This is a genomic window from Streptomyces sp. NPDC007863 (assembly GCF_040633895.1).
Classification (GTDB): domain Bacteria; phylum Actinomycetota; class Actinomycetes; order Streptomycetales; family Streptomycetaceae; genus Streptomyces.
This window is the reverse complement of sequence record NZ_JBEYEI010000003.1, coordinates 1-55,410: the sequence shown is the minus strand read 5'-3', so window position 1 is coordinate 55,410 and position 55,410 is coordinate 1. Positions and strand designations below refer to the sequence as shown.

At 73.7% G+C, this 55,410-nt stretch carries 52 protein-coding genes (1 of these 52 only partly in view); 18 read left to right on the top strand and 34 right to left on the bottom strand.

Features of this window, described 5'->3' with window-relative positions; all coding sequences use genetic code 11:
* From ABZ621_RS05330 to ABZ621_RS05315, 4 genes are all read right to left on the bottom strand, one after another.
* On the bottom strand, positions 1-271 hold the 5' portion of the coding sequence (locus ABZ621_RS05330; protein WP_360600930.1) for an ATP-binding protein. The gene continues 173 nt to the left of window position 1, outside the view; 271 of the gene's 444 nt are visible here — the first part of the coding sequence; its start codon is at positions 269-271; its stop codon lies off the left edge, out of view.
* A gap of 326 nt (positions 272-597) precedes the next feature.
* On the bottom strand, positions 598-1,485 hold the full coding sequence (locus tag ABZ621_RS05325) for an acyl-CoA dehydrogenase family protein (RefSeq protein ID WP_360600928.1): 888 nt from the start codon (positions 1,483-1,485) through the stop codon (positions 598-600).
* A gap of 7 nt (positions 1,486-1,492) precedes the next feature.
* The gene (locus ABZ621_RS05320) at positions 1,493-2,626 is read right to left on the bottom strand and encodes an acyl-CoA dehydrogenase family protein (protein WP_360600926.1); all 1,134 of its coding nucleotides are present in this window, start codon (positions 2,624-2,626) and stop codon (positions 1,493-1,495) included.
* Positions 2,626-3,816, bottom strand: a complete 1,191-nt coding sequence (locus tag ABZ621_RS05315) for an amidohydrolase family protein (RefSeq protein WP_360600924.1) — start codon at positions 3,814-3,816, stop codon at positions 2,626-2,628. Before ABZ621_RS05315 ends, ABZ621_RS05320 begins: the two co-directional genes overlap by 1 nt.
* A gap of 262 nt (positions 3,817-4,078) precedes the next feature.
* Between ABZ621_RS05315 and ABZ621_RS05310 the strand changes: the two genes are divergently transcribed.
* Both ABZ621_RS05310 and ABZ621_RS05305 read left to right on the top strand, forming a co-directional pair.
* The gene (locus tag ABZ621_RS05310; protein WP_360600922.1) at positions 4,079-4,327 is read left to right on the top strand and encodes a hypothetical protein; all 249 of its coding nucleotides are present in this window, start codon (positions 4,079-4,081) and stop codon (positions 4,325-4,327) included.
* Positions 4,328-4,361: 34 nt separating this feature from the next.
* Positions 4,362-5,960, top strand: coding sequence for an AMP-binding protein (locus ABZ621_RS05305; protein WP_360600920.1), 1,599 nt, complete (start codon positions 4,362-4,364; stop codon positions 5,958-5,960).
* On the opposite strand, the gene ABZ621_RS05300 is transcribed toward ABZ621_RS05305, so the two are convergent.
* Complete coding sequence (locus ABZ621_RS05300; RefSeq protein WP_360600918.1) at positions 5,896-6,354, bottom strand: STAS domain-containing protein; 459 nt, start codon at positions 6,352-6,354, stop codon at positions 5,896-5,898. The genes ABZ621_RS05305 and ABZ621_RS05300 overlap by 65 nt on opposite strands.
* A 254-nt stretch (positions 6,355-6,608) precedes the next feature.
* Here ABZ621_RS05300 and ABZ621_RS05295 point away from each other — a divergent pair, with 254 nt between their 5' ends.
* Positions 6,609-7,187: a sigma-70 family RNA polymerase sigma factor gene (locus tag ABZ621_RS05295; RefSeq protein WP_360600916.1), complete on the top strand. Its 579-nt coding sequence runs from the start codon at positions 6,609-6,611 to the stop codon at positions 7,185-7,187.
* Positions 7,184-8,392 (top strand): maleylpyruvate isomerase N-terminal domain-containing protein, encoded by a 1,209-nt coding sequence (locus tag ABZ621_RS05290; RefSeq protein ID WP_360600914.1) that lies wholly within the window; start codon positions 7,184-7,186, stop codon positions 8,390-8,392. The genes ABZ621_RS05295 and ABZ621_RS05290 overlap by 4 nt, the downstream gene beginning before the upstream one ends.
* A 43-nt stretch (positions 8,393-8,435) precedes the next feature.
* Here ABZ621_RS05290 and purU read toward each other — a convergent pair whose 3' ends face one another.
* Positions 8,436-9,287 (bottom strand): formyltetrahydrofolate deformylase, encoded by an 852-nt coding sequence (gene purU, locus ABZ621_RS05285; RefSeq protein WP_360600912.1) that lies wholly within the window; start codon positions 9,285-9,287, stop codon positions 8,436-8,438.
* 73 nt (positions 9,288-9,360) lie between these two features.
* A complete protein-coding gene (locus ABZ621_RS05280; RefSeq protein WP_360600910.1) occupies positions 9,361-9,888 on the bottom strand; it encodes a hypothetical protein in 528 nt (175 codons plus the stop codon).
* A 143-nt stretch (positions 9,889-10,031) separates the two neighbouring features.
* On the opposite strand from ABZ621_RS05280, the gene ABZ621_RS05275 reads away from it, so the two are divergent.
* Entirely contained in the window at positions 10,032-11,354 is a 1,323-nt protein-coding gene (locus tag ABZ621_RS05275; RefSeq protein WP_360600908.1) for an ABC transporter substrate-binding protein, read from the top strand.
* Between the two features lie 39 nt (positions 11,355-11,393).
* Here the strand turns inward: ABZ621_RS05275 and ABZ621_RS05270 are convergent, their stop codons facing one another.
* Both ABZ621_RS05270 and ABZ621_RS05265 read right to left on the bottom strand, forming a co-directional pair.
* Positions 11,394-12,830 (bottom strand): hypothetical protein, encoded by a 1,437-nt coding sequence (locus ABZ621_RS05270; protein ID WP_360600906.1) that lies wholly within the window; start codon positions 12,828-12,830, stop codon positions 11,394-11,396.
* 132 nt (positions 12,831-12,962) lie between these two features.
* The gene (locus ABZ621_RS05265) at positions 12,963-14,345 is read right to left on the bottom strand and encodes a transcriptional regulator (RefSeq protein ID WP_360600904.1); all 1,383 of its coding nucleotides are present in this window, start codon (positions 14,343-14,345) and stop codon (positions 12,963-12,965) included.
* A 291-nt stretch (positions 14,346-14,636) separates the two neighbouring features.
* On the opposite strand from ABZ621_RS05265, the gene ABZ621_RS05260 reads away from it, so the two are divergent.
* The 3 genes from ABZ621_RS05260 (at position 14,637) to ABZ621_RS05250 (ending at position 17,901) form a co-directional block, all read left to right on the top strand.
* Positions 14,637-15,317: a bifunctional DNA primase/polymerase gene (locus ABZ621_RS05260; protein WP_360600902.1), complete on the top strand. Its 681-nt coding sequence runs from the start codon at positions 14,637-14,639 to the stop codon at positions 15,315-15,317.
* A gap of 86 nt (positions 15,318-15,403) precedes the next feature.
* Positions 15,404-16,258, top strand: a complete 855-nt coding sequence (locus tag ABZ621_RS05255) for an ABC transporter ATP-binding protein (RefSeq protein WP_360600900.1) — start codon at positions 15,404-15,406, stop codon at positions 16,256-16,258.
* Positions 16,255-17,901 (top strand): transporter, encoded by a 1,647-nt coding sequence (locus ABZ621_RS05250; protein WP_360600898.1) that lies wholly within the window; start codon positions 16,255-16,257, stop codon positions 17,899-17,901. The genes ABZ621_RS05255 and ABZ621_RS05250 overlap by 4 nt, the downstream gene beginning before the upstream one ends.
* Positions 17,902-18,000: 99 nt before the next feature.
* Here ABZ621_RS05250 and ABZ621_RS05245 read toward each other — a convergent pair whose 3' ends face one another.
* Both ABZ621_RS05245 and ABZ621_RS05240 read right to left on the bottom strand, forming a co-directional pair.
* On the bottom strand, positions 18,001-20,214 hold the full coding sequence (locus tag ABZ621_RS05245) for a VCBS repeat-containing protein (protein WP_360600896.1): 2,214 nt from the start codon (positions 20,212-20,214) through the stop codon (positions 18,001-18,003).
* Between the two features lie 136 nt (positions 20,215-20,350).
* Positions 20,351-20,725: a hypothetical protein gene (locus ABZ621_RS05240; protein ID WP_360600894.1), complete on the bottom strand. Its 375-nt coding sequence runs from the start codon at positions 20,723-20,725 to the stop codon at positions 20,351-20,353.
* 222 nt (positions 20,726-20,947) lie between these two features.
* Between ABZ621_RS05240 and ABZ621_RS05235 the strand changes: the two genes are divergently transcribed.
* Positions 20,948-22,234, top strand: coding sequence for a hypothetical protein (locus tag ABZ621_RS05235; protein WP_360600892.1), 1,287 nt, complete (start codon positions 20,948-20,950; stop codon positions 22,232-22,234).
* Positions 22,235-22,334: 100 nt separating this feature from the next.
* Positions 22,335-23,030 (top strand): hypothetical protein, encoded by a 696-nt coding sequence (locus ABZ621_RS05230; RefSeq protein WP_360600890.1) that lies wholly within the window; start codon positions 22,335-22,337, stop codon positions 23,028-23,030.
* 33 nt (positions 23,031-23,063) lie between these two features.
* Here the strand turns inward: ABZ621_RS05230 and ABZ621_RS05225 are convergent, their stop codons facing one another.
* From ABZ621_RS05225 to ABZ621_RS05215, 3 genes are all read right to left on the bottom strand, one after another.
* Positions 23,064-23,522 (bottom strand): flavodoxin family protein, encoded by a 459-nt coding sequence (locus ABZ621_RS05225; protein WP_360600888.1) that lies wholly within the window; start codon positions 23,520-23,522, stop codon positions 23,064-23,066.
* Between the two features lie 146 nt (positions 23,523-23,668).
* Entirely contained in the window at positions 23,669-24,907 is a 1,239-nt protein-coding gene (locus ABZ621_RS05220) for an FG-GAP-like repeat-containing protein (protein ID WP_360600886.1), read from the bottom strand.
* Positions 24,908-25,057: 150 nt separating this feature from the next.
* Complete coding sequence (locus ABZ621_RS05215; protein WP_360600884.1) at positions 25,058-26,035, bottom strand: alpha/beta hydrolase; 978 nt, start codon at positions 26,033-26,035, stop codon at positions 25,058-25,060.
* A gap of 553 nt (positions 26,036-26,588) precedes the next feature.
* On the opposite strand from ABZ621_RS05215, the gene ABZ621_RS05210 reads away from it, so the two are divergent.
* Positions 26,589-27,362 (top strand): hypothetical protein, encoded by a 774-nt coding sequence (locus tag ABZ621_RS05210; RefSeq protein WP_360600882.1) that lies wholly within the window; start codon positions 26,589-26,591, stop codon positions 27,360-27,362.
* 52 nt (positions 27,363-27,414) lie between these two features.
* On the opposite strand, the gene ABZ621_RS05205 is transcribed toward ABZ621_RS05210, so the two are convergent.
* Positions 27,415-28,104: a metal-dependent transcriptional regulator gene (locus ABZ621_RS05205; RefSeq protein ID WP_359528189.1), complete on the bottom strand. Its 690-nt coding sequence runs from the start codon at positions 28,102-28,104 to the stop codon at positions 27,415-27,417.
* A gap of 184 nt (positions 28,105-28,288) precedes the next feature.
* Between ABZ621_RS05205 and ABZ621_RS05200 the strand changes: the two genes are divergently transcribed.
* A complete protein-coding gene (locus ABZ621_RS05200; RefSeq protein WP_189948579.1) occupies positions 28,289-29,044 on the top strand; it encodes an SIS domain-containing protein in 756 nt (251 codons plus the stop codon).
* A gap of 104 nt (positions 29,045-29,148) precedes the next feature.
* On the opposite strand, the gene ABZ621_RS05195 is transcribed toward ABZ621_RS05200, so the two are convergent.
* From ABZ621_RS05195 to ABZ621_RS05185, 3 genes are all read right to left on the bottom strand, one after another.
* Complete coding sequence (locus ABZ621_RS05195) at positions 29,149-30,492, bottom strand: PAS domain-containing protein (protein ID WP_360600880.1); 1,344 nt, start codon at positions 30,490-30,492, stop codon at positions 29,149-29,151.
* Between the two features lie 140 nt (positions 30,493-30,632).
* On the bottom strand, positions 30,633-31,295 hold the full coding sequence (locus tag ABZ621_RS05190) for a response regulator transcription factor (RefSeq protein ID WP_360600878.1): 663 nt from the start codon (positions 31,293-31,295) through the stop codon (positions 30,633-30,635).
* A 31-nt stretch (positions 31,296-31,326) separates the two neighbouring features.
* Positions 31,327-32,544, bottom strand: a complete 1,218-nt coding sequence (locus ABZ621_RS05185) for a histidine kinase (RefSeq protein ID WP_360600876.1) — start codon at positions 32,542-32,544, stop codon at positions 31,327-31,329.
* 106 nt (positions 32,545-32,650) lie between these two features.
* Here ABZ621_RS05185 and ABZ621_RS05180 point away from each other — a divergent pair, with 106 nt between their 5' ends.
* Positions 32,651-33,589 carry an ATP-binding cassette domain-containing protein gene (locus tag ABZ621_RS05180; protein ID WP_360600874.1) on the top strand — a complete coding sequence of 313 codons (939 nt, stop codon included), beginning with the start codon at positions 32,651-32,653 and terminating at the stop codon, positions 33,587-33,589.
* Between the two features lies 1 nt (position 33,590).
* Positions 33,591-34,337: an ABC transporter permease gene (locus ABZ621_RS05175; RefSeq protein ID WP_360600872.1), complete on the top strand. Its 747-nt coding sequence runs from the start codon at positions 33,591-33,593 to the stop codon at positions 34,335-34,337.
* 282 nt (positions 34,338-34,619) lie between these two features.
* On the opposite strand, the gene pdxH is transcribed toward ABZ621_RS05175, so the two are convergent.
* Entirely contained in the window at positions 34,620-35,246 is a 627-nt protein-coding gene (gene pdxH / locus ABZ621_RS05170) for a pyridoxamine 5'-phosphate oxidase (RefSeq protein ID WP_360601585.1), read from the bottom strand.
* A gap of 224 nt (positions 35,247-35,470) precedes the next feature.
* Between pdxH and ABZ621_RS05165 the strand changes: the two genes are divergently transcribed.
* Positions 35,471-36,571 carry a citrate synthase 2 gene (locus ABZ621_RS05165; protein WP_360600870.1) on the top strand — a complete coding sequence of 367 codons (1,101 nt, stop codon included), beginning with the start codon at positions 35,471-35,473 and terminating at the stop codon, positions 36,569-36,571.
* Between the two features lie 6 nt (positions 36,572-36,577).
* Here the strand turns inward: ABZ621_RS05165 and ABZ621_RS05160 are convergent, their stop codons facing one another.
* Positions 36,578-37,645, bottom strand: coding sequence for a 2-oxoglutarate and iron-dependent oxygenase domain-containing protein (locus ABZ621_RS05160; protein WP_360600868.1), 1,068 nt, complete (start codon positions 37,643-37,645; stop codon positions 36,578-36,580).
* Positions 37,646-38,167: 522 nt separating this feature from the next.
* Here ABZ621_RS05160 and ABZ621_RS05155 point away from each other — a divergent pair.
* Positions 38,168-39,205: a M4 family metallopeptidase gene (locus tag ABZ621_RS05155; protein ID WP_360600866.1), complete on the top strand. Its 1,038-nt coding sequence runs from the start codon at positions 38,168-38,170 to the stop codon at positions 39,203-39,205.
* Between the two features lie 125 nt (positions 39,206-39,330).
* Here the strand turns inward: ABZ621_RS05155 and ABZ621_RS05150 are convergent, their stop codons facing one another.
* From ABZ621_RS05150 to ABZ621_RS05135, 4 genes are all read right to left on the bottom strand, one after another.
* Positions 39,331-39,918 carry a TetR/AcrR family transcriptional regulator gene (locus ABZ621_RS05150; protein ID WP_360600864.1) on the bottom strand — a complete coding sequence of 196 codons (588 nt, stop codon included), beginning with the start codon at positions 39,916-39,918 and terminating at the stop codon, positions 39,331-39,333.
* Positions 39,906-40,634, bottom strand: coding sequence for an enoyl-CoA hydratase family protein (locus tag ABZ621_RS05145; protein WP_360600862.1), 729 nt, complete (start codon positions 40,632-40,634; stop codon positions 39,906-39,908). The genes ABZ621_RS05150 and ABZ621_RS05145 overlap by 13 nt, the downstream gene beginning before the upstream one ends.
* A 132-nt stretch (positions 40,635-40,766) precedes the next feature.
* Complete coding sequence (locus ABZ621_RS05140) at positions 40,767-42,341, bottom strand: AMP-binding protein (RefSeq protein ID WP_360600860.1); 1,575 nt, start codon at positions 42,339-42,341, stop codon at positions 40,767-40,769.
* Positions 42,342-42,515: 174 nt separating this feature from the next.
* Positions 42,516-43,559 (bottom strand): AraC family transcriptional regulator, encoded by a 1,044-nt coding sequence (locus tag ABZ621_RS05135; RefSeq protein WP_360600858.1) that lies wholly within the window; start codon positions 43,557-43,559, stop codon positions 42,516-42,518.
* Between the two features lie 113 nt (positions 43,560-43,672).
* Between ABZ621_RS05135 and ABZ621_RS05130 the strand changes: the two genes are divergently transcribed.
* On the top strand, positions 43,673-44,524 hold the full coding sequence (locus ABZ621_RS05130) for an NmrA family NAD(P)-binding protein (protein WP_360600856.1): 852 nt from the start codon (positions 43,673-43,675) through the stop codon (positions 44,522-44,524).
* Positions 44,525-44,542: 18 nt separating this feature from the next.
* Here the strand turns inward: ABZ621_RS05130 and ABZ621_RS05125 are convergent, their stop codons facing one another.
* The 6 genes from ABZ621_RS05125 to ABZ621_RS05100 form a co-directional block, all read right to left on the bottom strand.
* Positions 44,543-45,181 carry an excalibur calcium-binding domain-containing protein gene (locus ABZ621_RS05125; protein ID WP_360600854.1) on the bottom strand — a complete coding sequence of 213 codons (639 nt, stop codon included), beginning with the start codon at positions 45,179-45,181 and terminating at the stop codon, positions 44,543-44,545.
* 166 nt (positions 45,182-45,347) lie between these two features.
* Complete coding sequence (locus tag ABZ621_RS05120) at positions 45,348-46,481, bottom strand: acyl-CoA dehydrogenase (protein WP_360600852.1); 1,134 nt, start codon at positions 46,479-46,481, stop codon at positions 45,348-45,350.
* Positions 46,478-48,454 (bottom strand): biotin carboxylase N-terminal domain-containing protein, encoded by a 1,977-nt coding sequence (locus tag ABZ621_RS05115; RefSeq protein ID WP_360600850.1) that lies wholly within the window; start codon positions 48,452-48,454, stop codon positions 46,478-46,480. The genes ABZ621_RS05120 and ABZ621_RS05115 overlap by 4 nt, the downstream gene beginning before the upstream one ends.
* A 23-nt stretch (positions 48,455-48,477) precedes the next feature.
* Complete coding sequence (locus tag ABZ621_RS05110; protein ID WP_360600848.1) at positions 48,478-50,076, bottom strand: carboxyl transferase domain-containing protein; 1,599 nt, start codon at positions 50,074-50,076, stop codon at positions 48,478-48,480.
* Positions 50,073-51,836: an acyclic terpene utilization AtuA family protein gene (locus ABZ621_RS05105; protein ID WP_360600846.1), complete on the bottom strand. Its 1,764-nt coding sequence runs from the start codon at positions 51,834-51,836 to the stop codon at positions 50,073-50,075. The genes ABZ621_RS05110 and ABZ621_RS05105 overlap by 4 nt, the downstream gene beginning before the upstream one ends.
* The gene (locus ABZ621_RS05100; protein ID WP_360600844.1) at positions 51,833-52,627 is read right to left on the bottom strand and encodes a TIGR03084 family metal-binding protein; all 795 of its coding nucleotides are present in this window, start codon (positions 52,625-52,627) and stop codon (positions 51,833-51,835) included. Before ABZ621_RS05100 ends, ABZ621_RS05105 begins: the two co-directional genes overlap by 4 nt.
* 187 nt (positions 52,628-52,814) lie before the next feature.
* Here ABZ621_RS05100 and ABZ621_RS05095 point away from each other — a divergent pair, with 187 nt between their 5' ends.
* Entirely contained in the window at positions 52,815-53,387 is a 573-nt protein-coding gene (locus ABZ621_RS05095) for a dihydrofolate reductase family protein (RefSeq protein ID WP_360600842.1), read from the top strand.
* Positions 53,388-53,424: 37 nt separating this feature from the next.
* Here ABZ621_RS05095 and ABZ621_RS05090 read toward each other — a convergent pair whose 3' ends face one another.
* From ABZ621_RS05090 to ABZ621_RS05075, 4 genes are all read right to left on the bottom strand, one after another.
* A complete protein-coding gene (locus tag ABZ621_RS05090) occupies positions 53,425-53,895 on the bottom strand; it encodes a hypothetical protein (RefSeq protein WP_360600840.1) in 471 nt (156 codons plus the stop codon).
* Between the two features lie 50 nt (positions 53,896-53,945).
* Positions 53,946-54,125: a DUF1272 domain-containing protein gene (locus ABZ621_RS05085; protein ID WP_360600838.1), complete on the bottom strand. Its 180-nt coding sequence runs from the start codon at positions 54,123-54,125 to the stop codon at positions 53,946-53,948.
* Between the two features lie 138 nt (positions 54,126-54,263).
* A complete protein-coding gene (locus ABZ621_RS05080; protein WP_360600836.1) occupies positions 54,264-55,049 on the bottom strand; it encodes an ABC transporter permease in 786 nt (261 codons plus the stop codon).
* The coding region (locus tag ABZ621_RS05075; protein WP_360600834.1) for a DUF4162 domain-containing protein at positions 55,046-55,410 on the bottom strand (365 nt) is incomplete at its 5' end. The genes ABZ621_RS05080 and ABZ621_RS05075, both read right to left, overlap by 4 nt.

Here is a 55,410-nt window from a genome sequence, read left to right as displayed (position 1 = left end):
CGTGCCGGGGCCGGGGCGGCCGGTCGCTGCTGTCGGCGACCTCGACCCGCACCCCGCCCTCGGCCGCGAAGAGCATCCGCAGTACGGCGGGGCAGCCCGTGTGCACCACCGCGTTGGTGACGAGCTCGGAGATGAGCAGCACCAGCGTCTCCGCCAGCGGCTCGTCGTCCCCTATCCCGGAGCCGGCCAGCCGTTTCCTGGCCCACCGGCGCGCACGCCCCACCTCGGCCGGGTCCGGCCCGACCTCCAACTGAACCTGAAGCACCTGCACCGTTCACACCATCCGAACCGGCGAACACACCTTTACGGAACGTGATTCCCTTGTGAGACAGCATGGTTGACGTACAGTCACCGCAACAAGCGCTTCGGGCATATTCCAGCGCGAAGGAGTACGCATGGTCCATACTGTGCGACGCACGCGGCGGGGAGTCGAACGCGGGGCGCGACCCGGGCTCACAAGCACTCGCATCCCACGGAGAGTACCGGAGCGGGACCCCGACTCCGGCCCGTGACGACCCTCCGAAGGACACAACCCGATATCGACATTCCGCCCACGGCGACCGGGATTCGAACACGCTCCGTCACCAGTTCGGGCCTTCAGAGCGCGGCGGCCACCTCCTCCGCGGCCCGGTCCCCCGGCAGCACCAGCGCGGCCCGCACCCACGCCCGTTTCAGGTGCAGATGGACGTCCGCCTCCCAGGTGAACCCCATCCCGCCGTGCACCTGGAGGCAGTCCCGCGCGTTGGCGACCGCCGCCTCGTCGGCGAGCAGCTTCGCCCCGGCGATCTCCACCGGGTCGGCGGTGACGGCGGCGCCGTGCACGGCCGCCCGCGCCAGCTCGGTCCGCACGAGCATCCCCGCGCAGAGGTGCTTCACCGCCTGGAACCCCCCGATGACCTGCCCGAACTGCTCCCGCCGCGTGGCGTACGCGACGGCGGCGTCGGTGCACCAGGCGGCGGTGCCGACCTGCTCGGCGGCGGTGAGGAGGACGGTCTCCGACGCCCACTCCCCGGTGCCGGGGACCCGGTGAAGCGGCGTCAGCGGATCCACCGACCGGACGGGTACGGCGCCCTCGGCGGCGCCGAGCACCACGTCGGCGGCCTCCAGCCAGGGAACCAGCCCTTCCGGCGAGACCTCCGTGACCACCACCGCCCCCTCGGCGGCGCCCGGCACCGACCCCGCCGCCACGTGCGTGGCGACCAGCGGTCCCGGCAGCAGCGCCCGCCCCGCCTCCTCGAAGACGAGCACCGCCTCCGGCAGTCCGAGCCCCACCCCGCCCCGCTCCTCCGGCAGCCGCAGCGCGAAGAGCCCGGCCTCGCCGAGCTCCTTCCACAGCCCCCGGTCGAGCCGCCCGTCCCCCTCCCCGTCTCCGCCCCCGCCCCCGTCCACGGCCGCCCGCAGCGCCTCGCGCCCGAAGCGGCCCGCGAGCAGTTCCCGTACCCCGCGTACGAGGTCCCGCTGGTCCTGGTCCAGACGGAAGTCCACGCCCGGCTCACCGTCCCTTCGGCAGGCCGAGGATCCGCTCGGCGACGATGTTGCGCTGGATCTGGCTGGTGCCGGCGGCGATCGTGTACGAGAGGGAGGAGAGCCGGTCGAGGTTCCACTCCCGGCCGAGGTCGAGCGCGTCCGGGCCCAGGACCTCGGCGGCGGTGTCGTACAGCTCCTGACGGGCGTGCGAGTAGTGCAGCTTGAAGACGGAGCCGCCGACGCCGGGGACGCCGCCGGTGGCCTGCGCCTCGCTGACGTTCCGCTGGGTGAGCCGCCACAGCGCCTGGAATCCGGCCGCGAGCCGCCCGAGCCGCCGCCGCAGGGCGGGGTCGTCCCAGCGGCCGTTCTCCCGCGCGGTGCGGGCGAGTTCGCCGAGGAGGCGGCGGCAGGCGACGACCTCGCCGACGAAGGCGGTGCCGCGCTCGAAGGAGAGGGTGACCATGGTGACCCGCCAGCCGTCGTTCTCCTCGCCGACGCGGTTCGCGACCGGCACCCGCACCTCGTCGAGGAAGAGCTCGGCGAACTCGGTGGACCCGGCGAGGGTCCGCAGCGGGCGGACCGTGACGCCCGGCGCGTCCATGGGCAGCGCGAGCCAGCTGATCCCCCGGTGCCGGGGGCCCTCCGGGTCCGTCCGCACGAGGAGTTCGCACCAGTCGGCGACCTCGGCGTGCGAGGTCCAGATCTTCTGCCCGGTGACGACGTACGCGTCCCCGTCGCGCACGGCCCTGGTCCGCAGGGACGCCAGGTCGGAGCCGGCGTCGGGCTCGCTGAAGCCCTGGCACCAGACCTCGTCGCCGCGCAGCACCGGCTCCAGCCACCGCTCGCGCTGTCCGGGCGTGCCCTCGGCGGCGATGGTGGGTCCGGCGTGGAGGAGGCCGACGAAGTTGGCGCCCACGTAGGGCGCGCCGGCCCGCTCGGTCTCCTCCAGGAAGATCAGCCGCTGGGTGGGCGAGGCGTCCCAGTGCACGTGCCCGTACCCGGCGTCGTACAGGCGCCGCTGCCAGCCGCAGTCGTACGCCCTCCGGCCCGGCCAGTCGAGCGGGTCGGGCCGGGGCGGGAGCAGGGGCAGCGCGGAGCGCAGCCACTCCCGCAGCCCGGCCCGGAACTCCTCCTCCGCCTCGCTGTACGCGAGGTCCATCACACGATTCCGAGGTCGAGCATGCGGATGGCGTTGCCCCGCATCAGCTTGTAGACGGTCTCGTCGTCGAGGCCCCGGACGTGGTCGAGGGCGACCTCCTTGGTGTGCGGGAAGGTCGAGTCGACGTGCGGGTAGTCGGTCTCGAAGGTGGCGTTGTCCCGCCCCACCACGTCGAGCGAGGCGATGCCGTGCTTGTCGCGGAAGAAGCAGCAGAAGATCTGCCGGTAGTAGTACGTGGACGGCGGCTCGGGGATCAGGTCGCGGACGCCGCCCCAGGCGCGGTGCTCCTCCCACACGTCGTCGGCGCGTTCGAGGGCGTACGGGATCCACCCCATCTGGCCCTCGCTGTAGGCGAGCTTGAGGCGCGGGTACTTGACGAGGACCCCGCTGAAGAGGAAGTCCATCATCGAGGCCATCGCGTTGTTGAAGCTGAGGCTGGCCTGGACGGCGGGCGGGGCGTCGGGGGACGCCGCCGGCATCTGGCTACTGGATCCAATATGCATGTTCACGACCGTCCCGGTCTCCTGGCAGACGGCGAAGAACGGATCCCAGTAGCCGGAGTGGATCGACGGCAGCCCCAGGTGGGTGGGGATCTCGGAGAAGGTCACGGCCTTCACCCCCCGGGCGGCGTTCCGCCGGATCTCGGCGACGGCGAGGTCGATGTCCCAGAGCGGGATGATGCAGAGCGGGATCAGCCGGCCGCCGCTGTCCCCGCACCACTCCTCGACCATCCAGTCGTTGTACGCGCGCACGCACGCCAGGGCGACCTCCTTGTCGTGCGCCTCGGCGAAGGTCTGCCCGCAGAAGCGCGGGAAGGTCGGGAAGCAGAGGGACGCCTCGACGTGGTTGAGGTCCATGTCCGCGAGCCGCGCCTTCGGGTCCCAGCAGCCGCGCCGCATCTCCTCCCGGGTGATCCCCTCCAGGGTCATGTCGTCCCGGTCGAAGCCGACGGCCGCGATGTTCCGCTTGTACGGGAACTTCAGGTCCTCGTAGATCCACCAGTCGGTGGGCGGCCCGGCCGGGTCCATCGTGATCTGGTACTTCCCCCCGACGTACGCGAGCTCGCCGATCCCGGCGGTGAGCGCCTTGGGCCCCCGGTCCCGGTACTTCGCGGGCAGCCAGGTGTCGAAGAGGTGGGCGGGCTCGATCACGTGGTCGTCGACGCTGATGATGCGGGGCAGTTCGGTCATGACCCCTCCTCAAATCTGATGGATCGTCAGATCCTGACCCCCTCAAGCTAACGCCTACGGGTGGGCATGGGTAGTACCCGCCCGGCGGGCACGGGGGGCGGCACGGGGGCGGACGCGCCGGATCGACCGCCGGGCCGGCCGCGGATCGGCCCCGGCGGACCGGCCGCCGGATTGTCTGCACCATCCGCCCCTGGAAAGCCCTGGGCGGGACGGGAAGACTCCTGGCCGCGCCCTCTCGCCCCCACCGGAACGGAACCACCCCATGAGGCACGTCCGCACCTCCAGGAAGCTCCCCGGCCCCAACCCCGCACAGCTCCGCTTCGGCACGCTGATCGCCTCCACCGCGCTGCTCACCGGGGCCCCGGGGGCCGCGGCCAGGGCCCGCGCCGCCGCCATCGCTCCGCGGCCCCCCGGCCGGACGCCCGGCCGGGCCGCCCCGGCCGGACCCGGGGCTCCTTCCGCGCCTCTGGACCGACGGGGGGCCACCCCCTACGCTCTCCCCATCACCTGACGGACAATCAGATAAGGTCGGCTAGGGGGTCGCCGTGACCGAGAGCGTGACCAGGACCGAGACCAATTCCGAGCCCGGTACCGGGACCGGGACCGCGCACGCCCTGGGCGCCTCCCGGACGCTCTGGGAGCTCGTCGAGCGCCGCGCCGCGCTCACTCCCGACCGGCCCGTCCTGCTCCAGGAGGACCGCGTCCTCACCTTCGGCGGGCTGCGCGAGCGCGCCGAGCGCTGCGCCGCCGGGCTGTACGCCCTGGGCGTCCGGCCCGGCACCGTCGTCGCCTGGCAGCTGCCGACCCGCATCGAGACGGCGGTCCTGTCGTTCGCGCTCGCCCGGCTCGGAGCCGTACAGACCCCCGTCATCCCCTTCTACCGGGACAAGGAGGTCGGCTTCGCGCTGCGCGAGTCCCGGGCCGAGTACTTCGCCGTGCCCGGCGTCTGGCGCGGCTTCGACCACGCGGAGATGGCCGGCCGGCTCGGCGCGCGCGGGGTCTTCCGGGCGTACGACCCCGAGGACCTGCCCGACGGCGACCCCGCCGTCCTCCCCCCGCCGCCCGCCTCCGGCACCGACGTCCGCTGGATCTACTGGACGTCCGGCACCACCTCGGACCCCAAGGGCGTGCTGCACACGGACCGTTCGCTCCTCGCGGGCGGCGCCTGCCTCGCCCACGCGCTGCGCCTGACCGCCGCCGACGTCGGCTCGATGGCCTTCCCGTACGCGCACATCGCCGGGCCCGACTACACGGTGATGCTGCTGCTGTACGGCTTCCCCGCCGTGATGCTCGAACAGTTCGCGCTGCCCGCGTCGCTGGCCGAGTACCGCAGGCACGGGGTCACCGTCGCCGGCGGCTCCACCGCCTTCTACTCGATGTTCCTCGCCGAGCAGCGCAAGAACCCCGGCGAGCCCGTCATCCCCACCCTCCGGCTGCTCGCGGGCGGCGGCGCGCCCAAGCCGCCGGAGGTGTACCACGCGGTGCGCAAGGAGCTGGGGTGCCGGCTCACCCACGGCTACGGCATGACCGAGGTCCCCATGATCACCATGGGCGACCCCGAGGACACCGACGAGAACCTCGCCACGACCGAGGGCCGGCCGCCCGCCGCCATGGAGATCCGCGTCACCGACGACGGCGGGATACGGCTCCGGGGCGAGGCCGTCTGCCGCGGCTATCTCGACCCGGCGCAGACCGCCGCCGCCTTCGACGAGGACGGCTTCCTCATCACCGGCGACGTCGGGCACCTGACGCCGAGCGGGCACCTCGTCCTCACCGGACGCGTGAAGGACATCATCATCCGCAAAGGCGAGAACATCTCGGCCAAGGAGATCGAGGACCTGCTCCACGAGCACCCGGCCGTCGGCGACGCCGCCGTCATCGGCCTCCCGGACCCCGAACGCGGCGAACGCGTCTGCGCCGTCGTCGAGCAGCCCGAGGGCGCCGCGCCGCTCACCCTGGAGGGGCTGACGGCCTTCCTGCGCACGGCCGGGCTCTCCGTCCACAAGCTGCCGGAACAGCTGGAGGTGGTGGACGCCCTGCCGCGCAACGAGACCCTGCGGAAGGTGCTGAAGTACCGGCTCAGGGAGCGGTTCGGGGCAGCGGGGTCACCGGCGGCGGAGGAAACGCCGAAGGCAGCGGAGTAGGCGCGGCGGCCGACGGGACGACGGGCGGCGGGGCGACGGGCTCGCCCGCGAGGGCCGCGGGCACGTCCCCGTACACCTCGAAGAGCCGGGTGACCCCGAGCGCGGCGAACACCCGGGTCACGTGCCCGTGCCCCTCCCCCGCCTCGGGGAGGACGATCCGCAGCCGCCCGCCGCAGGAGCGCAGCAGCCGGCGGGCGGCGACGAGCACGCCGATCCCGCTGGAGTCGCAGAACCTCACCCCGGAGAGGTCGACGACGAGATCGTGGCGGCCGGCGGCCACGGCGTCGTGGACCCGCCGCCGTACCCGTGGCGAGGTCAGCAGGTCCAGCTCACCGCGCAGGCGCAGCACCGTCCATCCGGCGCGCTCGTCCTCGTCGGCCTCGATCGTCGTCACGGACGGGCGCCTGCCCCGCGGGGCCCCGCCGAAACCCCCCGTGCCCGGTATGACGCTTTCCTTACCATCCGCTCCCTCGTGAAGGCCGCACTTGCGGCAAACGGGCGTGCGTCGTCGGCGCCTCGCACTAGTTTGGGGTGGAGGACCGGACAGGACGGGACAGGAACCGACAGCGGCACGACGGTACGACGCCACGACGGCACGCACGACGGCAAGGCGCCACGGCACAGGGAAGCGGAAGGCGGAGGGCTCGGATGGCGACGGACACACCACCGCGCTGGGACCGCAGGATGCAGCAGCGGCTCGCACGCGGCGAGGCCGCCGCGCTCGGCGAGCTGTACGACCGCTACGCCTCCCTCGTGCACAGCCTCGCCCACCGCGTCCTCGACGACGACCAGGCGGCCGACCAGGTCACCCGCGAGGTCTTCGGCTACATCTGGGAGAACCCGGAGGCGTACGACCCCCGGCAGGGCAATCTGCGCTCCTGGGTGGCCGGGGTGGCCCAGCGGACGGCCGTGCACCGGCTGCGGCAGACCGAGGCGACGGCGTACGCGGAGACCGGCATCGGCTCGGCGGAGGAGCTGGAGGCCAAGGTGCGCCGGGCCTCCGTCGCCGCCCGCGCCGACTACATCGTCACCTCCATGCCGGCCCCGCTCCGCAAGGCGCTCGAACTGGCGTACTTCCAGCGGCGGGACTACCGCCAGACCGCCGCCGACCTGTCGATCAGCCACGAGGAGGCCAGACGCCGGCTCCGGCTCGGCCTCCAGCTCCTCTCCTCGGCCAACACCCGCCCGCCGGACGGACCGCCGGGCGGCTACGGGCGTGCGCTGTGACGGCGGCGAACGGCGAGGGCGACGACCTCGCACGCGCCCCGTGGATACCGGCCCCGAGAGAGTCGGCCGACGACCACGCCGACCTCGCGGAGCCGCCCCCTGCCCTCTCCCACACCGTGCTCAAGTCCCTCCTCGGGGCGTGGGCGCTGTCGGCGTGCTCGGCGGCGGAGACCAGGGCGGTGGAGGACCACCTGACCGCCTGCGCCCCGTGCGCGGACGAGGCGCTGCGCCTGCGCGACGCGGTGACGCTGCTCCACGAGGACCGGGACCTCGACCTCGACCCGCTGCTGCGCTCCCGGGTCTTGGAGAACTGCCTCGGCCGCCGCCCGGCCCGCATCCCGGTGCCGGCGTGGGCGACGCCGTACGACGCGGAGACCGCCCGGCTCGACGCGCTGCTGCGGGACATCGGCGAGTCCGAGTGGCACGCGCCGGTCCGGCTCAAGTGGCACGAGGACGACCGCCCGGCCCGGCGGAAGTCGACGGTCGCGGGCGTGATCGGCCACCTCCTGGCGGTGGACGGCCTGGTGTCGGGCGCGCTGGGCCTCACGGACCCCCTGGGCCCCGACGTCTCCCCTGACCTCACGCCCACCGAGCGGACGGAGGCCTTCTGGGAGTCCCTCGACCGCCCGCCGAACCGCTCCCTCCGGGCCCCCTGGCGGGACCAGAGCCACACCCTGATCCGCACGGTCTCCTTCGCGGGCCGCGAGGTCGCGGACCTGACCGTCACCTACGGCGACTTCGCCCTCCCCCTGAAGGACGCCCTGCTGGAACGGGCCTTCGAGTGCTGGCTCCACGCGGACGACATCGCGAACGCGGTGGCCTACCCGTACGACCCGCCGAGCGGCCCGCACCTCCACGGCATGATCGACCTGGCGGCCCGCCTGCTGCCGGCCGCCGTCGCCCACCGCCGCCGATCGGGCCGGGCGGCACCGGCCCACGGCCTCGTCACGGCGGGCGCGCCGGGCCGCTCGCTCCATCTGGAGGTGGAGGGCGCGGGCGGTGGCCACTGGTACATCGCCCTGGACTCCCCGGCGGCGCTCGGCTCCCCGGACCACGCGGTCGCGCAGGTCGCCCTGGACGGGGTCGAGTTCTGCCGCCTGGTGGCCGGCCACATCACCCCCGAAGAAGCCGCCGCCGGCCAGACCGGCGACCGCGAGGCCATCCAGGACGTCCTGGCGGCCGCCGCCTCCTTGAGCCACTTGTAAGGCGGTACCCCCGCCGCACCGGCGGGGGTGTGTCCCGGTGGGGTCAGGTGAAGACGACGGTGCGGCGGCCGTTGGGGAGGATGCGGCGCTCGGCGTGCCACTTGACGGCCCGCGCCAGCGCCTGGCACTCCACGTCGCGCCCGATCGCGACGAGCTGGTCCGGCGTCACCTCGTGGCCGACCCGCTCGACCTCCTGCTCGATGATCGGCCCCTCGTCGAGGTCCGCCGTGACGTAGTGCGCCGTCGCCCCGATCAGCTTCACCCCGCGCGCATGCGCCTGGTGGTAGGGCTTCGCTCCCTTGAAGCTCGGCAGGAAGGAGTGGTGGATGTTGATGATCCGCCCGGACAGCCGCTTGCACAGCTCGTCCGACAGCACCTGCATGTACCGCGCGAGCACGACCAGCTCGACGCTCTCCGCCTCGACGAGCGCGAGCAGCTCCGCCTCCGCCTCCGCCTTCGTCTCCTTCGTCACGGGGATGTGCCGGAAGGGGATGTCGTACGAGGCGACGAGCTCCGCGAAGTCCGTGTGGTTGGAGACGACCGCGACGATCTCGACGGGCAGCGCGCCGATGGACGACCGGAAGAGGAGGTCGTTCAGGCAGTGGCCGAACTTCGACACCATCAGCACGACCCGCATGCGCTCGTCGGCGCGGTGGATCTGCCAGTCCATCTGGAAGGAGTCGCCCACCGCCGCGAAGCTCGCCCGCAGCTTCTCCACCGTCACCGGCGCCTCCGCCGAGAAGTGGACCCGCATGAAGAAGAGACCGGTGTCACGGTCTCCGAACTGCTGACTGTCCTCGATGTTGCATCCGGTGATGAAGAGGTAGCTCGACACGGCGTGCACGATGCCCTGCTTGTCCGGGCACGAGATGGTGAGGACGTACTGGTCGGTCATCCGGACAGCGTGCCACACCGCACGTCCCGGCCCGTACCCCGTCCGCCCTCCGGAACACCCCGCCCGGCGGGCCTCACGCGCGCGTGAGGATCCTCAGCACGTCGAGCGAGCGCGGCGGCACGTCCGGCTCGTCCCCGTCGGCCGTGGCGAGGCGCACGTGCGCCTCGCGCGCCGCGCGGACCGCCTCGGGCCAGCCCGGGTGCTCCAGGTACGCGGAGACGGGCGCGTCGGGGCCGACCTGGTGAAGGATCCGCAGCACCCGCAGGACGGCGACGTCCACGAGCTGCGCCTCCCCCGAGTCGCGGAAGATCGCGCCGACGTACTTCTCGGCGGACCAGCTGTCGAGCCAGGTGTCCTCGACGAGCCGGTAGACGGCGTCGGTCACGTCCCCGTACCCCTCCTGGCCGGCGAGCCAGACGGATCGGTGGAACACGGGATCGGAGAGCATGTGCAGCGCCGATCGCACATTCGTGCGCCAGCGCCACCACGGCATGTCGTTGAGCGGCATGCCGCCCATGGTGGAGGAGCGACGGCCGCGACGGGAAGAGTTCACCGAACCGGGGGCGGTACTGGGGGCGGCACTGGACGCGGTACTGGACATCGTCCGATCGTACGGTCGCCCACCGACAACCGGACTCACACCCTCCTCTTAGACCCTCCGACCCTCGTAATTCACCTCCAGGTCACCCTTCGTTGAACAGCGCACACTCCCGCGTTACCCATGAGGCGGAATTGTGCGTGCTCATGACCGGTAGGCGACTGTCCACTCTCCTCGCGTCCGTCACCGCCGCGGCGGCCGGCGCGTCGCTCCTCACCGGGTGTGGCGTGCTCCCTGGTGCCACGGGGGGCTCCAGGGAGCCCGTCACGGTGATGACCTGGGCCCCCGACCAGACCCGCGCGACCAACATGCCCGGAATGCCCGCCATGGCCCAGACGTTCGCCCGCTGGGTGAACTCCCAGGGCGGCATCGACGGCCACGAACTGCGCGTCCTCACCTGCAACGAACAGAACACCCCGACCGGCGCGGCCGCCTGCGCCCGCCGCGCCGTCCGCGAGAACGCCGTCGCCGTCGTGGGCTCGTACAGCCAGAACGGCCGCGCCTTCATGGCCCCCCTCGAAGCCGCCGGCATCCCCTACATCGGGGGCTACGGCATCACCGAGGACGAATTCACCAGCCCCCTCTCGTACCCCGTCAACGGCGGCCTCGCCGCCCTCCTCGCCGGCCACGGCATGCAGCTCGCCGCGGACTGCGGCACGGTCTCCCTGGTCCGCCCCGACACCCTCGCCGGCGACCGGCTGCCCAAGCTGCTCGACGCCGGCCTGAAGAAGGCCAGCAAACGCGGCGCCACCGACATCCCGGCCGTCGAGGACGCCACCGAGTACACCACCCAGGCCGCCCGCGCCCGGAACAAGGCCGGCACGGAGGACGGCTGCGTCGCCGCCGTCCTCGGCGAGCGGACCCAGACCTTCTTCGACTCCTTCCGGCGGCTCCCGGAGTCCGCCGGCGGCGCCGAGGCCGACGGCTCCGGCTCGGACTCCGGCTCCGGCTCGGACTCCGGCTCGGACGAGGGCCGGGACCCGATCCGGATCTCGTCCGTCCTCGGCAGCGTCGGCCAGCCCGTCATCGACCGCACCGGCGGCGCCCGCAGCCCCTTCGAGGGCGCCTACGTCACCGGCTGGTACCCGGAGGCGGACGACAAGAGCTGGGAGTCGATGCGCAAGGTCGTCAACGAGCACGCCTTCGCCGACAACCGGGTCGACCCGACCGACACCGGCGTGCAGACCACCTGGATCGCGTACACCGTCCTCAAGCAGGTCGTCGAGTCCCTCGACGCCGACACGATCACCAGCGCGCGGATCACGGAGGCCCTCGACCACGGCGCCCGCGTGGAGACCGGCGGCCTCACCCCGCCGCTGCGCTGGATGTACGAGGACCTGCTCGGCGCTCCCGACTTCCCCAGGATCGTCAACCACGCGGTGACGTTCCAGGTGGTCAGGAAGGGCCGGCTCGTCGCCCAGAAGCCCGGCTTCGTCGACGTCGGGCCCACCCTCACCAACCGGGGCTGACCGACCCGTCCGCCCCGGCCCGCCCCCGGTCCGCCGCCCCTACAGCTGGGTGGCGGACCGCTTCTCCAGTCCGTACTTCCCGGCGGTCGGGTTCCACAGCCCGGCCGCCTCCTTCTTCGCCTCGGTCGCCTCGCCGCTCTTCGCGTTGGCCGCCTTGTACCGGTTGGTCGACTTGGCCTGGCCGCCCTTGCAGGCGTTCTTGGCCTTCATCTGGTCCGCCCAGCCCGCGTAGTGGTCGTCGGCCGCGGCCGACGCCTGCCACGCGCGCGTGAGGGCCGCCTTCAGCGCCCCGTTGTCCGGAAGCTTGTCGACGCTCAGGGTCTGCAGCTTGGTCACCAGACCCCGCCGCTGCTCGGCCGCGCCCCTGAGGTCGGCGGCCGCCTTGTCGAGGTTCTTGCACTGCTTGATCGCCTCGACCGAGCTGATCACCGCGTCCCGGCTGTCGTTGCTGGTCGCGAGGAGCTTGTCCAGCTCCTTCGCCTGCGGCTCGGCCGGGTCATCCTTCTTCTCCGGCGCCGCGGAGGCGCCGTCGCCCGCCGCCGAGGGCGCCGAGCTCGGCGCGACGCTCGTCCCGGCCGTCGGCTCCTTCTCGTCGTCGCCGCCGCTCAGCAGGGCGCCCACGCCGAGACCGACGACCGCGCAGCCCACCACGACGGCCGCGATCAGCGCGACCGGCGACTTCCGGCGCGGCGCGGGCTCGTCGTCGTAGTAGTACTCGTCCTGCTGCCCGCCGGGCGCCTGGTAACCGCCGCCGCCCTGGTAGCCGTACTGCTGCTGCGGCGGCTGGTGGTGCTGGGGCTGCTGCTGGTACGGAGCCGGGGCGGGCTGCTGGTACGCCGGGGGCGCGGGCTGCGCCGGCGCCGAGTCCCGGAAGAGGGAGTCGAACTCGGCGGGCGGCTGCGACGGCCCGGGACCGCCCGGCACCGGACCACCGGGCACCGGACCGCCGCTCCCCGGCAGGGGGGCTATGTACTGCGTCGCGTCCGAGGCACCCGTCTGCGCCCCCGCGGGCGGCTGCGGCAGCGGCCCGGTCCCCAGGAACTGCGTCTGCGCGCCGCCCCCGGCACCGCCCACCGGAGCGATGTGCTGCGTCGCCTGCAGGTCCGCGACCGGAGCGGCGGCCGGCGGCGGATAGCCGTACCCGGCGGGCGGGCCCACCGGCGGCACGCCCCCGGGCACGGGCGCGATGTGCTGGGTCGCCTGCAGGTCGGCCGCGCCGTGCGCGGCGACCGGCGGCGGATAGCCGTACCCCGCCGGAGGACCCGCCGGAGGCATCGGCGCGCCCTGCGGCTGCGCCGGGATCGGCGCGATGTACTGCGTGGCCTGGAGATCACCGGCGGCCGGCGCCTCGGGCGGCAGCGGCTGCGCGGGGGGCAGCGGCTGCCCGCCGGGCTGGGGCGGACCGCCCGCGGGGCCCCAGGCACCACCCCACGCCTGCGCGCCCCCCTGCTCCGGACCCTGTCCGTTCTGCGTCACCGGGACTCCTACTGATGGACCGACCTACGGAATCGTCGGCTCACGCTACCGGGTGCGTCCCTCGCTCCGCACACACGTGTGAGCCCGGTAACACCCTCCCCGTGGAACGGAACCGACCCGCGATCCGTCCGCTCACACCGCGTGCACCTCCAGGCGCGCCTCGAACTCCCGGACCACCGCCTCGCCCGCGTACGGCTCCAGGCGCTCCCTCAGCTCCTCCACGTACTCCGCCCCGCGCGACGACCGCAGCGTGCCGAGGAGTTCGAGCGCGCGCGTGCCCGTGCGGCACGCCTCCTCGATCTCCCTCTGCTCCACGCGCGCGTGCGCGAGCAGCGCGAGCCCGATCGCCCGCCGCCGCGCCCGCGTCTCCGGATGCCCGGCCAGCGACTCCTGCGCCGCCCGCACCGCCGCGTCCGCGCGCCCCAGGTCCCGGTAGCAGTGCGCCAGTTCGTCCGCCAGATAGGCCTGGTCGAAGTGGGCGATCCAGGCCGGGTCGTCGCCCGACTCCGGATCGGCCGCCTCCAGCGCGCGTACGGCACGTCCCGCCGCCGACTCGAAGGCCCGGTCGTCGCCCATCAGCGCGTGCCCGCGCGCCTCCGCCGCCAGGAACATCGCCTGGGCCCTCGGCGGCACCCCGCCCCGGGTCCCCTCCTGCGCGGCGCGCGCCAACTGGGCGATCTCCCGCGGGTTCCCGAGCTCCGCCGCCAGGTGGCTCATCGACGCGGCCAGCACGTAGCCGCCGTACCCGCGGTCCCCGGCCGCCTGCGCGAGCCGCAGCGCCTGGATGTAGTACCGCTGCGCCAGGCCCGGCTCGCCCGTGTCCACCGCCATGTACCCGGCCAGCTCGGTCAGTCGGGCCACCGCGCCGAACAACTCCCGCCCCACCTCCTCCCGGTAGGAGCCGGACAGCATCCCGGAGACCACGCTGTCGAGGTAGTGGACCACCACCGGCCGGACGTGACCGCTGCCGAAGCGCCGGTCGAGGTCGACGAGCGCCGCCGTCATCTCCCGTACCGCCGCCACGTCCGCGCGCCCCACCCGGGCCCCGGCCGCCCGCGCCACCTGCGGGTCGACGCCGCTGATCAGCCAGTCGCGGCTGGGCTCCACGAGCGCGGAGGCGGCGACCGTGGACCCGGTCAGGAAGTCCCGGCGGCCCACGTCGCTGCGGTAGAGCTCGCAGACCTGCTCGATCGCGCCGAGCACGGTCGGCGCGAACTGGAGGCCGACGCCCGCCGCGAGGTTCCGGCCGTTGGCCATCCCCACCTCGTCGATCGTCACCGTCCGCCCGAGCTTGCGGCCGATGGCCTCCGCGATGATGCCGGGCGCCCGGCCGCGCGGCTGCTGCCCGCGCAGCCAGCGCGCCACCGAGGTCTTGTCGTACCGCAGGTCGAGACCGCGCTCCGCGCCGACCATGTTGACCCTGCGGGCGAGACCGGCGTTGGAGCACGCGGCCTCCTGGATGAGCGCCTGGAGCCGTTCGTTGGGCTGTCGCGGCACGAGTGGCCTGGCTGCCATGAGTGGAACCCCCAGACGGGACGGGTACGGACACGAAGGGATCACTGCCCGGCGGATATCCGGTCAATGCCGATGTGAACACGCGAAACCGGACACGCCGACGGGCGGTCCGCGGCACCCCGCCCCGCCCCGTGCCGTGTCCGCCCCGTCCTCTTCCGTACCCCTCCCCCGCTCCCCGGTCCCCCGCGCGCCCCCGCGCGTGCACCCATGCGCCCCGCATGCAGGATCGATGCCTCACTCCCGGCGCCGCCGCGCCCGTAACCCCAGGTGACGGGGGCAGTTGTCTTCGACGTGGATGAGACCATCGGAGTCACGACGGAAGCCGCACAGATCCCCAAGCAGCGAGGCGAGCAGCTGCTCGACAGCGCCGTGCGGTATGCGGAGGAGCGGCACTGGGACGTGTTCCCGGGGACCTGGCTGGAAGCCGTCGACGGCCGGGAGCGCTGCTCCTGCGGCACCGCCGACTGCCCCCTGCCCGGCGGACACGCCGTGAGGCCCGACTGGGCGACGCTGGCGACCGGGAGCGGGGTGGGCGCCCGGCGCATGTGGTCGAAGCAGCCGAAGTCGTCGATCCTCCTCCCCACCGGCCGCACCTTCGACGCGATCGAGGTCCCCGAGGCGGCCGGTTTCCTCGCGCTCGCCCGCATGGAGCGGATGGAGCTGACGCTGGGCCCCGTGACCTGCACGCCGGACCGCCGGATGTTCTTCTTCGTGCTGCCGGGCGCCGCCGCCAAGGTGCCCGACCTGATCCGCAAGCTCGGCTGGGCCCCGTCCGCGCTCGACCTCGCCACGCGCGGGGAGGGGCATTACGTCGCGGCGCCGCCCACCCGGATCGGCGGCCGGGGCGCGGTGCTGTGGGCGCGCCGCCCCACACCCGCCAACCGCTGGCTGCCGGACGCGGAGGAGCTGATCAGCGCGCTGGCGTACGCGTGCGGGCGCGAGGCGGCGGAGGCGCGGTCACGCCGTCAGTGACCTGGGGTTGCCCCCGGACGGCCCCTTAGGGTGGCCGGAACGACGCGAACAGGCGTCGCAGGGGACAACCGAAGGGTTGACGGACCATGCCCGACCAGGCATTTGACGGGACGTTCGAACCGACGGGCGCCGCACCGGAGAACTCCGGCGCGGCGCCCGCGGTGCAGGTGGAGGGGGTGTGGAAGCGGTTCGGGCAGCAGATCGCGGTGAACGGGATCGATCTGGTGCTGCCCGCGGGGAAGTTCATCGGTCTCGTCGGGCCCAACGGCGCCGGCAAGACCACCACCCTCTCCATGATCACCGGCCTGCTGCGGCCGGACGCCGGCCGCATCCGGGTGGCCGGCCACGACGTGTGGCGGGACGCCGAGTCGGTGGCGCAGGTGAAGGCCAGGATCGGGATCCTGCCGGAGGGGCTGCGGCTCTTCGAGCGGCTCTCGGGCCGTGAACTCCTCGCGTACAGCGGGCGGCTGCGGGGGCTGCCCGGTGCGGAGGTGGACAAGCGGGCCACCCAGCTCCTGGACGTCCTGGACCTGGCGGGTTCGCAGCACAAGCTGGTCGTCGACTACTCGACCGGCATGCGGAAGAAGATCGGGCTCGCGGCGGCCCTGCTGCACAACCCGGACGTGCTCTTCCTCGACGAGCCCTTCGAGGGCGTCGACCCGGTGTCGGCGCAGACCATCCGCGGCGTCCTGGAGCGGTACACCTCCTCCGGCGCGACCGTGGTCTTCTCCAGCCACGTCATGGAGCTGGTGGAGTCGCTGTGCGACTGGGTCGCGGTGATGGCCGGGGGCCGGATCCGGGCGCAGGGGCCGCTGGCGGAGGTGAAGGGCTCGGCCGCGACCCTCCAGGAGGCGTTCCTGGAGCTGGTGGGCGCCCACGACCGGGCGGCGGCGGGGGACTCGCTGGACTGGCTGGGCGGCGCCCGGGGAGACCGCTCGTGAGCGCCCCGGCCACCGCCGGCGCTTCCGCACCCGGGTCCGCCCCCGCTTCCGAGCCGTCGCTCACCCCCCTCTTCGTCCGGCTGAAGCTGTCGCTGCTGCGGAACGGGCTGCGGCAGTCCAGCGGGCGCACGGCCGCGTTCGTCGCCTCCCTGGTGGTGGTGCTGCTGATCGCCGCCTTCATGGTGCTGGGCTTCCTCCTGCTGCGGGGGCACGAGCCCGCCGGGGCGGTCGCGGTGCTGACGACCGGGGTCTTCGGGCTCGGCTGGGCGGTGATGCCGCTGTTCCTGCCGAGCGGGGACGAGACGCTCGACCCGTCGCGTCTGGTGATGCTGCCGCTGCGGCCGCAGCCCCTGGTGCGGGCGCTCCTCGCGGCCTCGCTGGTGGGCACCGGCCCGCTGTTCACGCTCTGCCTCGCGGTCGGGGCGGTGGCGGCCGTGGCGCACGGGACGGCGGCGACGGTGACCGCGGTGCTCGCCGTGCCGCTGGTGCTGCTCGTGTGCGTGGCGCTGTCGCGGGCGATCGCCACGGCGAACGTACGGCTGCTGACCTCCCGCAAGGGCCGGGACATGGCGCTGCTGAGCGGTCTGCTGATCGCGCTCGGCATCCAGGCGGTCAACTTCGGCGCCCAGGCGCTGGGCCGCGCGGAGGACCTGTCGGTGCTCGACACGGCGGCGTCGGTGGTGGGCTGGCTGCCGCCGGCGTCGGCGGTGGCGGCGGTCGGCGCCGCGGCCGACGGCGACCTCGCGCTCGCCGCGGCGCGGCTGCTGCTCGCCGCGGCGGCCCTGGCGGCGCTGCTGTGGTGGTGGCGGCGGAGCCTGGTGCGGCTGATGGTCGAGCCGGACGGTTCGACGATCGGCGCGGCCCCGGACTCGGTGAAGGACCCGGCGGCGGGGCGGGGGCTGCTGGCGCGGCTGCTGCCCGAAGGCCGTACGGGCGCGGTGATGGAACGTTGCTTCCGCTACATCTGGCGCGACCCGAAGACGAAGGCGGCCTGGGTGTCGGCGCTGGCGGTCGGCGCGCTCGTCCCGCTGTTCAACGCCTTCCAGGAGAACGGCTCGGTCTACTGGGCGTGCTTCGCGTCGGGGATGCTCGGCGTGCAGATGTTCAACCAGTTCGGGCAGGACTCGTCGGCGTTCTGGATGGTGGCGCAGACGATCTCGTCACGGGAGGACGCGTACGCGGAGCTGCGCGACCGGGCGTACGTGATGACCGCGATCACCGTCCCCTTCACGGTCGTCGTGGCCATGGCGACGGCCGCGGCCACCGACGGCTGGACCCAGCTCCCCGAGGTCTTCGGGATGTCGTTCGCCCTGCTCGGGGCGATGCTGGCGCTCGGCGTGGTCACCTCGGTGCGGTACCCGTACGGGATCCCCCAGGACTCGCGCCGCAATGTGGCGCCCGGCCAGGGCGGCATGGCGATCGCGGCGATCTTCGGCGGCATGTTCGGCGGCCCCCTGCTGTGCGCCCCGCTGATCGCCCTCCTCGTCTGGCTGCGCGTCTCCGACCACCACGGCCTCCTGTGGCTGCTGCTCCCCCTGGGCGTCACGTACGGCGCCCTGCTCCTGTGGGGCGCCCTCCGCCTGATGTCGGGCCGGATGGTGCGCCGCCTGCCGGAGATCCTGGCGGCGGTCGGCAAGAGCTGAGGCGGTTCCAGGCAAGGCCGAAGGGGCGTCCACGCGCGCGTGGACGCCCCTTTCCGGTCCCTGGGCTTTTCCGGGTCCCCGGGCTTTCGGGTCCGGCGGTCAGAAGACGAGCTGGGAGCCGTTCACCGGGAAGTCCAGGCCCATGACTTCGCGGCCCTTGAACGGTGCGCTCCAGCTGCCGGTGCCCTTGTACAGCCAGTTGCCGGTGGGGCTGAGGCCGACGAGGTCGGGGCGGCCGTCGCCGGTGGCGTCGCCGACGCCGACGAGGTGGGTGTACGCGTTCCACCCGCCGCCGATCCGCTTGCGGGCGGTGAAGGTGCCGTCGCCCTTGCCCAGGTAGAGCCACAGGACGCCGTCCTTGTCACGGGCGACGAGGTCGCCGGCGGCGGCTCCGCCGATGTTCCCGGTGGCGGCGAGCTTGGTGTAGGTCTGCCAGCCGCTGCCGATCCGCTTGCGAGTCTCGAAGGGCCTGGTGGCGGAGCCGGTCGCCTTGTAGAACCACAGGACGCCGGTCTTGTCGGCGGCGAGGAGGTCGGGCCGGCCGTCGCCGGTGAGGTCGGAGCCGCCGGCGAGCTTGTCGTAGGTCTGCCAGCCGCTGCCGACCCGGACCCGGGTGGCGAAGCCACCGGTGCCGTTGCCCTGGTACAGCCAGAGCACGCCGTCCTTGTCACGGGCGACGAGGTCGCCGACCGCCGAACCCGCGAGGTTCCCGGCCGCCTCGATCCGGTCGTAGATCTGCCAGCCGGCGCCGACGAGCGCGCCCGCGCCGGCCTCCAGGAGCTGTCCGTCGTTGGCGTAAGGGCTGTAGTAGGAGTCCTGGCGCCACAGGCGGCCCCCCGAGTCACGGCTCAGCAGGTCGAGGGAGCCGTTGTCGCCGAAGTCGTGCGGCCGGGTGGCGCGGGTGACCGTGAAGGCTCCCTCGGCGGTCGCGGTGGGGCCGATGCCGTTGAGCGGCTTGGCCTCGACCGCCCACGTGTAGGCGCCGTTGGGGGCGGCCTCGCTGCCGTACCCGAAGGTGCCGTCCCAGGTGAACGACACCTGGGGGTCGTAGGGGTGCGTCTCGGTCAGCACGGTGCTCTTGCCGGTGCGGACGTGCCGCAGCGTCACCTTGATGTCGACGGACGTCCGGGAGAAGGTCCAGCCGAAGACCGCCTTCCCGCCGTTCTTGTCGAAGTCGACCACGGCGGGCGGGCCGCCGGCGCCGATCGCGACCTCGGTGGGCTCGCCGGTGGTGGCCACCAGGGTGACCTCCGGCTTCGCGCCGCCCTTGTCCTCGACCCGGTACATGCCCTCGCCCTGGCCGACGAGACCGCCGCGCACGTAGAGGCTCCCGTCCGGGGCGGCGACGGAGGAGGTGAGGTGGTCGAGCAGCTTCACCGGGGCCGCGGCGGGGTCCGTCAGGCTGTACGCGGTGACGGAGTGCAGCGGGTTCGTGGTGGCCGTGGTGAGACCGTCGGCCTCGCCGTACACGACCCAGCCGGCGAGCAGCCCGACCTGGAGCTCGTCCGACCGCTCGTCCGCGACCGGGATCTCCCGCACCTCGCCCGTGGCGCGGTTCAGGACGAAGACCTTCGGACGCTCGGTTCCGGCGCCCTCGGTCCAGGCGACGTGGGTCTCGGAGACCGCGACGTCGCCGTCGGCCGACGCGGCCGTACGGTCGTGGATCTCGCCCACGGTGCCGGTGGCGAGGTCGAGCAGACCCCACTTCTCCGAGGTGCCGTCGTTGAAGGTGACGAGGGCGTGGTCCGGGGTCCCGGGGGCGACGCTCATCCAGACGGAGTCCTCGGGGAAGCCGGTCACGACGGTGGTGCCGGCGGCGGTGTGCTTCCGCAGCACCGTGCCCGTCTCGGTCTCGACGGACGTGAAGACGGCGTCGCCGGCGGATCCCGCGTATTCGACGGTGCCGGTGTTCGTCACGCCCAGGGGGACCTGCAGCGGGCCGCTGGCGTTTACGTTCCGCTGTTCCACGAAGTAGTGGCCGACGTGGATCACGTAGTCGTCGGTCCGCGTGGACCGCAGCTGGGTGAGGCCGGTGTAGCCCTGGCCGGTGCCGTCCTTGTACGACCGGACACCGTACGTACCGGTCTCCGGGGTGAGCGTGAGGAAGTGGGTGTTCCCGGCGCCGACCAGGTCGGCCTTCTTGGGGAACGGCACGGCGGTCTCCACCGCGTCCGCGGCGGCCGCGGTGACCGCTCCGGCCGCGACGGGCGAGGCGTGCGCGGGAAGGGTCAGCAGGCCCACGCCGACGGTCGCGGCGAGGACGGTGCTGACGGCTGCCGCGAGGTGACGGCGGTGCGGACGGACCAGGAGCACGTTCTGTTCCTCCAGGAAACGAGGCAGGCACGAGACAGGGGCAAGAGACAGGCTTTTCTCTCTCGTCCCATAGGACCCACGAGAAGCCGAAAGGTTGTACGCCGAAGGTTCGTTCGCGTGCGTCGGTTCGTCCGCGTCAGCCGGCGGGGCGGAACGTGTGGGTGACCGTGATCGGGCCGACGATGTGCGCGTTGAAATCGTCCAGCTCCCCGGCCGGCACCCACAGCTCCAGGATCGTGCTGCCGCCGGCCTGCTGGACGGGGTAGCGGGTGAGGAAGGCGGAGTCGACCTCGAACCGGGTGACGTAGCCGACGCCGCTGTGCTTCACGTTCCAGTCGCGGGCGATGCGGATCGCGTAGTCCTCGTTGAGCACCGGGTAGAAGATCGGCTGCTCGGGCAGGCGCGGCGGCCAGGCCCGCCACCCGAGCTCACGGACGAGCGCGAGCTCCTCGGGCCCGGTGGGGCGCCAGAGGGTCGTCGTCGGCCGGGCCTGCGGGCGGGAACTGGTCATGGCGGGCAACGTATCCGGCCGTCGTGAGCGGCGGCCACGGGTTTTCCACAGGCGGTTGTCCACAGGGGTGTCGGGGGCGGGGGGAGCGGGCCATGATGCTGACGAGGGGCACGGGACGGGCAACGACTGGGGGAGGTTCGCATGGGGTTCTTCGGGCGACGGAAGAAAAGGCCCGCGGGGGCGCAGCCGGGGACGGCGAGTGCGGCGGTACGGCCGACGGGCGTGGACCGCGACCGCCTGAAGCAGCTGACGCAGGAGGCGTACGAGGAGGGGGTCGGGCACCAGGTGCTGCCGAGCCGGGCGCGGGCGGCGCTCGACGCCTTCGACCGCTCGGCCGGCCACCTCGACGAGCTGTTCCGGTCGGCACCGGACGACCCGCAGCTCTGGCAGATGCGCGGCGCGCTGCTCTACTCCCGGGCCACCGCCCACCTCGCCCTGGACCGGCACGAGGCGGCGACGGCGGACCTGACCGCCTGCGTGGACGCCTACGGAAGGAGCGGTCTCCCCGACGCGGCCCTCCTGGCGGCGGACGCCCTGATACGCCGGGCCCGGGCGTACGGCGAGGCGGGGCGCCCGATGGCGGCGCTCGCGGACGTGGACCGGGCGATCGGCGCGTACGTGCAGGCGGGCGCGTACGAGTCACCGCACCCGCTGCTCCCGGACTTCGCGCGGGTCCTGGCGCTGGCGGCGACCGTCCAGCTGAAGGTCGGGGACGTGGACCAGGCCCTGGCCTGCGCCCGCCAGTCCCTCGCCCGCTACCAGGACCTGACCCGGCAGCGCGGCGGCCTCGGCCGCGAGGAGGCCGGCTACATGGCGGACGCGGCCGGCGACACCGCCTCCCGCCTGGAGGCGGCCCGGGGCAACTGGGACGCGGCACGTGCGGTGAACCAGGTGGTCCGGGAAGCGGCGGAAGCGGGCGTGGGGAACCTGGGCCAGGCCCTGGCCAGGGAGGGCCTCCACCTGCGCCTCTCGGGCCGCGCCCGCCAGGCGGAACCGCTCCTGGCCCGAGCGGAGCAACTGGCACCGGGGGCGCTGGCCCGGGAAGAGGAACTGGCCGCCCTCCCCTTCCCTCCGTCCCTGGCCCAATCCCTGACCGCCGCCGAGTCGATCCTCCGGGACCACGGGAACGCCTCGATCTCCCCGCGCGAAGTGGCCGCCCTGCGCGTGGAATTGACGGACCACGAGTCGTACTCGGCCTCGGTGCGCGTCCGCATGGGCTCCACCTTCGCCCCCAAGGCGGCCGCCCTGGCGAGCCTCGCGAACCTCCTCCTCCAGGAGGGCCACGTGGCGGAGGCCTGGCGCACGGCCCTGGAGACGCATCTCGTCTGCGACTCCATCGTCCGCCGCGCCGCCGACGCCGCCGAGGACCTGCTTCCCGCCCTGGCCACCCCCTGGCGCGACGCCCTGGCAGTGGCCGCCGAGGCGGCCAGGGCAGCGGAACGCCCGACCTTCACGGAGGACGTGAAGACCATGACGGCAGCGCTCGCGACGGCCCTGGACGGCGGGTGAGCACGAGGCGGTCCCGCCGCTGAGTACCCGTACTCACGCCGTCGCGCGGCCCCCGGTCCACAGTGGTGATCACCAACGGACCGACCCGAGGAAGCGACCGATGCCGACTGCGTCCCACCCCCGCCGCGAACCGCTCCCGCGTCGACTCCTCGCGCTGGCCGCGGGCAACTGGCTCGCCCGGGCGTACCTGGCGGTGTTCGCCGTGTCCCTGGCGGTCACGTTCCTCGACCCGGAGAGCCCCTTCGCCGGAAGCTCCATGCTGCTGACGGCGCCCCTGTCCTTCCTCCCGGTCTTCGTCCCCGCCGGCCCCGGGGCCGGGATCGGCGGGGTGGCCGATGTGGCGGCGGTGGCGACGTTCGCCCTCTGGCACCTCCTGTGCGCCCTGGTGAACGCCGCCGCGCTCGGCGCCCTGGCCACGAGGTCCGCGGCCTTCCTGCCGGGCGGCGCGCGCGGGGTCCGCCGGCCGGGGGTCCGGGCCTTGCTGGCGCCCGCGGTGGACAACTGGCCGGCGCGTGGCTACCTCGCCGTCGTCGCGGCGGCGCTGGGGTTCTTCCTGTGCGCGGTGTTCGTGCTGCCGGATCCCGGGTTCGCCGGGATCTACCCGCTGATGGCGACGGCGCCGCTCGGCTTCGTCGCGCTGGCGGTGTCGTCGCCCGCCGAGTTCCTCTCCTCGGCCGCCTGGCTGAGCCCGTTGGTCTTCTCCCTCGGGGTGGCCCTGTCCGGGCTGGTCAACGCCGTGCTGCTGGGCCTGCTCGTACGCAGGCTGCGGCCGCGGGAACCGCACCCGGCCGCCTGAGGTCGACCCACACGGCCTCACCGGCCCCACCCCCTAGAAGTCCTCCCGGAGTCGCGCGGCGAAGGCCCGGGCCGCCGCCAGGTCCTCGGCGTCCGGGCGCCGCTTGTTGATGCCGCCGACGAGCTTGAAGGGCGCCCAGGTGTCGTGGGCCCGGCAGGTGAAGCTCGCCTGCACGCGGTAGCCCCTGGCTTCGAGGAGCCGGGTCAGGGGGCGGGTGAACGGCGCCGGCGGCAGCTCCGGAAGGCCGCTGGTGGCGAACACGAACGTCCGCCCCCGCCCGTCCGGAAGGCCTTTGACGAAGTCGGTCATGCTGCGGTGCGGCCTGCCGTAGAAGACCCCCGAACCGAACCCGACCAGGTCCGCCCCGGCCAGTTCCTCCCCATCGGCCTCCTCGGGGGAGACGACCTTCGCGCCCAGCACCCGGGCCATGGCGTCGGCGACACGACGAGTGTTTCCGTGCGACACGGAGGCGCACACGATGACGGCCTTCATCTCCACGATCCTCTCTCTCGCTTCTCGCGCTTCTGCAGTGAGGACCGCGCGGCGGCGCCGGATGTGACAGCGGCGCACGACGCGCAGGGCCTCCGTCCCGGCAAGGGGGCGGAGGCCCTGTGGCGTGGGGCGCGTGGAACGCGCCGCTAGAAGACGGCGTTCATGTCGTCCCAGTTGTAGTCGCTGTCGTGGTGGGAGCCCGCGTTCAGGCCGCCGGTGCCCCGGCCCGTGTACACCAGCATGCAGCCGGCTCCGTAGCAGTTGCCGCCCGTGAGCGACGCCGGGGCGCCGCTGCCGGTGATGGCCAGCAGGTCGTTGGGTTCGCCGTACTCGATGTTGCCGATCCCGACGAAGGTCTTCATCGCGTTCCAGCCGGCGCCGACGAGGACCCGGGAGCCGAGGGCCCCGGGCTTGGTCGGGTAGCGCCAGAGCTTGCCGGTCGACGCCTCGCGGGCCAGGAGGTCGGGCCGGCCGTCGCCGTTCATGTCACCGGGGGCGACGAGTGCGTTCATCGCGTTCCAGCCGCCGGAGCCGAGCAGCTTGCGGGCGCCGAGGCCGGTGCCCGTACCGGGGTACATCCACAACTTGCCCGTGGACTTCTCCACCGCCAGCACGTCGGAGCGACCGTCGCCGGACAGGTCGCCGAAGGCGGTGAGGTGGTTCATCGCGTTCCAGCCGCCCGAACCGATCAGCACGCGCGAGCCGACGAAGCCCGTGCCGGAACCCTTGTACAGCCACAGCCTGCCGGTGGACGCCTCGCGGGCGATCACGTCCTCCTTGCCGTCACCCGAGAAGTCACCGTGCCGCGTCAGGGCGTTCATCGCGTTCCAGCCCGGGCCCACCAGCTTGCCGCTGCCGTCGCCCCCCAGGAACCACAGGCGGCCGACCTTGTCGCGGACCAGGAGGTCCGACCGGAGGTTGCCGTCGAGGTTGGCGAAGGAGGACCGGGTCGAGGCGTCGGAGAAGACGTACCAGTTCGGGTAGGCGGGCCCCGTGCACTCGCGGTACGTGGGGACGAGCTTCAGCGAGCTCATGGAGTTCAGGCCCATGTACCCCCACTCCGTGCCGCCCGGGTCGGGCTCACGGGTACCGACGCTCCAGTAGGAGGTCTTGTAGTTGGGCTCGTCGTAGCCGCACGCGTACATGTTCGTGCGGTTGGAGACCGCGTTGATCTTGTTGTCCCACGCGCCGAGCGTCGGCATGCTCGTGGTGGTCTTGAGCATGGTGCCCGTGGCGTGCGCCGTCGTCCAGGCGCAGAAGTAGCCCTTCGGGCAGTCGCTCGGCTCTGCCTGGGCGGGGGCCGCGCCCAGGCCGAGGACGCCGAGCGTGGTGAGGCCGAGCGCCGTGACCGCGGTGGCCACGCGCCGGCGCAGAGATATGCGCATGCGTTCCCTTGTGTCCCTGTATTTCCTCGTGATGGGAGGCGCGGAGACGTACCGCTCGACGCGCCGTGGGAGGACGCTACCGCGTCCGTCGGCGGGGACGCGAGGGGGTTCCCCGAGCCGCGGACCGGACCGCTCCGCGGCCGGTGGCGGTCAGGTGGTGAGGACGCCGGCCAGGAAGGGCGTCACCGCTTCGGCCCAGGCCTCCGGGTGGGTGTAGTGGAGGAGGTGGCCCGCGTCGGGGATCTCCGCGTACGCGCCGTGGGGGAGGACGCGGACCATCTCCTGGGCCTCGGCACGGCCGAGTTCGCCGTCGAGGCCGCGGACGACGAGGGTGGGGCAGCGGACCTGGGCGAGGGAGTCCCAGTGCGCGTCGTGGACCCAGGTCTCGCGGGAGGTGAGCATCTGGGCGGGGTCGAAGACCGGGCGCCAGCCGTCGGGACGTTCGGCCATCACCTCGGCGAAGAAGGCGCCCCGCGCCGGGTTCGGCGTCTCCACCCACGGGTCGTCCGCGCCGAACCAGTGGTGGACGGCCTCCAGGGACGGGAAGGGCGACGGCCAGCGGTCGAACCAGTCCCGCCAGGCGCGCTGCGAGGCCGCGCCGAGCGCGGAGGCCCGCATGTCGCAGATGACGAGGGCGCGGACCAGGTCGGGCCGCTCGGCGGCCAGTTGCCAGGCGGTGAGCGCGCCCATGGAGTGGCCGACGAGGGTGACGGGGGCGAGCCCGAGCCGCTCGATGACGGCCGCGGCGTCCGCCACGTACGCCTCGCGCGTGAAGGGTCCGGCGGGCGGCTTCTCGCTCGCTCCGTGGCCGCGCTGGTCGAGCGCGATCGTGCGGTGTCCCGCGCCGAGGAGGGCCGCGGCGGGGGCCCAGTGGCCCGCGTGGCCCATCAGGCCGTGGAGCAGTAAGACCGGGGCGCCGGACCGGCGGGGAGGGACGCGGCGGTCCTCGGGGCCGGTGGGCTGGCGGGTGATGCTCACGGCGGGCGTACGCGTGGGCGTATGGGTGTGTGCACGCGTGGACGCACGGGCCTCGGACGCGGTCCCGTCCCGGGCCGCGCCTTCCGCCGTAAAGTCCCAGGCCGCCAGCCGGATGCCGTCGGCTCCGGTGACGTCGAGTCGTCGCGCCATGTCTGGCACCCCCTCTTTCCTGTCGAACCCCGCCAGACTATCGAACCCACATTCGAAAATGCGCTTCTGCCACCCAACACCCCTCGTTCGAGTGACAGGCCTCAAGGATTGGTGCGCGCTGCCGAGGGGAGATCTTCAACGGGAGGCGGACCGCTCGGGGAAAACGGTCCGAAGGGACCGACCTTGAGAGCTCGGGGCTCCAGGTCGGAACAGGGGAGGGCAGGCCCCGGCGCCGCGAGGCGCCGGGGCCCTCTGCCGTTCCGGACGCCCTCGCTCCGGACACCCGCACACCCGACACGGCGGTGCCGGACGGGCCGTCAGAAGTGCTTCCCCGGGCGCGCGTCGGTCGGCGTACGGCCCCTGTCGAACCCATGGCCCCACCCTTCCGCGCATCACGCAGCGCACGCAGCTCGTTCCAGCCTGGCACGCCGAGGGCACGCGCGGGGCCATTCCGGCGTAAAACGGGGCGCACGGCGAACCCGTCGCCTGACCGTGGCCCATTCGTGACCGCCGGCCGCACAACCGGTCCCCCGTCCCGCTGGTCGACAGGGGCATGCGCAGTCCCCAAGTCCTCGCAAAAGGCCACCACATCGCGATCCTGAGAGACGGTCACCTCACGATCGAACAGGATCGGGCCATCACCACCGTGCCGCTCGCCGCCGTCGAAGAGGTGCGCCGGACCGGCGCGACCTCACTCGTCCTCGTCCTCACCGACGGCGCCACCCGCACCCTCCCCGAGGGCAACGCGTACTCCGCGCCCGCCTTCCACGCCGCCGTGACCGAGGCCCTGCCCGAGCAGCGCGACCCCGCGGGCAGCGCCCTCGTCACCACCGAGGAGGCCCCCGCCTGGATCCCCGTGTGGGCGGTCTGGCTGGGCGCCGTCGGCTTCGTCGGCGCCTACGTGGCGTACGTCTGGTGGACCGGGGCCGCCCACGGCCCGGGCATGGGCATGGCGGCGTTCGGCGCGGTGCCCGGTCTGCTCATCGGCGGTCTCGGCACCTTCGCCGCCGCGAGCAGCGCCCGCGACCGGCTGCTGCTCGCCCGCCGGGGCATCACCGTCGTCGCCACACGGGCGTACCACCCGAACGGCAGGAAGGCGAGCTACTACAAGTTCACCGACGTGAGCGGCAACGAGACGAACACCACCTACGGCTCGAACCGGCCCACCAACGAGATCCACGTCGTGTACGACCCCGAGGCCCCCACGACGCGACACGCCGCCTCCGAGCCGGCCTACGTGACCGTCGTCAAGCACGCCCTCGGCCTGCTGACCGGCGGAGGCGTCCTCGCGCTCGGCCTGTGGGGCGCACTCGCCCCCTACGTGTGACGGGGCCGGGACGCTTCCGCGCTCCCGGCCCCACGTCCACCGCGGTGGAAGCTCAGCGCTTCGCGACGAAGACGTGCGCCGCGACCTCCGCGTCCAGCTCCGCGGCCTCGCCGCTGCTGCCGACGAGAACGCCGCCCGCCGACTCCGACACGGAGACGACCGAGCCGGGCTGCACGCCGGCGCGGCGGAGCGTGTACATGAGCTGGGCGTCCGTCTGGATCGGCTCGCCGATGCGGCGGACGATCACCGTCTTGCCCTCGCTCGCGTCCAGGTCCGCGAGCGAGACCATCGAGTCGTCGAGGAAGGACTCGGCCTCGGCCTTCTCGCCCAGCTCCTCCAGGCCCGGGATCGGGTTGCCGTACGGCGACTCCGTCGGGTGGCGCAGAAGCTCCAGGACGCGGCGCTCCACGGCCTCGCTCATCACGTGCTCCCAGCGGCACGCCTCCGCGTGGACCTGCTCCCACTCCAGGCCGATCACGTCGACGAGCAGACACTCGGCGAGGCGGTGCTTGCGCATCACGCGCGTCGCGAGCTTGCGGCCCTCCTCGGTCAGCTCCAGGTGGCGGTCGCTCGCCACGGCGACCAGGCCGTCCCGCTCCATGCGGGCGACCGTCTGGCTCACCGTGGGGCCGCTCTGGTCGAGCCGCTCGGCGATCCGGGCACGCATCGGGACCACACCTTCCTCTTCCAGCTCCAGGATGGTGCGGAGATACATCTCCGTGGTGTCGATCAGTCCGGACATTCGTGCCCCTCGATGAGTCGTGCGCTGGCCCTGCCCCAATTCTTACGCATCGGGGCGACAAGCGGGTGGCCCCCGCCCCGGAGCGGGACAACTGAGGGCACCGGGGCGGCGGAGGCAGTATTGACAGAGCAATGGTCCAGACCGCACCGTGATCGGCGACCTCGACGAGAAGGAGCTTCCTCACATGGGCGAGAGCAAGCTGGCCGGACAGTTCTTCGACGCCGCGATCGGGCTGCTGCAGGAGGTGCGCGACGGGGACTCCGCCGAGATCGCCGCCGCCGGCGCGGCGGTCGCCGAGGCCGTCGCGAACGGCAACCGCCTCTTCGCGTTCGGTGCCGGGCACTCCTCGCTGCCCGCCCAGGACGTCGTCTACCGGGCCGGCGGGCTCGCGCTGATGAACCTGCTCGTCGTCCCCGGCGTCGTCGGCGTCGACGTCATGCCGGCGACGCTCGGCTCCGCCCTGGAGCGCGTCGACGGGCTCGCCGGGGCCGTCCTCGACTCCTCCCCCGCCTCCGCCGGCGACGTGCTCTTCATCATCTCCCTCTCCGGCCGCAACGCCCTGCCCGTCGAGATGGCCATGAACGCCCGCGCGCTGGGCCTCACCGTCATCGGCGTCACCTCGGTGGCGTACGCGACGGAGACGAAGTCGCGGCACGTCTCCGGGACGTACCTCAAGGACCACTGCGACATCGTCCTCGACTCCCGGATCGCGGTCGGCGACGCGGAACTCGCCCACGAGGGCATCGAGGCGCCGTTCGCCCCCGCCTCCACCGTCGTCACCAGCGCCCTCATGCAGGCGACGATGGCCGCCGCCGCCGAGGAGCTCGTCCGGCGCGGCGTCGAGCCGCCGCTGCTGCGCTCCGGGAACGTGGACGGCGGGCACGAGTGGAACGGCCGCGTGATGACCGAGTACGCGGACCGGATCTTCTACCGGCACTGACACCCCCACCCGCACCCGCGCCTGTACCGGCACCGACGCCTGCCGCCGCCCACGCGCGCGTACGGGGGCGGGGCCGGGGTTCGGCCGAGCGGCGGCCCCGGCGTTCAGCCGAGCGGCGGTACGTCCAGTGCCGCCGCCACCCGGGCCGCGACCGTCTCCGCGTAGAGCGCGTCCTGGCGGTCGAAGGCGCCCCGGGCGGCCGTCCGCAGGAAGGTGAGGACGCCGACGGTACGGCCCCGGGAACGCAGGGCCGTGCACAGCGCGTGCGCGGTGTCCGCGGGCCAGTGCCGGGCCGCCGCCCACTCCGCCGCGTCCCGGCCCGCGTCCACCCGCACCGAACCCGCCCGGTCCCACGCCTGGAGCGCCGGGTGATCGGTGCCGTAGCGCTGCGGGAAACCGCCCTCGAAGCCGCTGCCCAGGCCGTCCGCGTCCGGGGCGCCCGCCGGGGACGCCACCGCGCGCGTCAGCCGCCGGTCGCCCGCCACCCGGTCCACGAGACCGTGGTCGGCGAAGCCGGCCAGCGCGAAGTCGAGGAGGACGGCCACCGCCTCCGCCGGATCCGCGTACTCGGCCGCCGCCACGCCCGCGCGGTGCAGCTGGCTCCAGCGGAAGCGGGTCCGGTCCGCCTCCCGGGCCGCGAGCCGCTCCGCCGTCACGTCCTGGAACAGCCACGCCACACCCAGCGGCGCCGGCTCCTCCGTCATCGGCGACGACAGCCGTACGAAGCCGCTGCGCCAGCAGCGCCGCCGCTCCCCCGCACCCGCGCCCGAGGTCGACGCGAGCGTCACCCACAGGTCCGCCGGGGCCGGCGGGGCGCCCTCCGCAAGCACGTGCTGGAGGGCGCCCTCCAACTCCTCCACGCCCCGGGCGACGACATCGCCGAGGGGGCGGCCGAGCAGGGTCGTCCGGCCCGTGCCGATGGCGTTCGCCGCGTAGCCGTTGACGACCGCCGGGCGCAGGTCCGCGTCGATCAGGACGACGCCCCAGGGCGCGTCGTCGAAGAGGGCCTCGCTGAGCGCGATCGACCGCTCCAGGTCTATCTGGGCGTGCACCTCGCTGAAGGCGCAGTACACGCCGGCGGGCCGCCCGTCGGCGCCCCGCACCCCGGCGGACTGGCTGCGGACCAGGACCCGGCCGCCGTCCTTGCGGAGCAGCGCGAGCTCGTGGACCTGCCGTCCGGGGGTCCGCATCGCCCCCATGAGGCGGGCGAGCGTCTCCTCCGCGTCGGCGCTGCGCGCCGCCCAGCCGTCGAACCCGCGCCGCCCCACGGCCTCCGCCGCCGACCAGCCGAGGATCCGCTCGGCCTCGCGGTTCCAGTGCGTCACCGTCCCGTCCGCGTCCAGCGCGCACAGCGCCGCGTCCATCCCGTCGAGCAGCGCGGCGAGCAGGTCGCCGTCCTCGCTCGGCACGGAAGCGGTGTCCCGCGTGGACCCCGTGAAGGCACTCACCTGGCACTCCCCCCGGTAACCCCCCTGATGGGGGCCATTCAACTGGAACGTGACCCAGAACACACCCGGTTCGACGAAACGGATTCGGGGAGACGGGTCGGTTCCAGCCAGGTCGGCGGGCCGGGCCGGGCCGGCGCGGGTCAGGTCGGGGAGACGAAGCCCGACTCGTAGGCGGCGATCACCGCCTGGGTGCGGTCCCTGGCGCCGAGTTTCGCCAGAATGGCGCTCACGTGGGACTTGACGGTCTCCGTGCCGACGATCAGCCGGCTCGCGATCTCCGCGTTGGACAGCCCCCGGGCCATGAGGCGCAGGACGTCCTCCTCCCGGTCCGTCAGATGGGCCCGCACCAGGGCCTCGTGCGCTTCGTTGGCGGGTCGTTCCTGGCCGTAGGCGGCGGCCAGCTCGCGGACGGCCGCCGGGAAGAGGAGCGAGTCGCCCTCCGCGACGAGGCGGACCGCGTGGACGATCTCCACCGGGCGGGCCCGCTTGAGGAGGAAGCCGTCGGCGCCGGCGCGCAGCGCCCCGTACACGTACTCGTCGTTCTCGAAGGTCGTCACCACGAGGATCTTGGGCGGGGAGTCGACCGTGCGCAGCACGGCCTGGGTGGCCTCGATGCCGTCCATCAGCGGCATGCGGACGTCCATCGCGACGACGTCGGGGCGCAGGCTGCGGACGAGGGGGACGACGGCGGCGCCGTCCGCGGCCTCGCCGACCACCTCGATGTCCGGCTGTGCCTCCAGGACGGCCCGCAGGCCGGCCCGCACGAGGGGTTCGTCGTCTACGAGGAGGACCTTGATCGTCATCCGGTCAGCCTAGGCGGTCGTGGGAGGCGGTTCAGCGGAGCGGGAGGACCACGGAGACCCGCCACTCGCCGTCCTTCACGCCGGACTTGGCCTCGCCGCCGAGGAGCGCGGCGCGCTCGCGGATGCCGCGCAGGCCGCTGCCGGAGCCGGGGACGGCGGGGGGTCTGCCCTCGGGCAGGGGGTTGGTGACCCGGAGGCGGAGACGGCTGCGCTCCGCCGCCACGCGGACGTCGACGGGGACCTCGCCCGCGTGCCGCAGCGCGTTCGTCAGGGCCTCCTGGAGCATCCGGTACGCCTCCCGGGAGACGGGTCCCGGCAGTTCCTCGACGGGCCCGGTGATCTCGGCCTCCACGCGGGCGCCGGAGGAGCGGGCCGAGTCGAGGAGGCGGGCGGCCTCGTCGAGCCCGGGGCTCGCGCCGGCCGGGCGGCGGCCGGTCTCGCGCAGCAGCATCAGGACCCGCTCCAGGTCCTCCAGGGCTGCGCGGCCGGTCTCCTCGATGGTCGCGAGGGCCCGGTCGGTGAACTCGGGGTCCTTCGCCGCACGGGCGGCGCCCGCCTGGACCACGGCCAGGGTGAGGGCGTGGCCCAGCGAGTCGTGGAGCTCGCGGGCGATCCTGTTCCGCTCCAGGAGGCGCTCCGTCCGCTCCTCCAGGGCCGTCATCCGCTCCTTCACCGACGGGCCGAGGAGGCGGAGGGCGACCCGGGTGTCGAGCCGGCCGCCCGCGACGATCACGGCGAGGAGGGCGAGCAGCGGCAGCGGCGCAAGGGCCACCGAGCCCATGCCCGCCGGCGGGGTCAGGGAACCGATCACCGGCTCCTCCACCGCCGTGTCGAGCAGCGTCAGCGTGCACTGGAGCAGCCAGATCGTCAGCAGCCACGCCAGCAGGCCCGCCTCCATGCGGAAGACCAGCCACAGGGCCGTCCTGCCCTTGTCCGCCCAGGAGACGGACGGGGTCGCCGAGATGCCGGTGGCCGCGCCCTCGGCATGGGCCGCGCTCCGCTCCCTGGCGTGTTTGCCGGGGAAGAGCATGAGGCGCGCCTGCAGCCCCTCGGCACGGCGGGCCGACGGTATGAGGGCGACGGCCGCGACGAGCGGAATCGGCAGCGCGGCCGCGATCAGCCAGTCGCCGAGGGTCGGGGAGGACAGTCCGGGATAGACGAGTCCGGCGGCGAGCGGCACGATCGCGCCGATCGCCAGATGCAGCCACCGCGTGTACGTGACCGCCCGGATCAGGGGTCGCAGGAACATCCCGCCATCCTCGCAGCGGCGGACCGGCCGCGGCTCCCCCGCACGGGGGAGACGGTCCCCTCGGGCAGGGGATGGCACGGAGGCGGCGCGCCGCGAGTCTTGAGCCATGACCAGCATCGACATCACGAACCTCACGAAGGAATACGGCGGCCGGCGCACGGCGCGGGCCGTGGACGGGCTGACGTTCCGTGTCGAGCCGGGGCGCGTCACCGGCTTCCTCGGGCCCAACGGGGCGGGGAAGTCCACCACGATGCGGCTCGTCCTCGGCCTCGACCGGCCGACGTCGGGCACCGCCACCATCGGCGGCCGGCCGTACGCGACGCTCGACGAGCCGCTGCGGACGGTCGGCGCGCTCCTCGACGCGCAGGCCGCGCACCCGGCCAGGACCGGCCGCGACCACCTCCGCTTCCTCGCCGCGAGCAACGGCCTGCCGGCCCGCCGGGTCGACGAGGTCCTGGAGGAGACGGGCCTGACGTCGGCGGCCCGCCGTCGGATACGCGGCTACTCGCTGGGCATGCGGCAGCGGCTCGGCATCGCCGCCGCGCTCCTCGGCGACCCGCGGGTGCTGATGCTGGACGAGCCGGCGAACGGGCTGGACCCGGAGGGCATCGTCTGGATCCGCGAGCTGCTGCGCCGGCTGGCCGGCGAGGGCCGCGCGATCCTGGTCTCCAGCCATCTGATGAACGAGACGGCGACCTTCGCCGACCACCTGGTGGTGCTGGGCCGGGGACGGCTCCTCGCGGACGTGCCCATGCGGGAGTTCATCGACGCCCACAGCCACCCGCGGGTGCGGGTGCGCACGGGCGATCCGATACGGCTCCGGGCCACGCTGCTCGCGCGGGGGTGGACGGTCGGGGAGGCCGTCGACCGGGACGGCCGGTGGACGGTGGAGGGCGCCTCCGCCGAGGAGATCGGCGCGGTCACCGCCCGCGAGGGCATCCCGGTCTTCGAACTCGCCGACGAGCGCGCCTCGCTGGAAGAGGCGTATCTGGCCCTCACCTCGGACGCCGCCGAGTTCACCGCCCTTACCCCGCAGGAGGTCTGACGTGTCCGCGCTCTCCCCCACCGCCGTGCTCCACTCCGAGTGGATCAAGGTGCGGTCGATCCGGTCGAGCTTCGGCTCGCTGCTGGCCGTCCTCGTCGCCGCGCTCGGCATCGCCCTGGCGGTCTTCCCCGCCATCGGGCAGCCGGAGGCGGAGACCGGAGAGATAGATCCGCTGTTCTGGATCTACTACCCGGTGAACTTCGTGCAGATCGCCGCGATCTCCTTCGGCGCCACCGCCGCCTCCTCCGAGTTCCTCAACGGCGCCCTGCGGAACTCTCTGATGGCCGTGCCGCGGCGGAACCTCTTCTACGGGGCGAAGGTGGCGGTCGTGGGATCGGCCGCGCTGGTCGTCGGTGTGGTGGCCGGGTTCGTCATGTTCTTCACGGCCAACGCGTTCCTCGGGAAGTACGCGATAGCCATCGGCGACCCGGGCGCGCTGCGGTCCTGCTTCGGAGCCGGGCTCTACCTCGCGCTGATCACGCTGTTCTCGATGGGGCTGACGTTCCTGCTGCGCAGCGCGGCGGCGGTGCTGAGCATCCTGATCCCGTTCATCCTCATCGTGTCCTTCGTCATCGGCGGGGTCTCCGAGGGCGCCGCGACGTGGCTCCCGGACCGGGCCGGGCAGCAGATCCTCTTCCAGGAGCCCCTGGGGACGCTCGGCGCCTGGACGGGTCTGGGGGTGACCGCGCTGTGGACGGCGGCCGCGCTCCTCGCCGGCTGGTGGTCGCTGCGGCGGCGGGACGCCTGAAACGCAGACGACCCGTGGGCCTTGGTCCCGTCCGCCTAGGTTCGGACGGGAGCCGGCCGGACTGACCGGCGGCCCACGGGTCGGGTGACTGCTTGGGTTTCGGCAGCTGGCCTGCCGAGGTGCACATCGTGCGACGGCAGGCCTTAGCCCGCAGTCACCTCACGAGTCCGAAAAGAAATCATGTTTCCGGATCACCTCCTTTCGCGTGTGCCCACACCCTACGAACCCCCCGGGAGGCCCACAAGCGATTTATTCGGCTCGTTCACCGGGCGGTCGCGGCGGTCACGGCGCCAGGCGCTCCACGTGCCAGGAGCCGTCCTCGCGTACGTACCGCAGGCGGTCGTGGAGGCGGTTCTCGTGGCCCTGCCAGAACTCGACGGTCTCCGGGACGACCCGGAAGCCGCCCCACTGCGGCGGGACGGGGACCTGCTCGGAGTCGGGGTAGCGGGCGGCCAGCTCCTCGTACCGGGCGAGGAGCTCCTCGCGGGAGGCGATGACGGAGGACTGCTCGCTCGCCCAGGCGCCCAGCTGGGAGCCGTGCGGGCGGGTGCGGAAGTAGGCGGCGGTCTCGTCGCGGCCGGTGCGGGCGGCGCGGCCGGTGACGATGACCTGGCGGGCCAGCGGGTGCCAGGGGAAGAGCAGCGAGACGTACGGGTTGGCGGCCAGCTCGGTGCCCTTGCGGGAGCCGTAGTTGGTGAAGAAGACGAAGCCGGCGTCGTCGTAGTGCTTGAGGAGGACCGTGCGGGACGAGGGGCGTCCGTCGGGGGTGGCGGTCGAGACGACCATGGCGTTCGGCTCGTGGATCGCCGGGCTGGCGGCGGTCTCCTTGAACCAGGACGCGAACTGCCGGATCGGATCGGGGGCGAGATCGGCCGCGGTCAGTTCCTTGGTGCGGTACTGCTCGCGCATGTCGGCGGGGTCCAGGGCGTCGGTCACGGGGCCATCCTGCCGCAGCGCCCCAGTGTGCCCGCCATGGCGGGGCGCCAATCCTTCGTCCCCGGTTCGGCGCAGTGTGCCGGATGTCACGCTTCCCCGCATCATCGGAACCGTACAGACTCTTCGGCTGGACGACTGTTGAGTTTCTCCAGCCGCCGCCGTTCGGTTGATCGATCATCGATAGAAGGAGCCGCCTGATGTCCGAGTTCGTACCGGGCCTCGAAGGAGTCGTCGCGTTCGAGACCGAGATCGCCGAACCCGACAAGGAAGGCGGCGCGCTCCGCTACCGCGGAGTCGACATCGAGGACCTCGTCGGACACGTCTCCTTCGGCAACGTGTGGGGCCTCCTCGTCGACGGCGCCTTCAACCCGGGCCTGCCGGCCGCCGAGCCCTTCCCGATCCCGGTCCACTCCGGCGACATCCGGGTCGACGTGCAGTCCGCGCTCGCCATGCTCGCGCCCGTCTGGGGCCTCAAGCCGCTCCTCGACATCTCCGCCGAGCAGGCCCGCGACGACCTCGCCCGCGCCGCCGTCATGGCCCTCTCGTACGTCGCCCAGTCCGCGCGCGGCCAGGGCCTCCCGATGGTCCCGCAGAGCGAGATCGACAAGGCCGAGTCCGTCGTCGAGCGGTTCATGATCCGCTGGCGCGGCGAGCCGGACCCGAAGCACGTCAAGGCCGTCGACGCGTACTGGACCTCGGCCGCCGAGCACGGCATGAACGCCTCCACCTTCACCGCCCGCGTCATCGCCTCCACCGGCGCCGACGTGGCCGCCGCCCTCTCCGGCGCCGTCGGCGCCATGTCCGGCCCGCTGCACGGCGGCGCGCCCTCCCGCGTCCTCGGCATGATCGAGGAGATCGAGCGGACCGGGGACGCGACGGCGTACGTCAAGCAGGCCCTCGACAAGGGCGAGCGCCTGATGGGCTTCGGCCACCGCGTCTACCGCGCCGAGGACCCGCGCGCCCGGGTCCTGCGCCGTACGGCGAAGGAGCTGGACGCCCCGCGCTACGAGGTGGCCGCCGCGCTGGAGAAGGCCGCCCTGGAGGAGCTGCACAACCGCCGTCCGGACCGGATCCTCGCGACGAACGTCGAGTTCTGGGCGGCGATCGTGCTGGACTTCGCCGAGGTCCCGGCGCACATGTTCACCTCGATGTTCAGCTGCGCCCGTACGGCCGGCTGGTCGGCGCACATCCTGGAGCAGAAGCGCACCGGCCGCCTGGTCCGGCCCTCGGCCCGCTACACGGGCCCCGGCCTGCGGGACCCGCGCGAGATCGAGGGCTACGCGGACATCGTGGGCTGAACCCCGCTAGCCGACCGGCCGGTCCTGGCGGAGGAGGAGGTCCGCGTGGTGGCGCGCCGCCACCAGCGGATGCGCGCGGACCTTCCCCTTCAGCTCGTTCCGGCCGTACTCGGCGAACATCGGGTTCGCCGGATCGGCCGTCACGCCCGGCGCGCGGTCCTCGTACGCGAAGTCGAGCGGGGCGATCCGGGCGTCGAGCCGCGGGTTGTAGAAGAACGGGACGGAGTACCGTTCCGTCGCGCCGGGCGGGGAGACGACCCGGTGGTTGGTGGCGATCAGATAGCCGTTCGTCGCGACTTCGAGGAGTTCACCGAGGTTGACGACGAAGGCGCCGGGCAGCGGCGGCACGTCGTGGAAGCGCCCGTCCTCCCGCTGCACCTGGAGCCCGCCGACCTGGTCCTGGAGCAGCAGGGTCAGGAAGCCGTAGTCCTTGTGGGCGCCGACGCCCTGGTCGTCGCCGTCACCACTGCTGCCCGGGTAGCGCACCAGCTTGAGGTGCGGGTGGGCACGGGGCCCGAAGATGTCGGCGTAGAAGTCCTCGCGCGCGCCGATCGAGGCGAGCAGCTCCCGCAGCAGCTTCTCGGCGACGCCGCTGAGCCGGTCGATCCAGTGCAGGGCGGCCGTACGCAGCTCTGGCAGGGCCTCGGGCCACTGGTTGGGGCCCTCCAGCCACCAGTACGGCGGCTCCCACGGCGCGGGCGCGCGGGCGGGGCGCTCGGCGCCGATGTCGAGCTGGTCGCGCCAGTCGCGGGCGCCCTGGGTGCGCTCGTCGCCGACGCGGGTGTAGCCGCGGAAGTGCGGCGAGTTCAGGTTGTCGATCGCGCGCCGGTCCGGCTCCGGCAGGGCGAAGAAGGCGTGCATGGCGTCGGTGAGCGCCCGGGTCTCCGCCTCGGTCACACCGTGCCCGACCAGCTGGAAGAAGCCCACGTCGTGGGCGGCGGAGTGCAGCTGGGCGTGGAGCAGCCGGCGGGCGTCGGGGCCGCGGTCGGCGGCGGAGAGGTCGACGATCGGGAGCTGCGAGGGGTACGAGGTGGCGGGAGAGGGGGAGGTGGGTACGGGGGCGGTGAGGGTCATGGGTGCGTCCGCGGGTGTACGGGTCCCGGGGCGGCCGCCGGGGTGGGGCGGGGGCCACGGGTGCCGGTCGACAGGGGTCGGATGGGGGACCCCGCGGGGCGGGAGGGTTGCTGCCCCTGGGGTCAGGCGGCGCGGCGACAGGCCATGCTCGTGACGCGGACGAAGTCCACGTGGCGACGGCGAACGAGCAGAGGCATGCGACCAGCGTACTGCGGACCCTCCCCTTGCCCTGTGGCCCAGGCCACAGCCACCTGCCGCGGTGGTGCGGTGGTACGGGCCCGGCTCCGCCGGGGACGGCGGGCGCGCCTGCCCACACGGGGCGGCGGCGGGGTGCCGGCCGCACCGGGCCCGGGCCCACAGCCGGACCGAGAGGGCGCACCCTCCTGGTGGGGTGTGGTCCGGGTCACAGGGTGGGGGGTGTTCAGGGGGGTGGCGGGTGCGTAAGGATCGGCGCCTTGCGTGTCACGCGCATGCCAATCGTCTCGTTGTCGCGCCCGCGCGCAGGAGGATGTCCCGATGTCCATGACCGCTCGTCGTACCCCCCGCCGCCTCCTCGCCGTCGCCGTCGGCGCGCTCGCCGTCGCCGGGGCGCTCGTCCCCTCGCCCGGGGCCACCGCCGCGTCCGCTCCGCAGGGGCGGATCTTCATGGTCAACCCCGTGCAGGCCACCGGCGACCAGGGCCTCGCCGACCACAAGGACGCGGTCGGCGACGTCCCCGCCTCCGCCTACGCGCTCGCGACCCTCCGGAACCTCGACGCGAGCGGCGGGCTGTCCGGGAAGTGGGCCAGCGTCCGGTCCGAGACCGGCAAGCCCGCGACGGTCGCGGACGCCGCCTCGTACGACCGCTCCGACGACGAGTTCGAGCAGGTCATGGCGTACTTCTGGGTCAACGAGGGCCAGGAGTACCTGCAGAGCCTCGGCTTCGGGACCGAGCTGCCCGGCGCCAACGACCGCGTGCAGCCCGTCCGGCTCAACCAGTGGGGCGCCGACAACTCCTACTTCACCGACAAGAAGGCCGAGATCCGCTTCGGCAAGGGCGGCGTCGACGACGCCGAGGACGCGGAGGTCGTCCTCCACGAGTACGGCCACGCCGTGCACCACGCCCAGGTCCCCGGCTTCGGCACCTCCGCCGAGGCCGGCGCGATCGGCGAGGCCTTCGGCGACTACCTCGCCGTCGCCGTCGGCAACCACGCCATCCAGAAGTACGGCTGGCCCATGAAGGCCGAGGAGGCCTGCGTCGCCGACTGGGACGCCACCGGCTACAGCGCCGCCCCGCACTGCCTGCGCCGCCTCGACGGCACCAAGACCTACGCCGACCGCGAGGGCGAGGTCCACGCCGACGGCGAGATCTGGTCCCGCGCCCTCTTCGACATCCGCAAGGCCCTCGGCGCCCGCACCGCCGACCGGATCGTCGTGAACGCGCAGTTCGGCTTCGCCCCCGACACCTCCTTCGAGGCCGCGGCGCGGACGACCGTGGAGACCGCCCGCCGGATGTACGGCGCGGACGCGGAGGCCGCGGTCCGCGACGCCTTCCGGGCCCGGGAGATCCCGGGCGTCTGATCCCCGGCGTCTGATCCCGGGCGTCCGACCTGCGGTGTCCGTGCCCGCGGCGTCCGACCCGCGACGTCCGGTCCCCGACGTCCGACCCGCGGCGTCCGTGCCCGACGGGAAGGGCCGGACCGGCCCTAGGGCCGGTCCGCCAGCGCCTCGTCGATCAGGTGGGACCACTGGGCCACCACCCGGTCACGGCGGGCCGTGTCGTCCGTGAGGAGCGTCGCGAGGCCCAGGCCCCGGGCCATGTCCAGGAGTCCCTGGACGGTCTCGCGGACGCCGGGGCGCGACTCGTCGGCGCCGAGCAGCTCCACGGCGATCCGGTGGGACTCGCGGCCCACCCGCGCCTCCAGTTCGGTGACGCGGGCGCGGAGCTGCTCCTCGTTCGAGGCCGCCACCCACAGATGGAGGGCGGCCCGGAACAGGGGGCCGGTGTAGAGGCCGACGAGCCCGGCGACGGTCTGCGCCCGGTCGTCCGTCGGCAGCGCCCGCAGCGCCTGCGAACGCTCCTCCGCGACGTACTCGACCGCCGCCGTGAACAGGTCCTCGCGGGTCGGGAAGTGGTGCTGGGCCGCGCCCCGCGACACCCCGGCCCGCTCGGCGACCACCGCCACCGTGGAGCCCGCCCAGCCGTGTTCGGCCAGGCAGGCCACGGCCGCCTCCAGGAGACGCTGCCGGGTGGCTCGGCTCCGGTCCTGCTTGGGCGCGGTCACAGCCGCCATTCGGGGTCCCGTCGTTCGAGGAAGGCCGTCATGCCCTCGCGCGCCTCGGCGGAGGCGAAGAGCGTCGCCGATCGCTGCACCAGCTCCTCCGCGTCGCGCTCGAAGGCCTCCAGGACTCTAGCGGTGACCAGCCGTTTCGACTCGCGCAACCCCTGCGGCGAGCCCGCCCGCAGCCCGTCCAGGATCGCCCCGAGCTCCTCCTCCCCCGCCGTGACCAGGCCCATCGCCCGCGCCTCCGGGACGCCGAACCGCTCGCCGGTCAGGTAGTGGCGGGCCGCCGCGCGGGGTTCCAGCCTCGGCAGCAGGGTCAGCGAGATCACCGCCGGCGCCACCCCGATCCGTACCTCCGTGAGCGCGAAGTCCGCCCCCTCCCCCGCCACCACGATGTCGCAGGCGCCGAGCAGACCGAGGCCGCCTGCGCGGGCCCGGCCGCCGGCCGTGACGTGCCCGACGACCGGCTTCGGCAGCTCCACCACCTGCCGGAGCAGGTCCACGAAGGCGTACGGGCTCGGCGGCGCCTTCAGGTCCGCGCCCGCGCTGAACGTGGAGCCCGTGTGCGTGAGCACCACCGCCCGCACGGCCGGGTCCTTCCCGGCCGCGGCGAGCGCCTCGGCGAGTTCGGTGACGAGCGCGGCCGAGAGGGCGTTGCGGGTGTCCGGGGAGTCGAGGGCGAGCGTGGTGACGCCCCGCTCCTCGGTGACGGCGATCAGGCTCATGGGGATCCCTCGACTCTCTCGGCTCTCTCGGCCGGCTCGGCCGGCTCGGCCGGCTCGGCCGGCTCGGCCGGCGCCGCTGACTCGGCTGACTCGTACACGGACGCGGACGCGGACACGGACGCGGGTTCCAGTTCAGCGCGTCCGCAGCTCGCGCCGCAGGATCTTCCCGGAGGCGGCCCGGGGCACCGCGTCGACGAACTCGACCGCCCTGACCCGCTTGTACGGGGCGACCCGCGCGGCCACGTGCGTCATCACGTCCTCGGCGGTCAGCCCGGCCGCCTCCGGCTGCCGCACCACGAACGCCTTCGGGATCTCCGTCCCCTCCGCGTCCGTCACGCCGATGACCGCCGCGTCGGCGACCCCCTCGTGGGTGAGGAGGAGCGCCTCCAGCTCGGCGGGGGCGACCTGGAAGCCCTTGTACTTGATCAGTTCCTTCACGCGGTCGACGACGTACAGCCAGCCGTCCGCGTCGACCCGCCCGATGTCGCCGGTGTGCACCCAGCCGTCGGCGTCGATCATCTCGGCGGTGGCCTCCGGCCGCCCCAGGTACCCCTTCATCACCTGCGGCCCGCGGATGGCGATCTCGCCCTCCTCCCCCACCGCCGCGTCCTTCGACGGGTCGTCGAGGGAGAGGATCCGCATCTCGGTCGAGGGCAGCAGCTTGCCGACGGTGCCGGGCGGCGGGTTCTCGGCGCTCAGCGGCGTGACGTGCGTGCCCGGCGACAGCTCGGTCATGCCGTACGCCTGCCGCACCGGCGGCAGGCCGAGCCGGGCCGAACACGCCGCCGCGAGCGCCGCGTCGAGCGGGGCGGCCGCGCTGACGATGTACTCCAGCGAGGACAGGTCGTACGCGGCGACCGCCGGGTGCTTGGCGAGTGCGAGGACGATCGGCGGAGCCACGTACAGGCCGTTGATGCGGTGCTTCTGGATCGCGCCGAGGAAGGTGTCGAGCTCGAAGCGCGGCAGCACGACGACGGTGGCGCCCTGCCGCAGCGGCGCGTTCATCAGAGCCGTAAGCCCATAAATGTGGAAGAAGGGAAGGACCGCGAGGATGCGGTCGCCCGGTCCCATCGGGACGAACGGCTCCAGCTGGGCCAGGTTCGTCGCTATGGAGGCGTGGGTGAGCATCACGCCCTTGGGGACGCCGGTGGTGCCGGAGGAGTACGGGAGGGCGGCGACGTCCTCGGCGGGGTCGACGGCGATCTCCGGCTCGGGCGCGGCGGAGGCCAGGAAGGACTGGAGCGACCGCACCCCGTCCCCCTCCGGCGCCGCGTCGCAGACGAAGATCTCCTCGACGCCGCCCGCGAGTTCGGCGGCGGCGCGGGCGGCCGGCAGGAGCGGCGAGACGGTGACGATCCAGCGCGCCGCCGAGTCCCGCAGCTGCTTGGCGAACTCCTCGGGGGTGGCGAGCGGGTGGACCGTGGTGACGGAGGCGCCGGCGCGGGTGGCGGCGTAGAACGCGATCGGGAACAGCACGGTGTTGGGGCTGTGCAGGGCGAGGACGTCGCCCTTCCGCACCCCGGCCTCGGCGAGCCCGGCGGCGACCCGCCGGTGGAAGGCGTCCACCTGCGCGTACGACAGGGTCAGTTCACCGGCCCCGTCGACCAGCGCGGGCGCGTCCCCGTAGGCGGCGGCCCGGCCCAGGACGGCGTCGTGGATGGGGAGGGACAGGGCGGGAACGGGCTCGTACTCGCTGTGGAACACCATGCGTGGCCCCCTGGAGAGGTGGGTGGAAGGTGGTCGCCAGGATCGCTGCCGCGGGCACCGCTTGGGGAGACCCCGTACGGAACCGGAAGACCCCGTACGGAGTCGGGAGACCCCGTCAGCGCTTGGGGAGACCTTGGCAGGCCACCGCAAAACAATCAAGCACGCGTGCTTGGTTTATCCGCGCTCGGCCGCGACGGCCGCCCTCAGCTCCGCCGGGCGGGTGTCGTGGACCCGCTTCAGCGCGGCACTCAGGGCGAAGGGCGTGCGGTAGCCGACCTGGCGGGCGATCGACGCGACCGTCGCGTCGGTACGGGCGAGGAGGTCGGCGGCCAGGGTCAGCCGCCACTCCGTGAGGTACGCCATCGGCGGCCGGCCCACGAGCGCCGTGAAGCGGCGGGCGAGCGTCGCGCGCGAGACCCCGGCCTCCGCCGCCAGCGCGTCCACCGTCCACGCGCGCTCCGGCCGGGCGTGGATCAGCCGGAGCGCCCGGCCCGCCACCGGGTCGCCCATGGCCCGGTACCAGCCCGGCGGGCAGGCCTCCGGGCGGGCGAACCATTCGCGGAGCGTGGAGAGCAGGAGCAGGTCCAACAGCCGGTCCAGGACGGCCTGTTGGCCCGGTGCGTCCCGGCCGGTCTCGACGGCGGCCAGCTCCAGGACCGGGTCGGGCGCGTCGTGCGGGACGAGGAGCGTACGCGGCAGGCCGCCGAGCAGCCGCTCCGAGACCCGCCCCGTCGCCTGGTAGGAGGCGGTGAGCAGGACGGTGGGCCCGTCCTCGCTGTTGCCGCAGGTGCGCAGGCCCAGGATGACGTCCTCGCCGATGTCGCAGCCGTCGGCCGTCGTGCAGCGGTCCGGGTGGACGACGAAGAGCGGCCGGGTCGCCGCGGCCGGATCGTCCGTGATCGAGAACGGCTCCGGCCCCGTCACGACCGCCACGTCCCCTGCCCCGAGCCGCACCGGCACGGGCACGGGCACGGGCACGGGCACGGGCACCGACACCGGCATCGACGCCGACGGTCCCGCCTGCCTCTCCGGTCCCACCTGCCCCACCGGCCCGGCCGTGCCCTCCGGCACGATCCAGCCTTCCCCCCTCAACAGCGTCACCAGGGTCAGCGCCCCCTGGTCGGCGAAGCGCACGGCCCACGGCGGCTCCAGCAGGTTCCGTCCGAACACGGCGCCGCAGGAGCGCACTTCCTGGAGGAGGCTGGTCAGCGGATCCATGCCGTCGAGTCTAGGGAGCCCGCAGCCGCGACCACCGTCACGTGAGACGGACGCGTATGCCCCTGCGCTTCTGGACCATTCCGACGCTCATCCGCCCCGGTTTGACTGAGCGCATGACGATCCACAACAGCACCGAAACCGAGCCCTTCCTCGTCCTCGGCGGCACCGGCAAGACCGGCCGCCGGGTCGTCTCCCGCCTCCGCCGCCGCGGCCACTCCGTCCGTGTCGCCTCCCGCAAGGGCCCCGCCCGCTTCGACTGGCACGACCGCAACACCTGGGAGCCCGTCCTCGACGGCGTCGGCGCCGCCTATCTCGTCGACTCGATGACGGCCGACGCCGGCGCGCTCATGCGGGAGTTCGCGAAGCTGGCGGCGGACCGGGGCGTCGAGCGCCTCGTGCTGCTCTCGCACCGCGAGTGGGTCGTGCCCGACGGGGAGGAGAAGCTGCCCTGCGAGCGGGCCGTCCGCGAGTCGGGGACCGCCTGGACGCTGCTCAAGCCGGCCTGGTTCGCGCAGAACTTCAGCGAGGACGCCTTCTTCCGCGGCCAGATCCTCGACGGCGAGGTGGCGTGGGCGGCCGGACAGGGCGTCGAGCCGTACGTCGACGCGGAGGACATCGCCGACGTGGCGGTGGCCGCCCTCACCGAGGACGGCCACGCCGGCGCGGAGTACGCGCTCACCGGCCCGCGGCTGCTGACCCTGGACCAGGTGGCGCAGGAGCTGGCCCGCGCGACCGGCCGGCCGGTGGGCTACCGGGCCGTCTCCCCCGGCGAGTTCGCGGACCGCGCCCGCCGGGCGGGGCTGCCGGAGGACTTCACCGCGCTCCTGAACCTGCTCTTCGAGTGGATCGCCGACAGCCGCTTCGGGGAGCTCGCGGACGGCGTCCAGCGGGCGCTCGGGCGCGAGCCCCGGGACTTCGCGGACTACGTCAGGTCGGCGGCCGGGACGGGGGTCTGGACCCCCTGATCCCGGCCACCGGCCCGGTCACTCGCAGGCGACCCCGTCGCCGTCGCGGTCGAGGTGGCTGCCGTAGCCGGGGTCGCCCCGGCGGATCGGGTCGGCGCCCGCGGCGCGGACGGCGGTGCAGTTCGCGTAGTACACCTCGGGTTCCGGCTCGGCCGTCTCCGGGGGCTGGGTCACCTGCGTGGGCTTCGGCTTCGGGGCCTGGGTGGTGGGCTTCGGGGCCTGGGTGGTCGGCTCGGGGGCCTGCGTGGTGGGCTTCGGGGGCCGGGTCGTCGGCGCCTCGGTCGTCGGCTCCGGGGTCGGCGCCTCGGTGGTCGGCTCCGGGGTCGGCGCTTCCGTCGTCGGCTCGACCGACGGCGTGGGCGTCGGCGTGGGCGTGGGCGTCACGGTGACGGTCACCGTCACCGTGACCGCCGGCTTCGGGTCGTCCGTGCCCTCCTCCTTCGGCGGGTCCATGGACAGCGCCACGACGAACCACAGGGCGGACACGATCGTGGACACGATCTTCGCCCTGCTCGTCCACGGCGAGAGCCAGACCAGGGCTATGCCCGCCGGCGGGAAGACGACGAGCAGGGTGATGATCAGCGCCGGGTGCTGCCACCAGCGTCGGGGCGGCTGCCACGCCGGGGCGGGCTGGTACGGGTTCTGCTGCGGGTACACGTGCGGCTCCAAGGGCCTGACGGGGACGACGGCACCGAGCGGAGTGCCGCCGCGCCCGGATCGTACACAGGACCTTCACAACCGGGAGGCGCTATCCGAGGATCCGCCTCCCGGCGGCCCGACCGCTAGCTCGACCGCCGCCCTGACCGCCGGCCCGACCGGCGGCTCAGTACGACTTCGGCAGGCCCAGGGTGTGGGCGGAGACGTAGTTCAGGATCATCTCCCGGCTGACCGGGGCGATCCGCGCCACCCGGGAGGCCGTGACCAGCCGGGCGAGGCCGAACTCCTTGGTGAGGCCGTTGCCGCCGAGGGTGTGCACGGCGGTGTCGACGGCCTTCACGCACGCCTCGGCCGCCGCGTACTTCGCCATGTTGGCGGCCTCGCCCGCGCCGAAGTCGTCGCCCGCGTCGTACAGTCGCGCCGCCTTCTGCATCATCAGGCGGGCGAGTTCCAGCTCGATGTGGGCCTGCGCGAGGGGGTGGGCGACGGCCTGGTGGGCGCCGATCGGCGTCTTCCAGACCTGCCGCTCCTTCGCGTAGCCGACGGCGCGTTCGAGGGCGTACCGCCCCATGCCGATCGCGAACGCGGCCGTCATGATCCGCTCGGGGTTGAGCCCCGCGAAGAGCTGGAGCAGGCCGGCGTCCTCGTCGCCGACGAGCGCGTCGGCCGGCAGGTGCACGTCGTCGAGGGTGAGCTCGAACTGCTTCTCGTCCGCGTCGAGTTCCATCTCGATGTGGCGCCGCCCGAAGCCGGGCGTGTCGCGCGGGACGATGAAGAGGCACGCCTTCAGGTTGCCGGTGCGGGCGTCCGACGTGCGGCCGACGATCAGGGTCGCGTCGGCGATGTCCACGCCGGAGACGAAGACCTTGCGGCCGTTGAGGACCCAGCCGTCCTCGGTGCGGGTCGCGGTGGTGGTGATGCGGTGGGAGTTGGAGCCGGCGTCGGGCTCGGTGATGCCGAAGGCCATCGTCTTCGAGCCGTCGGCGAGCCCGGGCAGCCAGGCCTCCTTCTGCCCGTCGGTGCCGAAGCGGGAGATGACCGTGCCGCAGATCGCGGGCGAGACGACCATCATCAGGAGCGGCGCCCCGGCGGCCCCGGCCTCCTCCAGGACGATGGACAGCTCGGCCATGCCGCCGCCCCCGCCGCCGTACTCCTCCGGCAGGTTCACGCCCAGGTAGCCGAGCTTCCCGGCCTCCGCCCACAGGGCGGCGCGGTCGAAGCCGGGACCGTGGCGGCGGCCGAGCGCGGAGACGGCGGCGCGGAGCTCACTGTGCTCCCGGGGCTCGATGTCGGTGCTCATACGGTGTCTTCCTCCTGGTCTTCGGCCTGTACGTCTTCGGTCTGTACGACGGCGAGCAGGGCACCGACCTCGACCTGACGGCCGGGGGCGGCGTGGAGCGCGGTGAGCGTGCCGGAGGCGGGAGCGGTGACGCGGTGCTCCATCTTCATCGCCTCCAGCCAGAGCAGCGGCTGCCCGGCCTCGACCCGGTCGCCGACGGCGAGGCCGTCCGCGAGCCGGACGACGGTGCCGGGCATCGGCGCGAGCAGCGACCCGGGGAGGGTCTGCTCGCGCGGGTCGGTGAAGCGGGGGCGGAGGGTGAGCCGGTGGCGCCCGACGTGGACGGTCCCGTCCCCGTACGCCGCCACCTCGAAGTCCCGCACGACGCCCGCGACGTCGAGCCGTACGCGGTCGGCCGCCGCGCTCACGACCCGTACCCCCTCGGGGGCGAGCACCTCGAAGCCGCCGCCCCAGGCGGGCCGGTAGCGGACCTCGGTGCCGCTCTCGGTGCCGTCCTCGTACGTCCGGATCTCGTCCTGCGACCGGACGTTCCGCCAGCCCCCGCCGAAACGGCCGGAGTCGCGGTGCGCGGCGGCCAGCGCGGCGGCGACGGCCGCGTACGCCGCGTCGCCCTCGGCGGGCCGGGTGAGCGCGTCCAGGTTCCGGTCGTAGAAGCCGGTGTCGAGGCGGTCCTCGTCCTGGAACTCCTCGTGCCGCAGCGAGGCGACGAGGAGGTCCCGGTTGGTGGCCGGCCCGTGGATCACGGCCCGCTCCAGGGCGCCCGCGAGCTTCCGGACGGCCTCGGCGCGGGTCGGCGCGTGCGCGACGACCTTCGCGAGCATCGCGTCGTAGTGCACGGGGACGGTGTCCCCGGAGGCGTAACCGGTGTCGACGCGGACACCGGGCGCGGCGGACGGGGAGGGCGGGGAGGACAGGGCGGACGCGACGGGCGGGGCGGACGCGCCCGGCACCGCGAACGCGTGCAGGCGGCCCGTCTGCGGCGCCCACCCCGCCGCCGGGTCCTCGGCGTACAGCCGGGCCTCGACGGCGTGCCCCCGGGCGGCCGGCGGCTCCGGCGGCAGCGGGCGGCCCTCGGCGACGGCGAGCTGGAGGGCGACGAGGTCGACGCCGTGCACGGCCTCGGTCACCGGGTGCTCGACCTGGAGGCGGGTGTTCATCTCCAGGAAGTGCGCCCGCCCGTCCGCGACCAGGAACTCCACCGTGCCCGCGCCCACGTACCCGACGGCCTTGGCGGCCGCCACCGAGGCCCCGTACAGCTCCTCGGCGAGCCCGGCCGGCAGGCCGGGCGCCGGGGACTCCTCGATCACCTTCTGGTGCCGCCGCTGCAGCGAGCAGTCGCGGGTGCCGAGCGCCCACACGGTGCCGTGCGCGTCGGCGAGGACCTGCACCTCGACGTGGCGCCCGTCCTCCACGTACGGCTCGACGAACACCTCCCCGTCCCCGAAGGCGCTCTCCGCCTCGGCCGAAGCCGCCTTCAGCTCCCCTTCCAGATCGGCCAGTTCGCGGACGACGCGCATGCCGCGCCCGCCGCCGCCCGCCGCCGCCTTCACCAGGACGGGCAGCTCGGCGGCGGTGACGGCCGCCGGGTCGAGCGGCGCGATGCCGAGGAGTTCCTTGGCGCGGGTCTTCGACGCCATCGCCTCGATGGCCTCCGGCGGCGGACCGATCCACCGCAGCCCGGCCTCCGTCACCGCCCGGGCGAAGCCGGCGTTCTCGGAGAGGAAGCCGTAGCCGGGGTGGACGGCGTCCGCGCCCGCCGCGAGCGCCGCCGCCACGATCAGGTCGCCGCGCAGATACGTCTCCGAGGACGCCGCCCCCGGCAGCCGCACCGCCGCGTCCGCCTCCCGCACGTGCAGGGCGTCCGCGTCGGCGTCGGAGTACACGGCGACGGTCGCGATGCCCAGCTCACGGCAGGTGCGGAAGACGCGGCAGGCGATCTCGCCACGGTTGGCGACCAGGACGGTCGAAATCATCAGTGGCCTCGTCATGATGGGCCTCACATTCGGAAGACGCCGAAGCCGCCGCGCGCGCCCTCGACCGGTGCCGTGTGGATCGCGGACAGGCACAGCCCGAGGACCGTGCGGGTGTCGCGGGGGTCGATGACCCCGTCGTCGTAGAGCAGGCCGGAGAGGAAGTGCGGCAGCGACTCGGACTCGATCTGCGCCTCGACCATGGCCCGCAGACCGGCGTCGGCCTCGTCGTCGTACGGCTGCCCCTTGGCCGCCGCCGACGCCCGCGCCACGATCGACAGCACGCCCGCGAGCTGCTGCGGCCCCATGACGGCGGACTTGGCGCTCGGCCAGGCGAAGAGGAACCTCGGGTCGTACGCCCGCCCGCACATGCCGTAGTGCCCGGCGCCGTAGCTCGCTCCCATGAGGACGGACAGGTGCGGGACCTTCGAGTTCGACACCGCGTTGATCATCATCGCGCCGTGCTTGATGATGCCGCCCTGCTCGTACTCCTTGCCGACCATGTAGCCGGTGGTGTTGTGCAGGAAGAGCAGCGGGACGTCCCGCTGGTTCGCCAGCTGGATGAACTGCGCGGCCTTCTGCGACTCCGCGCTGAACAGCACCCCCTGCGCGTTCGCGAGGATCCCCACCGGATAGCCGTGCAGCCGCGCCCAGCCGGTCACCAGCGACGCCCCGTACAGCGGCTTGAACTCGTCGAAGTCCGAGCCGTCGACGAGCCGGGCGATCACCTCGCGCGGGTCGAACGGCGTCCGCAGGTCGCCCGGGACGATCCCGAGGAGCTCCTCGGCGTCGTACTTCGGCGGCTCGGCCGGGCCGGGGTCCGCGTGGTGCTTGCGGTGGTTGAGGCGGGCGACGATCCGGCGGGCCTGCCGGATCGCGTCGGCCTCGTCGACGGCGTAGTGGTCGGCGAGCCCGGAGACGCGGGCGTGCATCGCCGCCCCGCCGAGGGACTCGTCGTCGCTCTCCTCGCCGGTCGCCATCTTCACCAGCGGCGGCCCGCCGAGGAAGACCTTCGACCGCTCCTCGATCATCACCGTGTGGTCGGACATGCCGGGCACGTACGCCCCGCCGGCCGTCGAGTTCCCGAAGACGACCGCGACCGTCGGGATCCCGGCGGCGGAGAGCCGGGTGAGGTCGCGGAAGAGCGCCCCGCCCGGGATGAAGATCTCCTTCTGCGAGGGCAGGTCGGCTCCGCCGGACTCGACGAGCGAGATCACCGGCAGCCGGTTGGCGAACGCGATCTCGTTGGCCCGCAGCGCCTTCTTCAGCGTCCACGGGTTGGAGGCGCCGCCGCGCACGGTCGGGTCGTTGGCGGTGATCAGGCACTCGACGCCCTCCACGACCCCGATGCCGGTGACCAGGGACGCCCCTACGGGATAGGAGCTGCCCCAGGCGGCGAGCGGCGACAGCTCCAGGAACGGCGAGTCGGGGTCGACCAGGAGCTCGATCCGCTCCCGGGCGAGCAGCTTGCCGCGCTCGCGGTGCCGGGCGGTGTACTTCTCGCCGCCGCCGGCCAGCGCCTTGGCGTGCTCGGCGTCGAGCGCGGCGAGTTTCTCCAGCATCGCGGCGCGATGCTCCTGGTAGTCGGGTCCGCCGGTGTCGAGGGCGGAGGCGAGGACGGTCACGCGGGTCCCTCCGGAAGGTCGGGGTGGGTCGGCGAGGCCTCTTCCGGGCCGGCCGGGCCATCGGCCGGGCCGTCGCCCGGCAGGAGTTCCGCCGGTACGTCCACGTGCCGGGAGCGGAGCCATTCGCCGAGGGCCTTGGCCTGGGGGTCGAAACGGGCCTGGGAGGCGACGCCCTCGCCGAGGATCCCGGCGACGGTGAAGTTCACCGCCCGCAGGTTCGGCAGCACGTGCCGGGTGACGGCCAAGCCGGCCGTCTCCGGCAGGAGTTCACGGAACAGGCCGACGGTGAGCGTGTGCGCGAGCCACCGCCACTCCGCCTCCGTCCGCACCCACACCCCCACGTTCGCGTCCCCGCCCTTGTCACCGCTGCGGGCCCCCGCGATCCGCCCGAGCGGCGCGCGGACCGTCGGCCCCGGCGGCAGCGGCTCGGGGAGCTCCGGTCCGGGTACGGGTTCCAGGGCGCGGGTCGCGGGCGGTACGGGCACGGCGACCCGGGTCCCGTCGGGCAGCACCGCCGTGTGCGGGACGTCCCCGACGGGCACGTACGCCGTCTCGAAGACCCCGTAGGGGGCGCCCCTGCCCGGCGGGGCGGTCACGTGGAAGCCCGGGTAGCTGGCGAGGGCCAGCTCGATCGCCGCCCCCGTCAGGGTCCGCCCCACCTTCTCCGGGTCGGGGTCGCGGACGACGAGCCGCAGCAGCGCGCTCGCGGTCTCCTGCGTGCCGGCGTCCTCCCGGTCGGTGCGGGCCAGCTCCCAGCGGACGTCGGCGGGCGGGTCCTGCGCCAGGGCGTCGTGGATCTGCTCCCGGACGAGCGCGGCCTTCTCCTCCACGTCGAGGCCGGTGAGGACGAAGACGACCTCGTTGCGGTGGCCGCCGAGCCGGCAGCGGCCCACCTTGAGCGTCGCGGGCGGCGCCTCGCCCCGCACCCCGTCGATCCGCACCCGGTCCGGCCCCTCCCGCGTCAGCCGCACCGAGTCGAGCCGGGCGGTCACGTCGGGCCCGGCGTACCGGGCGCCGGAGGTCTCGTACAGCAGCTGCGCGGTGACGGTGCCGACGTCGACGACCCCGCCCGTGCCGGGATGCTTGGTGACGACCGCCGACCCGTCCTCGTGCACCTCGGCCAGCGGGAAGCCGGGCCGCGGCAGAAGCTTCGCCTCGTGCTCGCGGAAGAAGGCGTAGTTGCCGCCGGTGGCCTGCGTACCGCACTCCAGGACGTGCCCGGCGACGACCGCCCCGGCGAGCCGGTCGTACTCCTGCGGCCCCCACCCGAACCACCACTGGGCGGGCCCGGTGACGAGCGCCGCGTCCGTCACGCGCCCGGTGACGACGACGTCCGCGCCGGCCTCCAGACAGGCCGCGATCCCCGCCCCGCCGAGGTAGGCGTTGGCGGTCAGCACCCCCGCCTCGCCCGGCAGCCGGTCCCCCTCCACGTACCCGACCCGCGTCGGCAGCCCGAGCCGCCCGGCCAGGCCGCGCAGCGCCTCCGCGAGCCCCGCCGGGTTCAGCCCGCCGGCGTTGACGACGATCCGCGTGCCCCGGTCGTGGGCGAGCCCGAGGCCCTCCTCCATCTGCCGCAGGAAGGTCTTCGCGTACCCGGCGGAGGGGTCCTTCAGCAGGTCGCGGCCCAGGATCAGCATGGTCAGCTCGGCGAGGTAGTCCCCGGTGAGCACGTCGAGCCGGCCGCCGGTCAGCATCTCGCGGACGGCGCCGAACCGGTCGCCGTAGAACCCGGAGGCGTTCCCGATCCTCAACACGCTCACGACGCCTCCCCCTTCGGTCCGCGCCCCGGCCCCGCCGGACCGGCGAACGCCTGCGCGATGCCCAGCCAGTGCTCCGCGTCCGCCCCCTCCGCGCGCAGCCCCGTGTCGTCCCGGTGCACCCGCTGCGTGACGAGCAGACAGAACTCGACCGCGTCCCCGCTCACCCGCTGCGCGGCGTCCTCGGGACCGTACGCCCACGACTCCCCGCCGGGGCCGGTGAGTTCGACCCGGAACGGCTCGGCGGGCGGCTGCTCGCCGCGCACCAGGTACGCGTAGTCGCGGGCCCGGTGCCCGATCCAGGCCACGTGCCGCAGCCGCGCGGTCGGCCGGCGGACGACTCCGAGGGCGTCGGCGACGTCCTGACCGTGCGCCCAGGTCTCCATCAGCCGGGCCGTCGCCATCGCCGGGGCGCTCATCGGCGGCCCGTACCAGGGGAACCGTCCGCCGGGCGGCACCTTCCGCAGGGCCTCCTCCAGGAGCCGCCGCCCCTCCCGCCAGCGCGCGAGCAGCTCGGCGGGCGGCAGCGCGGCGCCCTCCTCGGCCCCGTCGTCGACGAACCGTTCGGGCGCGGCGAGCGCCTTCTCCACCTCGGCGGCGAACGCCTCGGCGTCGGTCACCGCGAGCAGCGCGGCCCGGTCGGTCCAGGCGAGATGGGCGATCTGATGGGCGACGCTCCAGCGCGGCGCGGGCGTCGCGAGCCGCCAGCTCTCCTCGCTCGACTCGCTGACGATCGCGTCGAGTTCATCGCCTTCGGCACGGAGATCGGCGAGAACGTCGGCGGGGTCGGACACGGTGCGCTCCCCTCGGGAGGACGGGCCTGAGGAGTCGGAGCATGGCAGCGATCACGAAAACAATCAAGCACGCTTGCTTGAAAAAGGCGGGAACGGGACCGATGAGTTTCGCGGCCACCCCCGGTCCTAGATCATGAAAACGACAGCAGGCACTTCACGGCCGAGAACCGAGAACCGAGGCACCGACATGCGCACTCTCATCACCTCCGCCTTCGTCTCCCTCGACGGCGTCGTCGAGGCCCCCGGCGGCGAGGAGGGCTACCGGAACGCGGGCTGGACCTTCAAGGACATCGACTTCGTCCCGGAGGCGTACGAGATCAAGGGCCGCGAGCAGCAGGAGGCGACCGCGATGCTGCTCGGCCGCGCCAGCTACCAGGCCTTCAGCCCCGTCTGGCCCGGCATGGCGGACTTCGCCGACTACAAGGAGATGCCGAAGTACGTCGTCTCCACCACGCTCACCGACGACGACCTCGTCTCCGACTGGGGCCCGACCACGATCCTGCGCACCCTCGACGAGGTCGCCGCCCTGAAGGAGACCGAGGGCGGCCCGATCATCGTCCACGGCAGCGCGACCCTGAACCGCGCCCTCGCGGACGCGGGCCTGATCGACCGCTACCACCTCCTGGTCTTCCCGCTCCTCCTCGGCGCCGGCAAGCGCCTCTTCAGCACCGCCGACAAGGACGCCCAAAAGCTGCGGCTCGTGGAGCACGAGACGTACTCCAACGGCATCCAGAAGCAGGTCTTCGACGTCGTCCGCTAGCCACGGCAAGGGGGGGGAAGCCCGCCGGAGCGGTCCGCTACCCGGCGCGCAGGTAGGTCTCCTTCTTCCCCTCGCCCGCGTCGTTGACGAGGATCAGCTTCTCCTCGCCGTCCTCCTCGCCGAGCTGCAGCGGGGCCAGCTGCCGCCCCGCCCAGCCGCAGTCCGCGTCCGCCAGGAAGTGGCGCCAGACCTTGTCCGCCTCGGAGGGGACGGGCTTCACCGTGCCCTGGCACTCGTCGCTTCCGTCGCTGGTCCAGAACGTCCCGTCGGCGGAGATCCGGATGGTCCAGGGGGTGTCGCCCTCCGTGCCGGTCTCCTTCCACTCCCCGACGACGGGGGCCAGGTCCGCGGCGCCGGCCACCGCCTCCTTCGGCGGGGCGTCCTCCTGCCGGGCGTCCTGGGGCTTCCCGTCCCCGGGATTCGCCGTGACGTCCGAGGTCTCACACCCCGTCAGCAGGAGCACCGCACACACGGCGGCCCCCGCCACTCCTCGCGTCCATCTGTTCATGCGCCTCACCGTACCCGCCCCAAATGGACCGCCCGGCCGAGGCATTGGCGTCAGGCCGCGCGACGCGGGCGGGGCAGGAGCTCGCCGCCGCAGTTGGGGCAGACGCCGGACATCTCCTCCGTACAGGGGACGCAGAAGGTGCACTCGTACGAACAGATCCGGGCGTCGCCGTCGGCGGGCAGGGCCGCCGTCTCGCAGCGCTCGCAGTGGTCGCGCATCTCCAGGGCCATGGCGGCTCCCCCTCGTTCCGTTCGTCGTGTGTGCGGGCGTGTTTCCCGTTCCATGATCACGGAGGGCGGGAGGCCGAAAAACAGCGGACCGGCCAGATCTCGACAGGATCCGGCCGGTCCGCTTCTTCTTCGGGGGAACTACTTGGGGTCCTTGCGGAAGGTCTTGGTGGACCAGACGTAGCCGAGGACGGTGAGGCCGGCGCACCAGGCGAGGGCGAGCCAGCCGTTGTGGCCGATCCCGGTGCCGAGGAGGAGGCCGCGGAGGGTCTCGATCGCCGGCGTGAAGGGCTGGTACGCGGCGACGGGCTGGAACCAGCCGGGCATCTGCTCGATCGGCACGAAGGTGCTGGAGATCAGCGGCAGGAAGATCAGCGGGAGGGCGTTGTTGGAGGCGGCCTCCGCGTTCGGCGAGACCAGGCCCATGCCGACCGCGATCCAGGTGAGCGCGGTGGCGAAGACGACCAGGAGGCCGAAGGCGGCGAGCCATTCGAGGGCGGTGGCCCCGGTGGAGCGGAAGCCGATCGCGACCCCCACCGCCCCCACCAGGACGACACTGGCCACCGACTGGAGGACGCTGCCGATCACATGCCCGACCAGCACGGACGGCCGGTGGATGGCCATCGTCCGGAAGCGGGCGATGATCCCCTCGTTCATGTCGTTGGCGACGGAGACCGCGGTGCCGATGGTGGTGGAGCCGATGGTCATGAGCAGCAGCCCGGGCACCAGGTAGGCGACGTACGCGGAGCGGTCGGCGCCGCCCATCCCGGCGCTCATCACGTCTCCGAAGACGTAGACGAAGAGCAGGAGCAGCATGACCGGCGTCAGCAGCAGGTTCAGCGTGAGCGACGGGTAGCGGCGGGCGTGCAGGAGGTTCCGGCGGAGCATCGTGGACGAGTCGCGGACGGCGAGGGAGAGGGTGCTCATCGGACGTGCTCCTTCGGCTGGGCGGGGAGGGTGGTGGTCGAGTCGGTGAGGGCGAAGAAGACGTCGTCCAGGTCCGGGGTGTGGACGGTGAGTTCGTCCGCCTCGATGCCGGCGGCGTCGAGCCGGTCGAGCAGCGCCCGCAGTTCGCGCTGGCTTCCGTCGTTCGCGATCCGCAGCGTCAGCGCCTCGTCGTCGCGGGCCGCCGCCTCGCGCAGCGCGTCGGAGGCGCTGCGGTAGGCGTCGGGGCCGGTGAAGCGGAGCCGGACGTGGCCGCCGGGGATCTGTCGTTTGAGCTGGTCGGCGGTGCCTTCGGCGACGATCTTTCCGCCGTTGAGGACGGCGATGCGGTCGGCGAGTTCGT

Excerpts from the sequence above, each read along its gene's own strand:
- ABZ621_RS05320 (WP_360600926.1), bottom strand. The coding sequence starts at position 2,626 with ATGGACCTCGCGTACAGCGAGGCGGAGGAGGAGTTCCGGGCCGGGCTG.
- ABZ621_RS05315 (WP_360600924.1), bottom strand. The coding sequence starts at position 3,816 with ATGACCGAACTGCCCCGCATCATCAGCGTCGACGACCACGTGATCGAG.
- ABZ621_RS05310 (WP_360600922.1), top strand. The coding sequence starts at position 4,079 with ATGAGGCACGTCCGCACCTCCAGGAAGCTCCCCGGCCCCAACCCCGCA.
- ABZ621_RS05295 (WP_360600916.1), top strand. The coding sequence starts at position 6,609 with ATGGCGACGGACACACCACCGCGCTGGGACCGCAGGATGCAGCAGCGG.
- purU (WP_360600912.1), bottom strand. The coding sequence starts at position 9,287 with ATGACCGACCAGTACGTCCTCACCATCTCGTGCCCGGACAAGCAGGGC.
- ABZ621_RS05280 (WP_360600910.1), bottom strand. The coding sequence starts at position 9,888 with ATGTCCAGTACCGCGTCCAGTGCCGCCCCCAGTACCGCCCCCGGTTCG.
- ABZ621_RS05275 (WP_360600908.1), top strand. The coding sequence starts at position 10,032 with ATGACCGGTAGGCGACTGTCCACTCTCCTCGCGTCCGTCACCGCCGCG.
- ABZ621_RS05265 (WP_360600904.1), bottom strand. The coding sequence starts at position 14,345 with ATGGCAGCCAGGCCACTCGTGCCGCGACAGCCCAACGAACGGCTCCAG.
- ABZ621_RS05255 (WP_360600900.1), top strand. The coding sequence starts at position 15,404 with ATGCCCGACCAGGCATTTGACGGGACGTTCGAACCGACGGGCGCCGCA.
- ABZ621_RS05240 (WP_360600894.1), bottom strand. The coding sequence starts at position 20,725 with ATGACCAGTTCCCGCCCGCAGGCCCGGCCGACGACGACCCTCTGGCGC.
- ABZ621_RS05230 (WP_360600890.1), top strand. The coding sequence starts at position 22,335 with ATGCCGACTGCGTCCCACCCCCGCCGCGAACCGCTCCCGCGTCGACTC.
- ABZ621_RS05225 (WP_360600888.1), bottom strand. The coding sequence starts at position 23,522 with ATGAAGGCCGTCATCGTGTGCGCCTCCGTGTCGCACGGAAACACTCGT.
- ABZ621_RS05220 (WP_360600886.1), bottom strand. The coding sequence starts at position 24,907 with ATGCGCATATCTCTGCGCCGGCGCGTGGCCACCGCGGTCACGGCGCTC.
- ABZ621_RS05215 (WP_360600884.1), bottom strand. The coding sequence starts at position 26,035 with ATGGCGCGACGACTCGACGTCACCGGAGCCGACGGCATCCGGCTGGCG.
- ABZ621_RS05210 (WP_360600882.1), top strand. The coding sequence starts at position 26,589 with ATGCGCAGTCCCCAAGTCCTCGCAAAAGGCCACCACATCGCGATCCTG.
- ABZ621_RS05205 (WP_359528189.1), bottom strand. The coding sequence starts at position 28,104 with ATGTCCGGACTGATCGACACCACGGAGATGTATCTCCGCACCATCCTG.
- ABZ621_RS05200 (WP_189948579.1), top strand. The coding sequence starts at position 28,289 with ATGGGCGAGAGCAAGCTGGCCGGACAGTTCTTCGACGCCGCGATCGGG.
- ABZ621_RS05190 (WP_360600878.1), bottom strand. The coding sequence starts at position 31,295 with ATGACGATCAAGGTCCTCCTCGTAGACGACGAACCCCTCGTGCGGGCC.
- ABZ621_RS05185 (WP_360600876.1), bottom strand. The coding sequence starts at position 32,544 with ATGTTCCTGCGACCCCTGATCCGGGCGGTCACGTACACGCGGTGGCTG.
- ABZ621_RS05180 (WP_360600874.1), top strand. The coding sequence starts at position 32,651 with ATGACCAGCATCGACATCACGAACCTCACGAAGGAATACGGCGGCCGG.
- pdxH (WP_360601585.1), bottom strand. The coding sequence starts at position 35,246 with ATGCGCGAGCAGTACCGCACCAAGGAACTGACCGCGGCCGATCTCGCC.
- ABZ621_RS05165 (WP_360600870.1), top strand. The coding sequence starts at position 35,471 with ATGTCCGAGTTCGTACCGGGCCTCGAAGGAGTCGTCGCGTTCGAGACC.
- ABZ621_RS05160 (WP_360600868.1), bottom strand. The coding sequence starts at position 37,645 with ATGACCCTCACCGCCCCCGTACCCACCTCCCCCTCTCCCGCCACCTCG.
- ABZ621_RS05155 (WP_360600866.1), top strand. The coding sequence starts at position 38,168 with ATGACCGCTCGTCGTACCCCCCGCCGCCTCCTCGCCGTCGCCGTCGGC.
- ABZ621_RS05150 (WP_360600864.1), bottom strand. The coding sequence starts at position 39,918 with ATGGCGGCTGTGACCGCGCCCAAGCAGGACCGGAGCCGAGCCACCCGG.
- ABZ621_RS05145 (WP_360600862.1), bottom strand. The coding sequence starts at position 40,634 with ATGAGCCTGATCGCCGTCACCGAGGAGCGGGGCGTCACCACGCTCGCC.
- ABZ621_RS05140 (WP_360600860.1), bottom strand. The coding sequence starts at position 42,341 with ATGGTGTTCCACAGCGAGTACGAGCCCGTTCCCGCCCTGTCCCTCCCC.
- ABZ621_RS05135 (WP_360600858.1), bottom strand. The coding sequence starts at position 43,559 with ATGGATCCGCTGACCAGCCTCCTCCAGGAAGTGCGCTCCTGCGGCGCC.
- ABZ621_RS05130 (WP_360600856.1), top strand. The coding sequence starts at position 43,673 with ATGACGATCCACAACAGCACCGAAACCGAGCCCTTCCTCGTCCTCGGC.
- ABZ621_RS05120 (WP_360600852.1), bottom strand. The coding sequence starts at position 46,481 with ATGAGCACCGACATCGAGCCCCGGGAGCACAGTGAGCTCCGCGCCGCC.
- ABZ621_RS05115 (WP_360600850.1), bottom strand. The coding sequence starts at position 48,454 with ATGATTTCGACCGTCCTGGTCGCCAACCGTGGCGAGATCGCCTGCCGC.
- ABZ621_RS05095 (WP_360600842.1), top strand. The coding sequence starts at position 52,815 with ATGCGCACTCTCATCACCTCCGCCTTCGTCTCCCTCGACGGCGTCGTC.
- ABZ621_RS05090 (WP_360600840.1), bottom strand. The coding sequence starts at position 53,895 with ATGAACAGATGGACGCGAGGAGTGGCGGGGGCCGCCGTGTGTGCGGTG.
- ABZ621_RS05085 (WP_360600838.1), bottom strand. The coding sequence starts at position 54,125 with ATGGCCCTGGAGATGCGCGACCACTGCGAGCGCTGCGAGACGGCGGCC.
- ABZ621_RS05080 (WP_360600836.1), bottom strand. The coding sequence starts at position 55,049 with ATGAGCACCCTCTCCCTCGCCGTCCGCGACTCGTCCACGATGCTCCGC.